The following is a 57,671-nucleotide window of genomic DNA, read 5'->3' as shown; positions in this document are numbered from 1 at the left end:
TGCTGCAAGTCTAGAAAAGAATAGTGAACATCCTCTTGGCAAAGCGATTACTGATTATTACCACGGCAATGAAGAAGTCAAAGATTTTAAGATACTGCCTGGACATGGGTTAAGAGGTTTAATTCACGATAAAGAAGTATTAGGTGGCAGTATCAAGATGATGGAAAAGCATATTCCTGACGATGTTGAAATACAAGCTAAGAATATGGCTAAAGAAGGTAAAACACCACTATTCTTTAGTTATGATGATTATTATCTTGGTATGATCTGTGTTGCTGATACAATGAAGGAAGATAGTCCTCAGGCAATCAAAGAAATGCAGAATATGGGTATTCAGGTTGTGATGTTAACAGGTGATAATCAAGAAACAGCCCAGGCAATTGGTTCAAAAGCAGGTGTGAATGAGGTAATTGCAGGGGTATTACCTGATGGTAAAGAGAGTGTTATTAGAAATCTACAGAAACAAGGTAAAGTGGCTATGGTGGGCGATGGAATCAATGATGCCCCAGCACTGACACGTGCGGATATTGGAATTGCGATTGGGGCAGGCACTGATATTGCGATAGATGCCGCTGATGTTGTCTTAATGAATAGCAAGCTAACAGATGTCACTGCCGCTATTAGACTCTCTCGTGCAACATTAAGAAATATCCATGAAAACTTATTCTGGGCATTTTTCTATAATGCGATTTGTATTCCTGTTGCTGCTGGTGTATTTATCACTTTAACAGGATGGCAGATGAATCCTATGTTAGGGGCGGCTGCGATGAGTTTATCTAGTTTCTTTGTATGTATGAATGCATTAAGATTGAATACTTTCTCTATGCATGATGCATCAAAAGATATAAAAAGAAAGAAAAAGGAGAAAAAAACAATGGAAAAAACTTTAGAAATTACTGGTATGATGTGTGGTCATTGTGAAATGGCTGTAAAGAAGGCATTAGAAGCTGTAGATGGTGTAGAAAGTGCTGATGTAAGTCATGAAAAAGGCACTGCAGTTGTGACTTTAAGTAAAGAAGTATCTAATGATGTCTTAAAGAAGACTGTAGAAGATAAAGATTATACAGTTACATCGATTAAATAAAAAAAGAAGTCCTAAGACTTCTTGAGATCCTCAAATGCATAACTATGCATCTGAGGATTTTTTCTTTCAAATTCTTCTTTTTGAATTTTAGAACGAGAAATGACATCCTGAAGTAATTCTCTTGATGAGATACGTGTCGCCCCATGACCTAATACAATCTTCTGTTCAAGATTATCACTTGTCGCAACCACAAGACGATATTGTCCTCCCATCTGTTTTGTGATGCTTTCAATATAAGCATCCGCTGTCTGTCCTTCTTTTGTATAAACGATTTCCATATCGTGATACATCTGACTCTTGCCTTTATTCTGTGGAACCTTATAAGCATCAAAGACAAGGATCATATGACAGCCACGATACCCTTTATAGCTCATCAATATATCAATAAGCTTATCTCTTGCACTACCTAGATTTTCTTTTGCGAGTTCTTTCAGTTCATCCCAGGCAAAGATGACATTATATCCATCTACAATCAAATATTCATCTAATACCTGTACTGTATTAGAAGAGACATAATCTTGTTTAGGTTTATAGTAGTCACTCGCAAGTTTTGTTTCTAATGGACCATAGGTACGTTCATATACTCTTTTAAGTTCTTCGTCACTAATATGTACAGGATTATGTGTATAAGTATGTTCCTGTTTCATCGCACTATAAAGAGGCAAATGCATCTTCTCTCTTACTTCATCATAAGGTACATAATATCCTGCACCGTGTGAACAGAAGATAGAACCTGTAGGATTATCTAGATCTGATTCACTATCATAATCACATTGAGTTATCACTTCTTCCTGATTTTCTACTGGTGCATAGAATGTATCTAAGAAGAAAAGCTGTCCTTTTCCTTTTGTGGAAGTCAGAAGTTCTTTTTGATAATGAGTCAAAAATAAAACAGGTGCTTCTCCATGAAGTGTTGTAATATCATTATTCTCGTTCACTACAGTAGGTGTTGGATAGTCTTCTAAAGCATAATAAACCTTACTCAAAGCCTCTGTAGGAATGACTAATTCATATTTATAATAGGGCTCTAAAATAACTGATTCAGTCATTTTTAAACCTTGTCTAATAGCACGATAAGTGGCTTCTCTGAAGTCTCCTCCTTCTGTATGTTTTAAGTGGGCTTTACCACCTAGAAGTGTGATTTTCATATCTGTAATAGGAGAACCTGTGAGTACACCTAAGTGTTCTTTTTCCTGTAAGTGTGTCATGATGAGATTCTGATATCTCTCTTCTAAGTTATTCTGACATTGATTATCAAAGACAAGTCCTGAACCTTGAGGAAGTGGTTCTAAGTAAAGATGGACTTCACTATAGTGTCTGAGTGGTTCAAAGTGTCCTACTCCTTCTACTGATTCTTTGATTGTTTCTAGATAAGCGACATCTCCTTCATCTACTGTGATATCTTCATTAAAACGATCTTTCATTAATTGTTTAAGAATATCTATCTGTACTTCACCCATTAAAGAAACCTGGGCATGATCATCAAAAAGTTTTAAATGAAGTAATGGTTCTTCTTCACCTAATACCTTTAAAGAAGAGAAAAAATGATTGATATCTGCTTCTTTAGACGGTTGAATTGAATATAACATGGAAGGTCTAAGCGTTGAATGAATCACATGTCCTGATCCAATATAATCCCCTGCCTGAAGTTTCTTAATACCTGTTAAGGCTACAATATCATTCTGAGCGGCTTCTTCTATGAGCGTATAATGGTTTCCTTGATATAACCTAATTTGATGAATCTTTTCATCATGGATCGTATCACGTACATGAAGCCTGCCACCAGTTACCTTAATAAAGACAAGACGTTCTCCTCTTTCATCTCTCGCAATCTTAAAGACCTGTGCAGATAATTCTTTTTGTGGTTCTTTTTCTAAAGTATAACGGTCTAAGGCATCGAGTAGTTCTTCTACACCTTGATTCTTAAGTGCACTACCAAAATAGAGTGGATAAAGATGTCTATTAGAAATCGCTTTTGCGATAGATGTATCCTTTAAAGACTCTGTTTCTAAATATTCTTCTATCATCTCTTCATCCAGTGCTGCAATATCTTCTTCAGAAGCACTCATGTCCATGATGTGAGGAGATAATTGTGATAAAGAGTCCAATAGTTCTTCTTTTGTATAATGTGTTAAATCCATTTTATTCACAAAGATGAAGGCTGGTACATGATAGTGCTCTAATAAGTTCCAGATAGTTTTAGTATGCGCCTGTACACCATCTAAACCATTGATAATCACTATTGCATAATCAAGAACACTTAATGCACGTTCCATTTCTCCACTAAAATCAGCATGACCTGGTGTATCAATAAATGTGAAATGGTTATTCTTATAATCAAGAGAAGAAACCTTAGAAAAGATAGTAATGCCTCTTTCTCTTTCCTGTGTATTATAGTCAAGGAATGTATCTTTATGATCAACACGACCCTGATGTTTAATTGTCCCTGTTGTATAAAGCAATGACTCACTTAATGTGGTTTTACCTGCATCAACATGAGCCACCATTCCAAGTGTTAATTGTTTCATCAAATCACCTCTTGATTATTGTATCATAGATTAATCAAAAAACACCTTGGTTTTATCCAAGGTGTGTCTGTAGATATATCTTTATATATTATGAAATACATAAAGTTTACTGCCTGTTTTAACTACAGTTCTATGAATTAAGCGTTCTTCAAGAATGCAATATAAGCCTGATATGTTTCGTATACGTCTACTTTAGATACGATTTCCATTGGTGCATGCATGTTTAATACTGCAATACCTGCATCAATAACATCCATGTTGTAGTTTCCAAGGATATAGGCAATAGTGCCTCCTCCACCCAGGTCTACCTTACCAAGTTCAGCTGTCTGATAGTGGATCTTTGATTCATCCATCACAGCACGAATTCTCGCAACATATTCAGCAGAGGCATCATTACTTCCGCTCTTACCTCTTGCTCCAGTATATTTATTAAATACAATACCATTACCTAAATAAGCAGCGTTCTTCTTATCATTCACACTTACAAATAGTGGATCTACCCCAGCAGATACATCACTTGAAAGCATCTTTGATCTAGATAAAGTAAGTCTTGTCTGTACAAAACTATCAATACCCATCTTCACTAACATTTCACCAACTGTATTTTCAAAGAATAAAGACTGTGCACCTGTAGCACCTACTGAACCGATTTCTTCTTTATCCACAAGAATAGTACAGCATGTATAGTCACATACATCCATATCAAGAATTGCAGTTAAAGATGTATAGGCACATACTCTATCATCATGACCATAACCAGCGATCATCGAACGATCTAAACCATAGTCTCTTGCTTTACCACTTGGTACAACTTCAATTTCAGCTGATACAAAATCTTCTTCTTCGATATCATATTTATCTTTTAATAGCTTTAAGATATTGGCCTTCACAGCATCTTTTTCTTCACCTACTAAAGGCATATTACCTAAAGTAACATCAAGGTTTTCACCTTCAATCACTTTAGCTGCTTTCTTATCTAACTGTTCTGCAGCTAAGTGAATAAGTAAATCAGAGATACCTACTACTGGATCATTATCATCTTCACCAATCACAACATCTACGACAGTACCATCTTTCTTAGCGACAACGCCATATAATGATAGAGGAATAGTCACCCACTGGTATTTCTTTACACCACCATAATAGTGTGTATCAGCTAATACAAATCCTTCTGATTCATATAATGGATTCTGTTTTAAGTCCATTCTAGGAGAGTCAATATGAGCACCTAAGATTCTCATACCTTCTGTAAGTGGCTTATTACCAATCACAAATAAAGCAATATTCTTATCTCTGTTATTGACATAAACCTTGTCTCCTGGCTTAAGTGTTTCAAAAGAGTCTAATGGCTTGAATCCTTTTTCTTTAGCTAAACGAATAGAGTCTTTAACACAAGCACGTTCTGTTTTGTTTTTTGAAATATAATCTTTATAACCTTCATTATATTCCATGACTTCATTGAGATTGTCCTTATACTTTTCCCATGTATTTTTTGCGTACATTTTCTAACCTCTTTTCTTTTTATCTATACAACAGTATACCATGCTGAATAAATAAAGATAGTGTTATGAACTGTTTGCATCATAATTCTATATTTTGGTAGAATGAGGTGAGGTGATAGTATGCATCCTACGATTCTAGAACAATTTAAAAAAGATTTTAAACTCAATGAAAATGATTTATTTATCATACAGTATATTATTGAACATAGTGAAGAGATTACATCTTATTCATCACATCAGCTTGCAAAAGAGACTTACAGCAGCCCTACTGCAATCATTCGTTTAGTAAAAAAGATTGGCTTTAAAAACTATAATGACTTTAAGTTAAATATCCATAGCCTGCTCAATAAATATACACTATCCAATATGCGTATTATGTCTAATGAAGATCTCTATACTATTAAGAATAAACTTGCGAAAATAGAAACAGGTATTATCAACCAAACAAAGGAAAATTTAAATTCAAATGTGTTTAATGAAGTTATGACTATAATTTCTAGAAATAAGTATATTGATATTATTGCGAATGATGCAAATGCAGCTATTAGTGAATATGGAAGTCATATATTATCAAGTGTGAATAAGTTTGTGAATGTATATCACAATGGAAATAGACAGCTCTGGTTCAGTTTGAATGTCACAAGTGATCATACAGTGATTCTTATAAGTAAGTTCGGTAAGACAAGACACTTATTGAATATTGCGGATACTCTCAAACAAAGACATATTCCTTTTATCGTGATTACAACGGATGATACAAATGATTTAGCTCATAAAACACCTTATGTGTTATATGGAATCAATCATGGAGAACTTGATAACCTCAAAGATATGATTTTCTATATTTCTTTGAAATATATCTTTGATTTAATCTACACTGCCTTATTCTCATATGATTATAAACAGGCAAAAGAAGTAGATGATTTATATGCGAAAATCTATTCTTCAGAGAATGAATGATGTCACAATGTGACATCATTCTTTTATATTTTAAAGAGTTTTTGTCACACTATTCCGGTCATTCCTTGAAATATTGATTACTATTTTGAGATACATTATCTTAGTGTCATAGAAAAGAGGAGGACTAAAAATGGTTGGAACTACCGCCGCAATTCTTACTACTATCTCATTCGTGCCACAGGCTTGTCAGGTTATTAAGACAAAGGATACTTCTGGTATTTCACTAGGTATGTATATTGCCTTTGTGTTAGGTGTATTCTTATGGATTATTCATGGTATCAAGATTCAGGATATGAACTTAATTGGTGCAAATGCGATTACTTTTGTATTTGCTTCTATTATCTTAACTTACAAAATTAAATATAAATAAGGAGACCAATATGTTAAACAAAGACTTTTTATGGGGTGGCGCTTTAGCTGCTCATCAATTTGAAGGTGGTGTACTAGATACTACTAAAGGTTTAAGTGTTGCAGATGTAATGACTGCAGGTGCTCATGGTGTGCCTAGAGAAATTACTGATGGTGTGATTGAAGGAAAGTATTATCCTAATCATATTGGAATTGATTTCTATCATCATTATAAAGAGGATATTGCGATGTTTGCAGATATCGGCTTTAAGTGTTTTAGAACATCTATTGCCTGGACAAGAATCTTCCCATTAGGTGATGAAGAACAGCCTGATGAAGAAGGTTTACAGTTCTATGATGATGTATTTGATGAATTATTAAAGTATGGTATTGAACCAGTTATTACTTTATCTCACTTTGAAATGCCTTATCATCTTGCCAAAGAATATGGCGGATTCATGAACAGAAAAACAGTCGATTTCTTTGTGAAGTTTGCTGAAGTATGCTTTAAAAGATACAAAAATAAAGTAAAGTACTGGATGACTTTCAATGAAATCAATAACCAGATGAACTTTGTGAATGATATTTATGGCTGGACAAATAGTGGTGCTCATTTTGGAAATTATGATAATCCAGAAGAAGCCATGTATCAGTGTGCACATCATACTTTAGTAGCAAGCGCAAAGGCAGTTAAGATTGGTAAAGAGATTAATCCTGATTTCTTAATTGGGGATATGATTTCTATGGTTCCTTTCTATCCTTATAGCTGTTCTCCTAAGGATCAGTTATTAGCACAGCAGTTAATGCATGATCGTTTCTTCTTTAGTGATGTGCAGTGTCGTGGACATTATCCTGCTTATGCATTAAAGATGTTTGAAAGAAAAAGGTTTAATATTAATATTACTGATGAAGATAAAAAAGCTTTATCAGAAGGTGCTGTGGATTATATTGGATTTAGTTATTATATGTCTAATACAGTTGATTCTAATTCTATCAGAGATGTTTCTACTACTACAGATGGTTCTAGTGAACATTCTGTTAAGAATCCATATATCAAAGAAACTGACTGGGGATGGGCTATTGATCCTGAAGGTTTAAGATATGTATTGAATCAATTCTATGAAAGATATGAACTACCAATGTTTATTGTAGAGAATGGTTTTGGTGCTATTGATAAGAAGGAAGAAGATGGCAGTTGTCGTGATTCCTATCGTATTGATTATTTAAGAGCACATATTGAACAGATGAAAAAAGCTGTAGAAGAAGATGGAGTCAATTTAATGGGTTATACACCTTGGGGTTGTATTGACTGTATTTCTTTTACTACAGGTGAAATGAAAAAGCGTTATGGCTTTATTTATGTAGATAGAGATAATGAAGGAAATGGTACATTAGAAAGAAGCAAGAAAGATTCTTACGAATGGTACAAAAAAGTGATTGCATCTAATGGTGAAGTATTATAATTGAATAAGGAGGTGTTTGTGGTGAGACGAAAAGATAGAGAAATAACTGACTTTAATGAAATGATGAAAATCATTGCGAAATGTGATACATGCAGAGTTGCCATGTTTGATGAAACATTCCCTTATATTGTTCCTCTTAACTTTGGGACTGATGTAGAGGATAATCAATTGTATTTATACTTTCATGGTGCAAAGATTGGTAAGAAAATTGATCTTATGAGACAGAATAAGAATGTTTCTTTTGAGATGGATTGTGAACATAATATTATTATGTATGATGAAAGAATGTCCTGTACTATGGGATATGAGAGTGTGATTGGTTATGGTGAAGTAGAATTCTTAAGTGAAGAAGAGAAGATGCATGGGTTAAAGGTATTAATGCGTCATTATCATGAAGAAGACTTCAAATTCAATACAAAGATGATTGGGGCTATTGAAGTATTTAGAATTAAAGTATTGAGTATGACTGGAAAAAAGAGAGATAATATTCATCCAGAAGAAAAAGTTAAGAGACATATTTCACTAGGTTAAAAAGGCTGTCCCTCGTGGGACAGTCTTTTTAAAGCACAAAAAAACCTTGATTTACATCAAGGTTCATAGGTTAGAATTATTCACCAACGTATGGTAATAAAGCCATCTGTCTTGCTCTCTTGATTGCTCTAGCAAGTTTTCTCTGATACTTAGCGCTTGTACCAGTTACACGTCTTGGGATGATTTTACCATTAGCTGAGATAAATCTCTTTAAAAGTTCAACATCTTTATAATCAATGTAATCAATCTTGTTTTTAGTGAAGTAGCAAACTTTTCTTCTACCCATTCTCTGTCTTCTGAAAGCCATTGTTGTTTCCTCCTGTTAGAATTGAATATCGTCTTCCATGATATCATATGAATTCACTGAATCATCAAAATCTTTATCTAGATCCACTGTCTTCATATCATAGAAGTCATTGTTGTTTTGTCTAGGCTGCTGAGTCATTGTAGGCTGCTGCATCATAGGTGCACTCTGCTGAGTTCTTTCTCTCTGTGCTCTTGTTTCCAAGAACTGAACTGAATCAGCGACAACCTCTGTTACATAAACTCTCTGGCCCTGATTGTTGTCGTAACTACGAGTCTGTATACGACCATCGACTGATACAAGTGAACCCTTGCTGCAATACTGTGCAACATTTTCAGCAGGTTTTCTCCATACAACACAGTTAATGAAATCAGCTTCCTGACCATCTCTTGTTGAGAAGTTACGATCAACTGCTAAAGTAAAACTTGTTACAGCTGTACCATTACCTGTTCTTCTTAATTCAGGATCTCTTGTAAGTCTTCCGACTAATGCGACACGGTTAAGCATTCGCCCTCACCTCTTCTTAGTCTCTTCTTAAAGTTAAGTGACGTAATACGCTTGGGTTGATACGTGATAAACGTTCGAATTCAGCGATTGCTTCTGCAGTTGTATGAGTATCAATTACTACATATAACCCCTTAGTATAATCTTTGATTTCGTAAGCTAATTCACGTAAGCCTAACTTTTCAGTGTCAACGTTATCAACAACACCTTCACCTTCAGTTAAGATTGCTTTAAAACCATCTAATAATGCAGTCTTTGCATCATCTTCTAAGTCAGGTTTTAAAATCATCATAATTTCATACTTGTTCATTTTTTTTACCTCCTTTGGTCTTAACGGTCTAGAATACTTCTAGACAGGCAGTAATATTTTACATGCTCGTTCATACTATCACAAGAAAATCAAAAAAGCAATGATAAATCGAAGTTTTTTTACTTATTTTAGATCTTCTTTCGTTGTGATTTTAATATTGTCATAGTCACCTTCTACGACATAAACATCTTTTCCCTGTAATTCTAACATCGATGCATCATCTGTTGCCTGGATATTATTTTCAATGGCTTCTTTATATGCATTTCTAATAAGCACTGTATCAAAAGCCTGTGGTGTCTGCGCCTGCATCAATTCAGAACGAATGAGTGTTTCTACTACCTTACCATCCTTCACACGCTTGATTGTATCTTTACATGGCACCATTGCAAGAACTGCCTTATGTTCTTCCATACCTTCTACTAAACGATCTAAAAGGTCTTTTTTCACAAAAGGTCTTGCGCCATCATGAATCATTACATAATCACTTGTGACATGTTTTAATCCTTCATAAACAGAATCCTGTCTTTCTTTTCCGCCCTCCACAAACTTCATACATTTCTTATTTAATAGTTTCTTGAAATGTGACTGTTCTTCTTTTTTACATACAATAATGATCTCTTCACATCTCTTATCATGTAAAAAGACATTCACTGTCTTTTCATATACAGTCTCTCCCTGTAATTGATAGAACATCTTGTTGTAACCAAGCCCTGTTCTCTTACCACTTCCTGCACATAATATAATTGCGCTATACATCATGAATCACCTCTATTCCATTATATCAAAAAGAACGTAAATTACTTTACGTTCTTTTCTAGTCTAGCAAATAAAACACTACGTGTTGTTGTATCAGGCGCATAACAAGTAGATAAAAGCAATAATGGTGCCCCATTTTGTGTATCTACATCTCTTGATTGTTTAGCGGATGATTTCGCATTGGCTACATAACTTGCATAATCAATATCCTTCAAGTAATAATCACTTCTTGCATCAATGATCTTTGTACTATAGACAGAATATACATTAATGCTGCCATCTGGTAAATAAATATATACTTCAGGATGATTAATAAAATAATCATGATCCGCAAACTTCTTAATATTCGCAAACATTGCACCATTCTTCATATTATGACCATAGATAATTGTATTACTATCAGTCAATGATGCATTATTATCTTCATCTAAGAAGATACTGCCTCCAAATGAATACTTCTTTTCATAGTTTGTATGAATGTATGTATCATTTGTTTTTCCTTTCAATAAAGCATAGTCAATATTTGTATTAGGAATATAAATCCAACCAATAATATCTTCATTAATACTCTTTAATTGATTAAAATCAATTTTTCTATCTAGTGGTGAATCCTGCTTCACTTCAGTTACGACTTTTTCCTGTAGCTTATTGTTATCAGAATCCAACTTATGATATTTATATCCAATATTTAAAAGATTACCTGCACTATATAGAAAGACAGCTAAACATACCACAAGAAGAATACGTCTAATAATCTTCATTATACGTTAAACTTGAAGAACATGATATCACCATCAAGTCCTTTATAAGTTTTTCCTTCCTGTCTGATCTTACCAGCTTCTTTTAAAGCCACTTCACTCTTATACTGCATCATATCATCATAAGTATAAGTTTCAGCTTTAATGAAACCTTTCTGGAAGTCTGTATGAATAATACCGGCCATTTCTGGTGCTGTCATACCATTAGTAAATGTCCATGCACGGCATTCATCAGGTCCTACAGTAAAGAAAGTCTTTAAGTCTAATAAAGCATATGTTTCTTTAATAAGCTTATCTAAACCACTTTCCTTGATACCTAAATCATCCATGAAGATAGCTTTATCTTCTGCATCTAATGCAGCTAACTCACTTTCAATTTTAGCGCAGATAGGAACAACATCGCATCCTTCTTTTGCAGCATATTCTTTTAAAGCAATATAGTATGGGTTTGAATCTGGATCTTCGATATCTTCTTCACCCATATTCGCTACATAGATCATAGGCTTAGTAGTTAATAAGTTGAACTGTTTTACATAAATCATTTCTTCCTCATTAAAAGTAAGCGTACGAGCCATTTTACCAGCTTCTAATACTTCTTTTAATGGTGCTAATACTTCCATTTCAGCTTTCGCTTCTTTATCACCAGTCTGAGCTTTCTTTTCAATCTTACCAATTCTCTTGTCAACTGTTTCTAAGTCAGCCATTACAAGTTCAAGATTGATTGTTTCAACGTCACGTACTGGATCTACTGAACCATCAACGTGAGTAATATCCTTATCTCTAAAACATCTTACTACTTCACAGATTGCATCTGTTTCTCTGATGTTAGCTAAGAACTTATTTCCTAAACCTTCACCTCTAGAGGCACCTTTTACAAGTCCGGCAATATCTGTAAATTCAAATGTAGTATAGATAGTCTTCTTTGGATTAAAGATTGCAGCAAGATCATCTAATCTATGATCTGGTACTTCAACAACACCTACGTTAGGATCAATTGTTGCGAATGGGTAGTTGGCTGCTTCTACCTGTGCGTTTGTGATTGCATTAAATAATGTAGATTTACCAACGTTTGGTAAACCAACGATTCCTGCAGTTAATGACATAATTTATATTCACTCCTTTTAATCTACATTATTTTATTATAACTAACATCAAAATGCAATGAATGAATGGTATAATGGGGAAGGTGATAGAATGAATAATATATATGAAAGACTCAATCAATTTTTATGGTCTCATCCTACTTATAAAAAAGTGGTAGGATTTCTTACAATCGCATTAAAATATATCATGATGGCTTCTTATGTGATGTTATTAATTGGTTTCTATATAACTCATGATGATTATCTCATTTATGCAATTATTAAACCTTGTGCTGCATTTCTTATTGTGACAGTGATTAGAAAACTGATTAATCAATCACGTCCCTATGACTACTTAGAAGTCACTCCACTCTTTGAACATCGTGAAGGATGTTCTTTCCCTTCTAGACATGCTGCAAGTGCATTTATTATCGCATTTACTGCGATTCATTTTGATTTATATATTGGTATAGTGATGCTTATATTCGCATTTTTAACTGCCATTACAAGGGTTTTAAGTGGTCTTCATCATATCAGTGATGTGACTGCTGGTATGGTGCTCAGTCTTATTATTGAACTTTTATAGAATACATAACTATTACACAGAGAAATGTGTATAATGGTATCCGATAAAGGAGATGTGATCATGAAAAAGATAAATATTGCGATAGCTTTCATGCTTCTCATCAGTCTTGTTTATAGTCCTGTACATGCTGATGAAGTGAAGGAAGTTTATCTTACTTTTGATGATGGACCTTCTCATAACACACCTCAAGTGTTAGATATTCTCGATAAATATAATGTGAAAGCAACATTCTTTGTGACTGGTGAAAATGCCCGTTATCAAAGCTATATTCGTACAGCTTATTTAAAAGGACATGCTATTGGTGCACATAGTTATACACATAAGTATAGTATTTATCAAAGTGAAGAAACTTATTTTGAGGATTTAGGCAATATTGAGAAAATCATCAAAGAACAAACAGGACGTACCAGCAAATTGATCCGTTTCCCTGGAGGAAGTTCAAATACGATATCAAGACATTATTCACAGGGAATTATGGCTAAGGTTGCACAAGTTGTAGAAAAGAAAGGCTATAAGTACTATGACTGGAATGTATCTTCTAATGATGCGACTCGACGTTCAGTCAATCCTGCACGTATTATTGAAAGTTCTAAGTCAAGACTACCACGTGTCTGTATTTTAATGCACGATACAGCCACTAAAACAACAACAGTACAGGCGTTACCTGCAATTATTGAATACTATCAGGCTAATGGCTATACTTTTAAAACTTTAGAACATACTGACTTTGTCAGTCATCAACGTATCAACAATTAACGAGAGGCATAATACCTCTCGTTTTTGTTTAGATGAAATATTTTGTATAGTAACGAATACGAATCAAATCAAATAAACGCATGATCTGATAATTGAATTCAATACCATCAAATGTGCCTAATACATGTACGACATCATCTGCACAGATAGAATCATAATTCTTATATTTGATATTCTGTGTCATGAGGACAATATGTGATTTACATAGACCTTTTTCTTTTAAAGATTTAGATACATGACTCAAAGCTCGCCCTGTAGCCGTTAAGAAGAAAACAACATCAGTATCTTTAAACTTGAAGTTCTTATCAAATTGATGATATTCAATTGCCTGTTTACCCATGCTGATCATATCTGTCTGAAAGTCTACAGTCACACTAAGTGGTGAATAACCTCCTGCTAGGATGATTCTTCCATTTTCATAAATAATTTCAGCTAAGTGATCAACAAGATTCAAGAAGTCTTCTTTTGAACCCGAGATATGAAGAGAACTGATCATTCCATCAATATCAGTATGGAGTAGTCTTAACTGCATCTGACTTGAACGAAGATCCTGATCCATCATGAGTCTTTCTCTGAAGTCTTCATAATCATGATATCCTAAGTATCCAATAAAGGTCATTATATCTTCCTCTGTATACTCGGATTCCTTCACAATTTCTTCTAATGTCTTACATCTTAATTCTTGATAGTGTTCTACCATAAATAAGGCAGTACGATATTGTCTATCGTCAGTAATCACACCATTGAGATAACGAATAATACGTGATAGTAGTATGTCCATAAAATCACCCCTTTCATATATTATATACTAAAAAAGACTCCATCTTACTAAACGGAGCATAAAAAAAGGATAACTGGAGGGGCGGTCGAACCATTTCTAAGAATGGGCATCCCTCATCCGCAGAATACTTAAATAAGTATAAGGCGTGTTAGACGAGACCGATTTTTCTACATCAGTTATCCTATATGATTATATTAAATCATTATTTTTTGATGGAGTCAAGTTATTCACTTTCTTTATGTTCAATTACTTTTTTTAATCTCTTTTCAAAATCTCTTCGTGAAAACATGATAATTGCGCCGCAACCCATGCATTTCACTTTAATGTCCGCACCCATTCTTACGATTTCCCATTGTGTGGATTTCTTACATGGATGAGGCTTTTTCATTTCAATAATATCATGTAATCCGTATTCCATCATTATTCTCCTAATCTTTTAATAATATCTCTTGCAACTAAGATTCCATTAGCACCTGCCTGAGCAAGTCCACGTGTTAAACCTGCACCATCACCGGCAACATATAAACCATCTACAAGAGTTTCAAATCCTTCTCTTACCTTTGGTCTTGCACTATAGAATTTAGCTTCTACACCATAAAGTAATGTATGTTCATTCGCAATACCTGGTGTTACGTGATCTAATGCTTCAATCATTTCTACGATTGATTTCATTGTATTGTATGGTAATACAAGACCTAAATCACCTGGAACAGCTTCTGGTAATGTAGGCACTGTATAACCTTCTTTTAAACGCTTTTCAGTTGTTCTTCTACCCTTTTTGATATCTCCATATCTCTGTACGATGATAGAACCATTTGAAAGTTTGTTTGCTAATTGAGCCACCTGATGGGCAAATTCATTAGGCTGGTTAAATGGTTCAGAGAATACATGAGATACTAATAATGCAAAGTTAGTATTGTCAGACCCTAATTTAGGATCATGATAAGCATGTCCATTGGCCATCATTGTCCCTTCATGGTTTTCTATTACAACATGTCCACTAGGGTTTGAACAGAATGTTCTTACTCTTGTACCTACAGATGTGTTATAGATGAACTTACCTTCATATAAGTTCTTATTGATTTCATCCATAACGATATTAGATGTTTCTACACGTACACCAATATCTACCTGGTTGTTATAAAGATCTAAGCCATGTTTCTTAAAGATAGCATCGAGCCATGTCGCACCATCTCTACCTGGTGCAAGTAATACTTTAGAGGCTGTAATGATATCACCTTTCGCAAGTTTTATACCCTTGATTGTATTATCTTCTACAATAATATCTTCTACTTCTGTATTAAACTGGATATCAATATGTTCCTTTAATGTTTCCTGCATTTCAGTCATGATACGTAAGTTTTCTTCTGTACCTAAATGTCTGACCTTAGCACGTAATAACTTTAATCCGACTGCATAGCCTCTGTGTTCGATTTCTTTTACTTTGTCTGTAGTTGGGTCGGTAATATCTTTAGTTGCCCCATGCTTTAAATATAAGCTATCTACATAACGAATTACATCTTCTACTTCATTAGCTGGAAGATAATCAGTAAGCCATCCACCAAATTCACTTGTAATATTAAACTTACCATCAGAATAAGCACCGGCACCACCAAATCCACATGTAATAGAACATGCTGGTAAACAGCCTGGTTCATTATCCTTGATCACTGGACACTGTTTGATCTTCTTATCTTTGATAGGACAATGTCTTGCAGTCACTGCTCTTCCTTTATCAATTAATAATACTGATAAGTTAGGATTCTTTAATACGAATTCATAACTTGCCATAATTCCTGCTGGACCAGCACCTACTACAATTACATCATAATTTTCTCTCATATATACCTCACTTCTTTACCATTCAATAATACCATTCTTTCAACATAAAGAAAAGGTAGTAAAACACTACCTTTAATCTTCAAATAAGCATGCACCATTTGTTTCAATGACATGTTTGTAATAATCAAATGATTTCTTCTTATAACGTTTATAAGTACCATTACCTAGATCATCACAATCTACATAGATGAAACCATAACGTTTAGACATCTGTTTTGTAGATTCGGAAACAATATCAATACATCCCCAAGATGTATAACCCATGAGGTCTACACCATCTTCTACAATCGCATTATACATTTCTTTAAAGTGTGCATCGAAGTAATCAATTCTATACTGATCATCTACAGTACCATTCACTAATTCATCCTTAGCACCTAAACCATTTTCTACTACGAATAATGGCTTTCTATAACGGTCATATAAGTCTACTAAAGAGATTCTTAAACCAATAGGGTCAATCTGCCATCCCCAGTCAGATGATGGAATATATGGATTCTTAATAGCCACATTAGTGTTAGCTGCAGTCTTCTTTAAACCATTGTCATCTTTAGCAACACAGCTAGATGAATAATAAGAGAATGAAACGAAATCAACTGGATATTCTTTCATAATCTTTAAGTCATCTGGTTCCATCTTGATATTGATGCCTTCATTCTTGAATTTAGATAATAAGTATGCTGGATATTCACCAAACACCTGTGTATCACTATAACAATATGTACTTCTCATATCCTGCTGTGCCTGTAAAACATCTTCAGGTTTACATGTATATGGGTAGTAAGTAAGCTTTGTTAACATACAACCTACTTTAGCATCAGGTCTTGCTTCATGTACGATCTTAGTTGCAAGTGCACTCGCTACAAACTGATGATGCATTGCCTGGAAGATGACTTCATTGAAGTTCTTACCTGGGAAACGATCTTTAATAAGTGCACCTGTAGTATATGGGTGTCTGATCATAGAGTCTACTTCATTAAAAGTAAGCCAGTATTTTACTTTATCCTTATATCTATCTACAATCACTTCACAATAACGTACAAACATATCAATAACTTCTCTTGAATACCATCCATCATAATTTAATACAAGATTAATAGGTGGTTCATAGTGAGAAATAGTGACTAATGGTTCAATACCATATTTTAAACATTCATCAAATACATCATCATAGAACTTTAAACCTTCTTCATTAGGTACGGCATCATCACCATTAGGGAAGATTCTTGCCCAGGCAATAGATAAACGGAATACTTTAAAGCCCATTTCTGCGAATAACTTAATATCTTCTTTGTAATGGTGATATCCATCTGCACCATGTCTTTTTGGATAGTATACTTCATCCTGTGTGTTTAATGCTTCTTCGATATCAGCTGTAGTGACTTCATTTTGTTTCTTATAGTCCTGTACATCTACATCTAAATGGCTTCTAGCACAGTCTGAGACAGTAATACCTTTACCGCCTTCCTTCCATCCACCTTCATACTGATTAGCAGCAACAGCACCGCCCCATAAAAATCCTTCTGGAAATTGTTTCATATTATGTGTCCTCTTCTTTCATGTTTATTATACATAGAATCTAAATTAAACATTGATATTTCCTAGAAATGAAAAAAAGAACAGTTTCCTGTTCTTTAGATATCTTCTATTACACCCATGATTTCTAGAATACGATTTAGGTCTTCTGTATCAGAATATTTAAGAGTAATTGTTTTTTCTTCAACCTTTACTTTCGTGCGGAACTTCTTTCTTAGTAAATCTTCCGCATATGTATAAGTTGTATTCTTTTCTTTTTTAGGCGCATTTTTACGTTTCTGAGCAAGTTTATAGCCTCTGACTATATCTTCTACTTGACGTACAGAAAGTTTCTCTTTAATGGCACGATTGGCGATTTTAAGAGCTGTTTCATCATCTAAACCAACTAATGGTCTAACATGTCCCATAGAAAGAATACCTTCTAGAATATACTGCTGGAGCTTTTCATTGATATTAAGAAGTCTTAAAGTATTAGTCACATGTGTTCTTGATTTACCAATACGACCAGCTAATTCTTCTTGAGTCAGATTCATCTTATCCATCATGGCTTTATAAGCTTGTGCTTCTTCAATCGCATTAAGATCTTCTCTCTGAATGTTTTCAAGAAGCGCAATTTCCATCATCTGATCATCAGTAAAGTCTACAATGATTGCAGGTACTTCAGTTAATCCAGCAATATTCGCTCCTCTAAATCTTCTTTCACCAGCTACGATATCATAACCATGAATAGATTTCTTTAATAGAATTGGTTGTAAGATACCATGTTCTTTAATAGACTGTGCTAATTCATTCAACTTATCCTGATCAAAGTGTTTTCTAGGCTGATAAGGATTAGGTCTGATTAAATCAATAGAAACCTTTTCCTGTGAGTATTCATTAGAATTACTTTCAATCGCAGAAATCATTGATTGAAGATCTCCACCAGTAGATGTTGTATCAAAGATTGCATCTAATCCTTTACTTAAGCGTTTTTTCTTATCTGCCATTTCTGCTCACCACCTCTTTCGCAAGTCTTGCGTAAGACTTAGCGCCTTCGCTACGTGAATCATAATCAAAGATTGAAAGACCTGCAGAAGGTGCTTCTGATAACTTTACATTTCTAGGTATCACTGTTTTATAAACTTTGTCTTTAAAGTATTTACGTACTTCCTGTGTTACTTCTACACCTAAATTAGTACGTGAATCAAGCATAGTTAATAACACACCTTCAATTGTAAGATTACGATTAAATACTGACTGTGTTAATAAAATAGTATTTAATAGCTGTGTTAAACCTTCTAGTGCATAATATTCACACTGAACAGGAATTAAGACACTATCCGCAGCTGTGAGGGCATTTGTGTTTAATAAACCTAAGGCAGGTGGACAATCAATGATAATATAATCATATTGATTTCTGACACTATCCATAGCCTTTCTTAAACGTTTTTCCCTTCCCTTTGGTACAGCTGATAATTGTACTTCTACACCCGCTAAGTCAATGCTTGCAGGTGCCACATCTAGATGTGGGATTTCACTATGTTTGATAATTGACTCAATAGGTACTTCATCAATAAGTACATCATAAGTTGTTTTTTCTAAACTAGAACGATCGATTCCAATACCCTGCGTCGCATTAGACTGAGCGTCCATATCTACAAGTAATACTTTCTTCTTCATAAGTGCAAGTGCTGCACATAAATTAATACTAGTGGTTGTTTTTCCTACGCCACCTTTTTGGTTTGTAATTGCGATTACTTTGCCCATCACATAACCTCCTTATTCGCATTCTTAATTATATCATAAAACTCTTTAAACAAAACAAAAAGAATGAGAAGGTATTCACCTTCTCACTATTTTAGTGTACCGATACGTTCTCCCATGAGAACACGTACTTCATCTTCATTTTTTGAGTGACTGAGAATATCTTCATCAATCTCTACTACATCCTTCTTAATGAATAAGACAACCGTACTGCCGCCAAATTCAAAATAGCCTTTTTCTTCACCACGTTTAAATGACTGTTTATGAAGATTTGTAATCTTACCTACCATCATAGCCCCTACTTCCATCTGTACTACATCACCAAAATGTTTTGTATGTAGAACTGTATAGGAACGGCTATTTGTTTTATAGATAGGATAATAATCGCTCGCAATCGGATTAACTGTATGAAATATACCTTTAATAAAGTGATCCTTTTCTGCAGTCCCATCATCTATAAAATGATAGTGATGATAATCATCTACTGTAAGTCTAAATACAAGACATAGACCACCTCTATACTCATCAGCAAGTGTAGGACTCATTAATAAGTCTTCAATTGTATAAAATGAATTCTTGATTTTAAGCTGTAATGAATCTGCAATAGGATAAACAGTCAACTTACTATCACAAGGCGCAATCAATACACTTTCATCCTCGTCAATATGTCTTACACCCTCTTTAATAGTACGTGTAAAGAAATCATTGTAAGAATGATAATTCTGTGATTCATAGAGATTCAAATCGATATTATTCTTCTCTACAAAAGACTTGATTTGTCCTTTAGATAAAGAAGAATTCATAAAAGCCCCACCAAGTTCTGTAATAACAGGCTGAGTGAGTACTTTCAGTAAGCATCTTCCTGCAAGTGATCCGTATAGTTTCTCTAAGAATAAATCCTGAGACTGATCATAATCTAATTTTTCACCATTACGTTTGTATATTGCCATACTAGATTAATACAACACCTTTAATAATTAAAATGATTAATAAAATAATACCAAAGCCTATAAGACCTAATACACCCTTAAAGTCAGGCTTGATTACTTTGATGTTAGCTACGAATAGAATACCTACAACTAGTAGTCCAATTAAATAAACAAACTGAACCTGAGGCACTGAAAGGCATACTGTTAAACAGTAAATCATTGGAAAAATTAGACATGAAGATGTAACAGGTAATCCCTGATAATATTTTCTTTTTTCAGTAGTCTGCTGCTGTCGCATATCCTCCATTACATTAAAATATCCTAGACGAATAACAGCACCAAGAATATATATAATAAAGATGATTAAACAAGGGAAACTTTTGAATCCCATTGAATAGGCAATGATTGCAGGATAAACACCAAAACTGATTAAATCTACAAGAGAATCAATCTGAATACCAAACTTCTTTTCTTCTTCTGTTCTGTCCTTTTTTGAACGTGCAACGATACCATCGAAAGAATCAAAAAAACCACAAAGCATAAGACAGAATAATGCCAAAACATAATTGTGTTCAAATGCGAAGTGAGTTCCGACAATCGCACTGATTAAACTACAATATGTTAGAATGACTGTATAGTTGTAAAAACCAATCATACAATTCACCTTTCCTTCTTTTCTATAATCGGGTTCATTATAGCATGAATGAATATTGAATGATAGTCATTTAAGTTTGTTTCTACAAAATAAAAAATAGCCTATAAAAGGCTATTTTTAAACAAAAAAAAGGACCTGGCAGCTTGCTATTGTCGCGTCTTCACACTATCGTCGCCGTTATGATGCTTAACTTCCGTGTTCGGGATGGGAACGGGTGTGTCCATCATGCTATCGCCGCCAGATCCTCGAGGGATCCCTCAAAACCAGATACGTCATCTCTACTATTCTCTACTCTCTCCAATCTTGGCCAAGTCCTCGGCCTATTAGTACCGCCCCGCTAAGCACATCGCTGCGCTTGCACTCGCGGCCTATCAACCTCGTCGTCTTCGAGGGGCCTTACTTGTCGCCAATGGGAGGTCTCATCTTGGAGGGGGCTTCACGCTTAGATGCCTTCAGCGCTTATCCCGTCCGGACTTGGCTGCCCAGCTGTGCCACTGGCGTGACAACTGGTGCACCATCGGTCCGTCCACCCCGGTCCTCTCGTACTAGGGGCAGCTCTCCTCAAACCTCCTGCGCCCACGACAGATAGGGACCGAACTGTCTCACGACGTTCTGAACCCAGCTCGCGTACCGCTTTAATGGGCGAACAGCCCAACCCTTGGAACCGACTTCAGCTCCAGGATGCGATGAGCCGACATCGAGGTGCCAAACCTCCCCGTCGATGTGAACTCTTGGGGGAGATCAGCCTGTTATCCCCAGGGTAGCTTTTATCCGTTGAGCGACGGCCCTTCCATTCGGATCCGCCGGATCACTAAGCCCGACTTTCGTCCCTGCTCGACCTGTATGTCTCGCAGTCAGACACCCTTATGCCTTTGCACTCTATGCATGGTTTCCATCCATGCTGAGGGTATCTTTGGGCGCCTCCGTTACTCTTTGGGAGGCGACCGCCCCAGTCAAACTGCCCGACTGACACTGTCCCGTGGCCCGTTGCCTCCGGTTAGGACCTAGATGCATGAAGGGTGGTATCCCAACAGCGGCTCCCCGTACGCTGGCGCGCACGGCTCACAGCCTCCCACCTATCCTGTACATCATGCATCCAAGCCCAATGTCAACCTGCAGTGAAGCTCCATGGGGTCTTTCCGTCTAGTCGCGGGCAACCTGCATCTTCACAGGTACTAAGACTTCACCGAGTCTACAGCTGAGACAGCGCCCAAATCGTTACGCCTTTCGTGCGGGTCGGAACTTGCCCGACAAGGAATTTCGCTACCTTAGGACCGTTATAGTTACGGCCGCCGTTTACTGGGGCTTCGGCTCGCTGCTTCGCTTGCGCTGACAGCTCCCCTTGACCTTCCAGCACCGGGCAGGCGTCACCCCCTATACTTCGGCTTGCGCCTTCGCAGAGAGCTGTGTTTTTGGTAAACAGTCGCTTGGGCCGTTTTACTGCGGCTCCATTTCTGGAGCACCCCTTCTCCCTAAGTTACGGGGTCATTTTGCAGAGTTCCTTAGCTATAGTTCTCTCGCTCACCTCAGGATTCTCTCCTTGCCCATGTGTGTCCATTTTCGGTACGGGCCGATGCGTGTTGTGCTAGAAGCTTTTCCTGGAAGCCTGCTCTCAGCTTTTCCGTACTTGCCGCAGCTTTCCGTATGCTTCGCGCCTTCCCCCTGCGCGCACCGGATTTCCCTGGTGCGCAGGTATCTCGCTTGCCCCAGCTATTCCAGCAGCTGGTTGCCTGAGCCTTCTCCGTCACTCCATCGCCACACATCGGGTACGGGAATATCCACCCGTCGTCCATCGGCTACGCCTTTCGGCCTCGCCTTAGGTCCCGACTATCCCAGAGAGGACGAGCCTTCCTCTGGAGACCTTGGGCCATCGGTGCGTGGGATTCTCACCCACGTGCCGCTACTCACGCCGGCATTCTCTCTTCCATGCGCTCCACATGCCCTCTCGGTCATGCTTCTCCGCTGCATGCAATGCTCCCCTACCACATTCCTGTCCATAGCTTCGGTGTCATGCTTAGCCCCGGTAAATTATCGGCGCAGAGTCATTCGACTAGTGAGCTGTTACGCACTCTTTGAAGGATGGCTGCTTCTGAGCCAACCTCCTAGTTGTCTGCACGTCTCCACTTCCTTTTCCACTTAGCATGCACTTTGGGACCTTAGCTGATGGTCTGGGCTGTTTCCCTCTTGACGACGGACCTTATCACTCGCCGTCTGACTGCCGCAGATGACACCGTGACATTCGGAGTTTGATTATGCTCAGTACCGCGGGATGCGGCCATCGCATATTCAGTGCTCTACCTTCACGGCTCTCTCGCTGCGACGCTAGCCCTAAAGCTATTTCGGGGAGAACCAGCTATCTCCGGGTTCGATTGGAATTTCACCCCTAGCCACAAGTCATCCGCCAACGTTTCAACGGGGGTCGGTTCGGTCCTCCATCGGGTCTCACCCCGACTTCAACCTGCTCATGGCTAGATCACCCGGTTTCGGGTCCACGACCTCAGACTATGTCGCCCTGTTAAGACTCGCTTTCGCTGCGGCTCCGCATCTCCTGCTTAACCTCGCCTGCTGATCGTGACTCGCCGGCTCATTCTACAAAAGGCACGCCATCACCCTTTGACGGGCTCTGACTTCTTGTGGGCATGCGGTTTCAGGTTCTCTTTCACTCCCCTCCCGGGGTTCTTTTCACCTTTCCCTCACGGTACTGGTTCGCTATCGGTCACAGAGTAGTGTTTAGCCTTTCGGGATGGTCCCCGATGATTCCGGCAGGATTCCACGTGCCCCGCCGTACTCAGGTGCCGCCTCGATCCATGTCGAGCCTTCGGATACGGGTCTCTCACCCTCTGCGGATCCCCTTCCCATGGGATTCTCCTGACTCTTCATGTCATCTTTCTCGGCGGTCCTACAACCCCGGACTATGTCCGGTTTGGGCTCCTCCGCTTTCGCTCGCCGCTACTTACGGAATCGACTTCTCTTTCTCTTCCTGCAGGTACTTAGATGTTTCAGTTCCCTGCGTATTGCCCCGTCATGACGGTCGTCATGCGGTCTCCGCTTCGAAAGCGGAGGGGTTTCCCCATTCGGATATCGGCGGGTCATCGCGTGCTTACCGCTCGCCGCCGCATTTCGCTGTTCGCTGCGTCCTTCATCGCCTCTCTGTGCCCAGGCATTCTCCGTACGCCCTTTCTTCCTTGACCTTGTGATTGGTTCTCTTTAGTTCGCTTGAGTATTTCTGTTCTTAGTATTTTTTGCCTTCAGACCAGATGTACTAGACCTTCTTATCTTTGTTTGATTTCTCGATCTCACTTACATCTTATCTTTGTGTGCAGAAAGTTTTTAAAACTTTCCATTTGATGATCATATCTGATTTTCAAGGATCTCTCCTGAGTGCCAGAGCACTCAAAACTGAACATTACACGTCTGTCTCCCTAGAAAGGAGGTGATCCATCCCCACGTTCCCGTAGGGATACCTTGTTACGACTTCACCCCAATCATCAGCCCCACCTTAGACAGCTCCCTCCCTTGCGGGTTGGGCCGCCGGCTTCGGGTGTTGCCAACTCTCATGGTGTGACGGGCGGTGTGTACAAGGCCCGAGAACGTATTCACCGCGGCATGCTGATCCGCGATTACTAGCGATTCCGGCTTCGTGCAGTCGAGTTGCAGACTGCAGTCCGAACTGGGAACGGGTTTCTGGGGTCCGCTCCGGCTCGCGCCTTCGCTTCCCTCTGTCCCGTCCATTGTAGCACGTGTGTGGCCCAGGTCATAAGGGGCATGATGATTTGACGTCATCCCCGCCTTCCTCCTCCTTGCAGAGGCAGTCTCGCCAGAGTCCCCAACTCAATGATGGTAACTGGCGACAGGGGTTGCGCTCGTTGCGGGACTTAACCCAACATCTCACGACACGAGCTGACGACAACCATGCACCACCTGTCTTCTCTATAGCTATGAGGATGTCTCCATCCCTTTTAGATCGATGTCAAGACCTGGTAAGGTTCTTCGCGTTGCTTCGAATTAAACCACATGCTCCACCGCTTGTGCGGGCCCCCGTCAATTCCTTTGAGTTTCATTCTTGCGAACGTACTACTCAGGCGGGTCACTTATTGCGTTGACTGCAGCACCGGGGTTTGACCCCCGACACTTAGTGACCATCGTTTACGGCGTGGACTACTAGGGTATCTAATCCTATTTGCTCCCCACGCTTTCGGGAATGAGCGTCAGTTGCGGCCCAGACCGTCGCCTTCGCCACTGGTGTTCCTCCATATATCTACGCATTTCACCGCTACACATGGAATTCCACGATCCTCTTCCGCACTCTAGCCGCCCGGTTTCCATGGCTTACCGAAGTTTAGCTTCGGTCTTTCACCACAGACCCTTGCGGCCGCCTGCTCCCTCTTTACGCCCAATGATTCCGGATAACGCTCGCCACCTACGTATTACCGCGGCTGCTGGCACGTAGTTAGCCGTGGCTTTCTGGTAAAGTACCGTCACTCGCACACCATTTCCTGTGTCCGACGTTCTTCCTTTACAACAGAGCTTTACGACCCGAAGGCCTTCTTCGCTCACGCGGCGTTGCTCGGTCAGGGTTTCCCCCATTGCCGAAAATTCCCTACTGCTGCCTCCCGTAGGAGTCTGGGCCGTGTCTCAGTCCCAATGTGGCCGTCCGCCCTCTCAGGCCGGCTACGCATCGTTGCCTTGGTGGGCCGTTGCCCCGCCAACTAGCTAATGCGCCATAGGTCCATCCCTGCGCTATCCCGTGAAGGATATTTGGCATGAGCTCCATGCGGTGCTCATGGCTATGCGGTATTAGCAGGAGTTTCCTCCTGTTATCCCCCGCACAGGGGCAGGTTACCTATGTATTACTCACCCGTTCGCCACTCATCTTCCGAAGAAGATTCGTTCGACTTGCATGTATTAGGCACGCCGCCAGCGTTCATCCTGAGCCAGGATCAAACTCTCCACGAAAATATGTGAAGAGCTGATGTTCAGCTCATCAATTAAATGTTTTCAAATAAATCTGACGTGTATCTGTTCAGTTTTCAATGTTCTGTCTCAGCCCGTCTCCCGGACTGCCTGTCTATAATACCTAAAATATCGAAACTTGTAAAGTGTTTTTTGAATATTTTTTGATTTTTTTATAAAAAATATTCAAAATCTCTTATATTGTTTATTTTTATCAAAAAAGGCTATCTTATCATATGAGACAGCCCTGTTTAATAGTTTAATGTGTTTTATTTTGTTCAGTATATTCTACAATACGTTGTGCTAGTTCCATGATGGATTCAAAGTTTTCAGCACCACCAATAAATCCTCCTGGATGAATAAAGCGTGCACCTTCGACTCCAGTAAGATCTACTAATTCTTGATCACGTTTCCCACACCACTCTTCAGGTACTTTGATACGTGTATCAAAGCTTGCTGGTGATAGAGGAACTCCCTGAAAGTTCCATCCTCCTCTCTGAGAAGGGAACACAGTTAAATAGATATCATTCACTTTATTGCTTTCTGATTTAAGTAATGTACCTTTCCATGGGACAAACTGTTCTAGAATCATAATATGATGTTCTGATAAGTCAATTTGTGCTTCAACATAATCCATTCCTTGAATTCTACTAACTTCTGAATGAATGCAGGTATCAAATATCTCTTTAAGTAACGGTTCACCATTTTTATGATAATGTTCCATTAAGATGGCGAGCTGTTCTACTGGATAAGCAGTGATTTCATCTGTTTCTTCACGTTCAAAAGAAAGTGGCTGCACAAACATCTTATTCACATCATATACACCTAATTCTGCATGTTTACTTGATTTATTATAATAAGTGATGATTTCTTCACCATATTCTTTCCACATATCTATGGCATCACCTTCTTCATTAAAGATGAAACAATTCGCTTCATTGGCTTTATCTAAGACAATTTTCTTCATCACCTGATCTAACCAGTCATAACCATCATCCCAATCAAGTTCATTATTATTATAAACATCCTTTAAATATTCAATATATACATGAAATACCGTTCTCATGAAATCAACCGATTTTAAAAATGCTTCGTCTCCACTAATAGGTGAATTCCAGAAAGGGTTACTAATAGAAATAACAGATGAAATAGTCATGGAAATGCGTTCACCTTCTCCATTATCCAATGCATCAATAGGCATGATGATCTGATCATCTATATCATAAAAATAATCTTCTAGGTAATCTTGGATTCCTAACTTCTCCAAAATCTGTATTCCATAATCACGCCAAATAAGACCTACAGAAGAATAAGCAATCCCATTATCTCTTCTTACTTTATCATCCTGATGATGATCATACTTTCCTAAACCAATATCATAGACAAATGCATCTGTATCTTTTTCATCAATTTCTGCAACTCTTGCAAGTGGAATATCTTCATATAATATTTCTAATAGGACTGTCGCCATAACATCATCTGCATGAAATGATCCTGCATGAGTTATAAACTTTGCATCCTTTTCTTCTACTATCGTAATCATACTATCTCCTTATGTGCTCTTATATAATCATATCATTCTTATCTAAAATTTACACTAAGAAAAAAAGCCCTCCTGAAGGAAGGCATAAAAAAAAGGACCTGGCAGCTTGCTATTGTCGCGTCTTCACACTATCGTCGCCGTTATGATGCTTAACTTCCGTGTTCGGGATGGGAACGGGTGTGTCCATCATGCTATCGCCGCCAGATCCTCGAGGGATCCCTCAAAACCAGATACGTCATCTCTACTAGTCTCTACTCTTTCCAATCTTGGCCAAGTCCTCGGCCTATTAGTACCGCCCCGCTAAGCACATCGCTGCGCTTGCACTCGCGGCCTATCAACCTCGTCGTCTTCGAGGGGCCTTACTTGTCGCCAATGGGAGGTCTCATCTTGGAGGGGGCTTCACGCTTAGATGCCTTCAGCGCTTATCCCGTCCGGACTTGGCTGCCCAGCTGTGCCACTGGCGTGACAACTGGTGCACCATCGGTCCGTCCACCCCGGTCCTCTCGTACTAGGGGCAGCTCTCCTCAAACCTCCTGCGCCCACGACAGATAGGGACCGAACTGTCTCACGACGTTCTGAACCCAGCTCGCGTACCGCTTTAATGGGCGAACAGCCCAACCCTTGGAACCGACTTCAGCTCCAGGATGCGATGAGCCGACATCGAGGTGCCAAACCTCCCCGTCGATGTGAACTCTTGGGGGAGATCAGCCTGTTATCCCCAGGGTAGCTTTTATCCGTTGAGCGACGGCCCTTCCATTCGGATCCGCCGGATCACTAAGCCCGACTTTCGTCCCTGCTCGACCTGTATGTCTCGCAGTCAGACACCCTTATGCCTTTGCACTCTATGCATGGTTTCCATCCATGCTGAGGGTATCTTTGGGCGCCTCCGTTACTCTTTGGGAGGCGACCGCCCCAGTCAAACTGCCCGACTGACACTGTCCCGTGGCCCGTTGCCTCCGGTTAGGACCTAGATGCATGAAGGGTGGTATCCCAACAGCGGCTCCCCGTACGCTGGCGCGCACGGCTCACAGCCTCCCACCTATCCTGTACATCATGCATCCAAGCCCAATGTCAACCTGCAGTGAAGCTCCATGGGGTCTTTCCGTCTAGTCGCGGGCAACCTGCATCTTCACAGGTACTAAGACTTCACCGAGTCTACAGCTGAGACAGCGCCCAAATCGTTACGCCTTTCGTGCGGGTCGGAACTTGCCCGACAAGGAATTTCGCTACCTTAGGACCGTTATAGTTACGGCCGCCGTTTACTGGGGCTTCGGCTCGCTGCTTCGCTTGCGCTGACAGCTCCCCTTGACCTTCCAGCACCGGGCAGGCGTCACCCCCTATACTTCGGCTTGCGCCTTCGCAGAGAGCTGTGTTTTTGGTAAACAGTCGCTTGGGCCGTTTTACTGCGGCTCCATTTCTGGAGCACCCCTTCTCCCTAAGTTACGGGGTCATTTTGCAGAGTTCCTTAGCTATAGTTCTCTCGCTCACCTCAGGATTCTCTCCTTGCCCATGTGTGTCCATTTTCGGTACGGGCCGATGCGTGTTGTGCTAGAAGCTTTTCCTGGAAGCCTGCTCTCAGCTTTTCCGTACTTGCCGCAGCTTTCCGTATGCTTCGCGCCTTCCCCCTGCGCGCACCGGATTTCCCTGGTGCGCAGGTATCTCGCTTGCCCCAGCTATTCCAGCAGCTGGTTGCCTGAGCCTTCTCCGTCACTCCATCGCCACACATCGGGTACGGGAATATCCACCCGTCGTCCATCGGCTACGCCTTTCGGCCTCGCCTTAGGTCCCGACTATCCCAGAGAGGACGAGCCTTCCTCTGGAGACCTTGGGCCATCGGTGCGTGGGATTCTCACCCACGTGCCGCTACTCACGCCGGCATTCTCTCTTCCATGCGCTCCACATGCCCTCTCGGTCATGCTTCTCCGCTGCATGCAATGCTCCCCTACCACATTCCTGTCCATAGCTTCGGTGTCATGCTTAGCCCCGGTAAATTATCGGCGCAGAGTCATTCGACTAGTGAGCTGTTACGCACTCTTTGAAGGATGGCTGCTTCTGAGCCAACCTCCTAGTTGTCTGCACGTCTCCACTTCCTTTTCCACTTAGCATGCACTTTGGGACCTTAGCTGATGGTCTGGGCTGTTTCCCTCTTGACGACGGACCTTATCACTCGCCGTCTGACTGCCGCAGATGACACCGTGACATTCGGAGTTTGATTATGCTCAGTACCGCGGGATGCGGCCATCGCATATTCAGTGCTCTACCTTCACGGCTCTCTCGCTGCGACGCTAGCCCTAAAGCTATTTCGGGGAGAACCAGCTATCTCCGGGTTCGATTGGAATTTCACCCCTAGCCACAAGTCATCCGCCAACGTTTCAACGGGGGTCGGTTCGGTCCTCCATCGGGTCTCACCCCGACTTCAACCTGCTCATGGCTAGATCACCCGGTTTCGGGTCCACGACCTCAGACTATGTCGCCCTGTTAAGACTCGCTTTCGCTGCGGCTCCGCATCTCCTGCTTAACCTCGCCTGCTGATCGTGACTCGCCGGCTCATTCTACAAAAGGCACGCCATCACCCTTTGACGGGCTCTGACTTCTTGTGGGCATGCGGTTTCAGGTTCTCTTTCACTCCCCTCCCGGGGTTCTTTTCACCTTTCCCTCACGGTACTGGTTCGCTATCGGTCACAGAGTAGTGTTTAGCCTTTCGGGATGGTCCCCGATGATTCCGGCAGGATTCCACGTGCCCCGCCGTACTCAGGTGCCGCCTCGATCCATGTCGAGCCTTCGGATACGGGTCTCTCACCCTCTGCGGATCCCCTTCCCATGGGATTCTCCTGACTCTTCATGTCATCTTTCTCGGCGGTCCTACAACCCCGGACTATGTCCGGTTTGGGCTCCTCCGCTTTCGCTCGCCGCTACTTACGGAATCGACTTCTCTTTCTCTTCCTGCAGGTACTTAGATGTTTCAGTTCCCTGCGTATTGCCCCGTCATGACGGTCGTCATGCGGTCTCCGCTTCGAAAGCGGAGGGGTTTCCCCATTCGGATATCGGCGGGTCATCGCGTGCTTACCGCTCGCCGCCGCATTTCGCTGTTCGCTGCGTCCTTCATCGCCTCTCTGTGCCCAGGCATTCTCCGTACGCCCTTTCTTCCTTGACCTTGTGATTGGTTCTCTTTAGTTCGCTTGAGTATTTCTGTTCTTAGTATTTTTTGCCTTCAGACCAGATGTACTAGACCTTCTTATCTTTGTTTGATTTCTCGATCTCACTTACATCTTATCTTTGTGTGCAGAAAGTTTTTAAAACTTTCCATTTGATGATCATATCTGATTTTCAAGGATCTCTCCTGAGTGCCAGAGCACTCAAAACTGAACATTACACGTCTGTCTCCCTAGAAAGGAGGTGATCCATCCCCACGTTCCCGTAGGGATACCTTGTTACGACTTCACCCCAATCATCAGCCCCACCTTAGACAGCTCCCTCCCTTGCGGGTTGGGCCGCCGGCTTCGGGTGTTGCCAACTCTCATGGTGTGACGGGCGGTGTGTACAAGGCCCGAGAACGTATTCACCGCGGCATGCTGATCCGCGATTACTAGCGATTCCGGCTTCGTGCAGTCGAGTTGCAGACTGCAGTCCGAACTGGGAACGGGTTTCTGGGGTCCGCTCCGGCTCGCGCCTTCGCTTCCCTCTGTCCCGTCCATTGTAGCACGTGTGTGGCCCAGGTCATAAGGGGCATGATGATTTGACGTCATCCCCGCCTTCCTCCTCCTTGCAGAGGCAGTCTCGCCAGAGTCCCCAACTCAATGATGGTAACTGGCGACAGGGGTTGCGCTCGTTGCGGGACTTAACCCAACATCTCACGACACGAGCTGACGACAACCATGCACCACCTGTCTTCTCTATAGCTATGAGGATGTCTCCATCCCTTTTAGATCGATGTCAAGACCTGGTAAGGTTCTTCGCGTTGCTTCGAATTAAACCACATGCTCCACCGCTTGTGCGGGCCCCCGTCAATTCCTTTGAGTTTCATTCTTGCGAACGTACTACTCAGGCGGGTCACTTATTGCGTTGACTGCAGCACCGGGGTTTGACCCCCGACACTTAGTGACCATCGTTTACGGCGTGGACTACTAGGGTATCTAATCCTATTTGCTCCCCACGCTTTCGGGAATGAGCGTCAGTTGCGGCCCAGACCGTCGCCTTCGCCACTGGTGTTCCTCCATATATCTACGCATTTCACCGCTACACATGGAATTCCACGATCCTCTTCCGCACTCTAGCCGCCCGGTTTCCATGGCTTACCGAAGTTTAGCTTCGGTCTTTCACCACAGACCCTTGCGGCCGCCTGCTCCCTCTTTACGCCCAATGATTCCGGATAACGCTCGCCACCTACGTATTACCGCGGCTGCTGGCACGTAGTTAGCCGTGGCTTTCTGGTAAAGTACCGTCACTCGCACACCATTTCCTGTGTCCGACGTTCTTCCTTTACAACAGAGCTTTACGACCCGAAGGCCTTCTTCGCTCACGCGGCGTTGCTCGGTCAGGGTTTCCCCCATTGCCGAAAATTCCCTACTGCTGCCTCCCGTAGGAGTCTGGGCCGTGTCTCAGTCCCAATGTGGCCGTCCGCCCTCTCAGGCCGGCTACGCATCGTTGCCTTGGTGGGCCGTTGCCCCGCCAACTAGCTAATGCGCCATAGGTCCATCCCTGCGCTATCCCGTAAAGGATATTTGGCATGAGCTCCATGCGGTGCTCATGGCTATGCGGTATTAGCAGGAGTTTCCTCCTGTTATCCCCCGCACAGGGGCAGGTTACCTATGTATTACTCACCCGTTCGCCACTCATCTTCCGAAGAAGATTCGTTCGACTTGCATGTATTAGGCACGCCGCCAGCGTTCATCCTGAGCCAGGATCAAACTCTCCACGAAAATATGTGAAGAGCTGATGTTCAGCTCATCAATTAAATGTTTTCAAATAAATCTGACGTGTATCTGTTCAGTTTTCAATGTTCTGTCTCAGCCCGTCTCCCGGACTGCCTGTCTATAATACCTAAAATATCGGTGCTTGTAAAGTGTTTTTTGAAGAAAATTCAAAAAAATTATTTTTCTTATTTTATATCCTGTTTTTATGCCTGAATATTATAAAAAGCATGCATTATGGATTGCATGCCTTACAAGGAATATAGCCTTCATTTTGTGCTTCCTGTGAAGAACTAAAATAGACTTTATTCTTATCACTGATCGTTTTTACATACTGACAATCTTCTCTATGATACTTCTTAGTATTTTTAGATCCTATATATTGTGTTGTTTGAGTAGTCGTGATTTCTTCTTTACCATTAAAGGTCAATTTATTCTTCTTAGAAATACAACGGATTGTACCTAATTCATCCGTACGATAGACCACCATATTATATCTAGAGAATCTCTGTAATGCTTCCTTATGAGGATGACCATACATATTGTCTTTACCGCAAGACACTACGACATAACTTGCCTTCATTCTAGATAACAGATTATCGCTGTTTGAATAAGCTGAACCATGATGACCTGCTTGGAATACATCACATTGTACTTTGTTTAGTTTCTTTTCCATTGATTCTGCAGCATCACCAGTAAAGACAAAACGATGATAACCATCATCATATCTCATACATAAAGATGAGTCATTATTGTTCTGTGCCCCTTCACCTACGCCAATAAATTCAATAGAACCTACACCTACCTGAAAGGTATCTCCTACCTTAGGCACAGTAATTTTCTTTTTCTTCTCTTTAATCGTATTTAATAGTTTCATATATGTATAAGAAGAAGAGGTTCTACTAGACATATATATCTTTTTTACATTTAACAGATAAATAATATTCTTTGCATCATTTATATGATCCGCATCACAATGCGTTAAAATCAAAGCATCAAGTGTATTGATAGAGTGTTCTTTTAAATAATTCAAGCTGGCATTTTCATATCCATCACCATGTCCTGCATCAATAAGAACCGTTTGGTTATTATTTTGAATAAGTGTTGAATCTCCCTGCCCTACATTAATATAAGTGACTTGAGATTTAATATTGTTTGATACTTCTTTATTCGGTGTAGAAGTTGTACTACAACCCGTGATAAGTATCATTGATAAGAATATACTAAATAGCTTCTTCATAAATTCCTCCTGTCACTCATTATAGACAACTATTTTTCTTCTACAAGAAAAAAAGACAGGAAAAAATCCTGCCTCTAACGGACACCGCCGCCTCCGCCACCGGAGAAGCCGCCTCCACCACCACTAAATGATGATGAACCACCTTGTCCTGCACTTGCAGCTGAAGAAGCTGCACTCATACTATTATGTGCAAATGTATGTGTATAGTAATAAATTGGGAAGTTATTGTAAGTTGTTGTTTCTTCATAACGAGGAATTGCAACCTTCAATTGCTTTTCTACACGATCCGCAATGCCAAGTACTGCTGCAAAGATGAGATATTCATCCCAAAGTTTAACTTCAATGGCCGCTTTTTCTTTCATATTGTCTTCATCATCAAGGAAGTTATTAAATCCCCATACATAAAGACATTGATCATACGCTTTATCTGTCCATACCGTACGATCATGTGGAATATTCCAGAATAAGAAGCGTTTATAAATAGTCGCTGTTTTTGCGTAACCAATCTTATTCATAGAATCTTCTGTGACATTATCCACTTTAGTGAACCAATCATCGATCTTCTTATAGTGTTTGCTGCACCATTTCTGAAATGCTTTTGTTTGAAGAACACCCTCTTTAGACGCAAGAATAAACATCTTATAAAGTGCTGTTTCCTGCTTATTCTCAAACTTTGCATCTACATCAAGATACATATCATAATTCTTTTTCTTGACGATTGCGCCACTTTCCTTTTCTCTAATTGTGATTATACCATCACGTACCCATTTCAAGATAAATCCAGACACAAGGTTTTCACGACTCTCATCCTCACCTATAATATCCAGCTTTTTAGCTAGATAATAGAACAAGAATATATCTTTATTACATGGAATTTCTCTAAATGGAGTGACTTCTTTACCTTTAATTGTACGCCCATTCTCAAATACAACACCTGAATCTGAGAATACAATAGCAGCAGCTATAATAAAGATAACCATTACAATCACAAAGATGATGAAGATAAAGATTACAATCTTCGCCGCTTTGGACATGCCGCTAGAATAACTAGATCCTTCTTTTGCATCCTTCACAACATCTTCAAACTTTTCACTTGCATGACGTTTATTAGGTGACGTATAAGAATTACTTTCAAGACCCATTAATAACTGCATCTTATTACTGCCTAAAGAGTCTGTTTTTAAAGTAACACCACCATTATCAAAATTCACACTGCCTGAATAACCAAATGCCCAGATTTTCGCATTTTCTTTACTATAGGGTGTCATACCAGTCACATGAATTGTGACATCTGCAACATCCAATGACATATCACTAATAAAAGCATAGTTAATACCCTGCTGGTCCTTATACTGATTCACAAAATGTTCAATCTGGTAAACCATTGTATAAGAACGTGTCCCATAATCACCTAGACCAAAGCACAACTCATAGTGGCCACCATCTTTAATCAGACCGCATTTATTAATCTTAGATTCTCTAGAAACATCAGAATCCCATGTACCGATATTTTTGTATGTTACCCCACGATCATCAGTGACACCAATAAGTGTCAATGGCTGATCATTCATACCATTGAATATTTTGTATCCTTCTGTCCCTTCCGATACATCCATATCCCATTTCTCTACAAATGTTGCTGTACCATTTTGATCAATCTGGCAGGTAATGCCAATATTGTTTACTTTTGTGCTTGATGCATCAACTGCCGTTGGTATTAACAGCAATAATACTGTAAGAAATGATAATAAGCGTTTCATTAGAATTGTACCTTTGGTACTTCTTTAGATGCTTCATCCACTTCAAAGAAGTTCATCTTTTCAAAATGGAACATTGAAGCAATGATATTAGAAGGGAACATTTCTAACTTATTCACATACTGTTTAACATCATCATTATAGAACTGTCTTGCATAACTGATCTTATCTTCAGTTTCCTTTAAATCATTCTGTAAAGACATGAAGTTTGTATTAGCCTTTAAATCAGGATAACTTTCTTGAAGCATCATTAAACGACTTAATGATCTTTCTAATTCACCCGCATTCTTAAGCTGTTCTTCTGGTGTAGAAGCAGTTACATAACTGTTTCTTGCGCGAATAGCTCCTTCAAGTGTTTCCTTTTCATGCTTTGCATAACCTTTTACAGTTTCTACAATATTAGGAATCATATCTGCACGTCTTTTTAATTGAACATCAATCTGTGCCCATGCCCCGCGACACTTATTTCTAGACTTAACAAGTCCATTGTATGTTGCGATTGTATATAAAACAATTAATACAACCACTACTACAGCAATAATTAAACCCATAATTATTTCCTCCTTTTATACATAATCAATTATATCAACAATTACGTTTAAATACATTAAAAAAGGCTATGATGTAAAATCATAACCTTAAGGTGTTTATTACTTTAATTTTGTAATATCAACTAATGAAGTTGGACCCTGATGTCTCTTTTCTAGACAGTTGATTAATGCATGTGCTGTATCTAATGAAGTATAGATAGGGATACCTGCTTCAACTGCAAATCTTCTGATTAAGAAACCATCCTTTAAGTTATCGTTTCTTGTAGGAATATCGATAACTAAGTCAACAGTATCAGTTAACATCAAGTCAAAGATTGTGTTAGACTTTTCCGCAATTCTGTTAACTCTATGAACTGGTACATCATGTTCTTTTAAGAAGTTATAAGTACCTTCTGTTGAATAAAGGTCATATCCAAACATATAGAACTGCTTAGCGATTGGTAAGAATTCTTCTTTAGAGCTGTCCTTGATTGTACAGATGATATTCTTTCTCTTTGGTAAGTTGATACCTGTTCCAATGAATGCCTTATAGATTGCTTCATCAAATGTCTTTGCGATACCTAATACTTCACCTGTAGATTTCATTTCTGGGCCAAGTGAAATTTCAGCACCCTTGATCTTTTCAAATGAGAAGACTGGCATCTTAACTGCAACAGTTTCTTTTTCTGGCTGCAAGCCATATTCATAACCCTGATCTTTGATTGAATGACCCATGATAACCTTAGTTGCAACATCTACTACTGGAATATCTGTTACCTTTGAGATATATGGAATTGTACGAGAAGATCTTGGGTTTACTTCAATTACATAAACTTCATCTTCATATACGATGAACTGGATGTTGATTAATCCAATAACGTGTAGTGCTTTAGCTAAGCGCTGAGTGTAGTCACAGATAACTTTCTTGATTTCAGGCTTGATCTTCTGTGGTGGATATACTGAGATACTGTCACCAGAGTGAACACCAGCTCTTTCAACGTGTTCCATAACACCAGGAATAAGTACGCCGTTTTCATCACATACAGCATCTACTTCTACTTCCTTACCTGATAAGTACTTATCGATAAGAATTGGATGTTCCTGGAACTGACGGTTGATGATCTTCATGAATTTCTTGATATCACCATCATTTAAGGCGATTTCCATACCTGCACCACCTAATACATATGATGGACGTACAAGTACTGGGTAACCTAATTTATTCGCAACTTCTAATGCTTCATCTACAGTAAATACTGTTGCCCCTCTAGGACGATCGATTTCACATTTTTCTAAGACTTCATCAAAACGTTCTCTATCTTCTGCAGCATCTACGCTATCAGCTGAAGTACCAAGGATTGGAACTCCCATATCCATTAAGTCCTGAGTTAACTTGATTGCTGTCTGACCACCAAACTGAACGATTGCGCCATCTGGTTTTTCAAGTTCAACAATGCTCTGAACATCTTCCTGAGTAAGTGGTTCAAAGTATAATCTATCAGCGATATCGAAGTCAGTAGAAACTGTTTCTGGGTTGTTGTTGACGATGATTGTTTCATAGCCAGCAGCTCTTAATGCCCATACACAATGTACTGAACAATAGTCGAATTCGATACCCTGTCCAATACGGATTGGTCCTGAACCTAATACCATAACCTTCTTACGAGCGTTATCTGGTTTAATTTCATGTTCTCCACCATATACTGAATAGAAATATGGAGTTTCAGCATCAAATTCTGCAGCACAAGTATCAACTGTCTTGAATGCAGCAGTGATATTGTTTTCTAAACGATAATCATGAATTTCATTCTTATCTTTACCAGTTAAGTCTGCAATAACTCTATCTGGGAATTCAACCCTCTTAGCAGCCTTTAATAATTCTGGAGTTAATTCTTCTGTCTTTAATCTATTTTCGATTTCTACAAGATGTTTGATCTTATCAATAAACCATGAATCAATCTTAGTGATATTATGGATTTCTTCTTCAGTAATACCCTGTCTTAATGCTTCAGCTACTGCGAAGATTCTCTGGTCATCTACATCTTTTAATTTAGTTCTTAAGTATTCTGTGTCTTTACCTTCCATTTCAGGAATTGATAAATAGAATACATTCTGTTCAAGTGAACGTAATGCTTTCATTAAAGCACCTTCGAAGTTATTACAGATTGCCATAACTTCACCAGTTGCCTTCATCTGTGTACCAAGTTTTCTTGATGCGCCATAGAACTTATCGAATGGCCATTTAGGAATCTTACATACGATATAGTCTAATGTTGGTTCATAAGAAGCATATGTCTTACCTGTTACAGCGTTCACGATTTCATCAAGTGAATAACCTAATGCAATCTTAGCAGCTAACTTCGCAATTGGGTAACCAGTTGCTTTAGAAGCTAAAGCTGAAGAACGGCTGACACGTGGGTTAACTTCGATAACACAATATTCAAAAGAATTTGGGTTTAATGCGAACTGTACGTTACATCCACCCTTGATATTTAATGCAGTGATGATGTTTAAAGCAGAGCTTCTTAACATCTGATATTCTTTATCACCTAAAGTCTGAGAAGGAGCTACTACGATAGAGTCACCAGTATGAACACCTACTGGGTCAACGTTTTCCATATTACATACTGTAATACAGTTACCATTGCCATCTCTCATTACTTCGTATTCGATTTCCTTCCAACCGGCAATACATCTTTCAATTAAGCACTGAGATACACGTGATAATCTTAAACCATTAGTACAGATATCATGTAATTCTTCAGGAGTTTCAGCGATACCTCCACCAGTACCACCAAGTGTATAAGCTGGTCTTACTACTACTGGGTAACCAATCTTTTCAGCAAATTCTAATGCATCATCTACATGGTTAACAACTGTTGAAGCAGCCACTGGTTCATGGATTCTTTCCATTAATTCCTTGAATTCAAGACGGTCTTCTGCAAGTTTGATTGTAGTTGTATTAGTACCGATAGTACGTACGTTATGTGCTTCTAAGAAACCTTCATCATCAAGTGCCATAGCAATATTTAAGGCATTCTGACCACCAAGAGTTGGTAAGATTGAATCTGGTTTTTCTTTTAAGATTAAGTTCTTAACAACAGGAACTGTTAAAGGTTCAATATAAACATGATCTGCAATATCCTTATCAGTCATGATTGTTGCAGGGTTAGAGTTAATAAGAACGACTTCAATTCCTTCTTCTTTTAATGCACGACAAGCCTGAGTACCTGCATAGTCGAATTCAGCTGCCTGTCCAATAATAATTGGTCCTGATCCAATAACAAGAACCTTTTTTATATCTTTATTCTTAGGCATTCTACTTTCCCTCCATCATCTTAATAAACTCATCAAATAAATATTCAGTATCTCTAGGTCCCGCATTTGCTTCTGGGTGGAACTGAACAGTTTTGATATTCTTATTTAAATATTCAACACCTTCAATAGTGCCATCATTTACGTTTCTAAACCAAGCCTTAGCCACTGCAGGATCAATTGAATCATCCTTGATAACATAGTTATGGTTCTGTGTAGAGATATAAACACGGTTAGTGTCTAAATCCTTAACTGGATGGTTTGCACCATGATGTCCATATTTTAATTTTTCTGTCTTGAAGCCATGAGCAAGAGCCATTAACTGATGTCCAAGACAAATTGCGAAAATTGGCATACCGCTTTCTGATAATTTCTTCACTTCTGCGATAATATCAGTTACTTCAGCTGGGTCACCAGGACCGTTACTTAACATAATACCATCAAAGTTACCTTCTAATACTTCAGAAGCAGGTGTAGTAGCTGGGAATACTGTTACTTCACAGTTTCTCTTTGCTAATTCATTTGCAATATTACGCTTAGCACCAAAGTCATATAAAGCAACTTTCATTCTGCCTGTACCTACAGTATGTTTTTCTTTACATGTACATGCTTTTACAACACCCTGTACCTTGAATGCTTTAATCTTGTCGATGACTTCGCTTACTTCATACTTATGAGTAGTAATCATACCGTTCATACAACCATCATTACGAAGTAACTTAGTAAGTGCACGTGTATCAATTCCCTGGATACCTGGAATATGATTACGTACTAAATAATCATTTAAATCTTCATTCTTTCTAAAGTTAGATCCTAAACGTGATAATTCGTTTACTACAAATCCTTCAACATATGGGTGTTCAGATTCCTGATCTTCTAAACATACACCATAGTTACCAATAAGTGGGTAAGTCATTACAACACTCTGACCTGCATAAGATGGGTCTGTCAACACTTCTACATAACCAGTCATTGAAGTATTGAAGACAAATTCGCTTATGACTTCTTTTTCATATCCAAAGCTTTCCCCTTCAAACACATGTCCGTCTTCTAAAATTAAATAAGCTTTCATAGTCAACCTCCTCAATTATGAAAAAGACATATCACCAATAGATGATATGTCCTTAAAATAAGAAATCTAAAAAATGAAAATAAGAACCCTTAGGAAACACGTTTGCGAAAACTGAAGTTGTCATAATTGTGTTTGCGTTCATATTCTCACTCCTTCTGTTGTAGTATAAACGATATTAAGATTGTAAGCAAGCAAAAAATGAATACTCAAAAATTTTTTTATTTTACTATTTAGAAGTTGTTAAATAGTGGTAGATTGCACCAATAATATTGGCATCATTCGCAAAGGCACATTTCTTTACAACAGGCTTAATATGTGCTGGTTCAACTTTGTCTATAATGATATCTAAACGCTTATTGATTTCACCAATCAAATCTTCTCTTACAGAGATACCCCCACCAATAATAATCACTTCTGGATCATAAGAATATTGAATATTATAGATACCTACTGCAAGAGCATAATAGAAACGATTGACATACTTCTTAAATACTTCATTTTCGTCGGCATGATCAAAGATATATCGTCCATCATATGTTTCACCTAGTTCTTTTTCTACACCTTTTACGATGGCAACTGTAGAATCAAGAGACCAATTGTTAAACTCAAGTGAATCTGCATCAAAGTTATTAATCATATAACCAAATTCACCACCATGAAGATGTTTACCCTTATGAATCTTCTTATCTTTAATCACAGCGCCACCAATACCTGTACCACATACAACAAAGCAGCAATCCTGATTATCTTTAGCGGCACCTAGCCATACTTCAGCAAGTGCTGCACAATTGGCATCATTTTCTAATTCTACACGTGTCTGTAATCTTTCTTCTAGATCCTTCTTTATATTAGGACCATGAATATAGTCAATCGCAGACGCACCATAAATCACACCTTCGTCACTCGCAACAGCCCCCGGCATACTTAACGCAATACCATCAACATCTCTTTCTTTATAAATAGTTTCAATCGCCTGATACATATCTTCTAAAGTATCCGGTGTTTTAAAAGACCCCTTATCAAATAAATGACCTTTTTCATCGCATGTTGCGTATTTGACAGAAGTCCCTCCTACATCAATTCCTAGTAACATATCAATTTCCTCCTATCTATAGAATATCACAAAAGAAATGCACAATAGTAAAATAGATTAAAAAAAGGAATAACGTTACGCTATTCCCTAGTTAACACGATGAATTTCTAAACCATTCTGTTTAAATGTTTCATTTATTGTATCGATATGTGCTTCACCATTTGTTTCACAAGTGACTCTTAATTCTACTTCAGAGAATCTTGCGAAGTTCTTGAACTGATTATGATCAACCGCTACAACATTCGCATTACATTCATTTAATAGATGTGCTACTTTTTCTAACTGTCCAGGAATATCTGGAAGCTGTACTGAGAATGAGAAGATTCTTCCTCTTTCAATAAGTCCCTTATTGATCATAGAAGAGATAGAAAGCACATCAATGTTACCACCTGATACAAGTGAAACAACCTTCTTATTCTTTTCATTGAGTTTCTTTAATGCAGCAAGTGAAAGAATACCTGAGTTTTCAGCTACAAGCTTATGTTTTTCTACTAATACTAAGAATGCATCCATTAACTCATAATCACTGACTGTGATGATACCATCTACATATTGTTTAATATATTCAAAAGGCTTTTCACCAATTGTCTTAACTGCAGTACCATCCGCAATAGTCACTGCTTCATTTAATGAAACGATACGATCTTCATTAATGGCAGCAAGGGCACTGGCCGCTCCTTCTGGTTCTACACCGATAATCTTAACTGTTGGTTTAATAAGTTTAGCGGCACAGGCAATACCTGAAATCAATCCTCCACCACCAACTGGTACAAGAATAATATCTGTATCTGGTAATTCTTCGAGAATTTCTAAGGCAATGGTTCCCTGACCTTCAATGACATCTTCATCATCAAATGGATGTACAAATGTATAGCCATGTTCCTTCTGTAATTCTACTGCCTTATTATATGCATCATCATAGACTTCACCATGAAGAACCACTTCAGCACCTAATGCCTTAGTGGCATCTACTTTAATAAGTGGTGTATGAGCAGGCATAACAATTGTAGCCTTAACACCTAACTGCTGGGCGGCATAAGCCACACCCTGGGCATGGTTTCCTGCACTTGATGCAATAAGTCCTCGAGACTTGGATTCATCATCCATCTTCATGATCTTATTATAAGCACCTCTAATTTTAAATGCGCCTGTTCTCTGTAAGTTTTCTGGTTTGATATAAACAGTATTTCTACTTTCTTTAGAAAAAGCTGGGCTATAAATCAAAGGTGTAGGAAGAATGACTTCATCCACTCTCTTCTTTGCCTCTTCAAAATTCTTTAGTTCTAACACTTAAATCCCCCTCTCAAAAAATCTGTTTTTCACATTATAGCACCATTATTATTCTATTAAAACTAAATTTTTACTTAATTTTATAGAAAAAGGAATAGCTGATTGCTATTCCTTAATTGATACGCTGGATTTCAAATCCATTCTTTTTAAATGTTTCAATAATAGATTCAATATGCGCTTCACCATTTGTTTCACAAGTGACTCTTAATTCTACTTCTGAGAATCTTGCGAAGTTCTTGAACTGGTTATGATCTGCAGTCACAACGTTCGCATTACATTCATTCAAAATATGAGCCACCTTTTCTAACTGACCTGGACTATCTGGAAGCTGTAATGAGAATGAGAAGATTCTTCCTCTTTCAATAAGTCCCTTATTGATCATAGAAGAGATAGAAAGTACATCAATATTACCACCAGAGATGAGTGAGACAACCTTCTTATTCTTTTCATTGAGTTTCTTTAATGCAGCAAGTGAAAGAATACCTGAGTTTTCAGCAACAAGTTTATGTTTTTCTACGAGTACTAAGAATGCCGCCATTAATTCATAATCACTGACTGTGATGATACCATCTACATATTCTTTAATATATTCAAATGGCGTTTTTCCAATTGTCTTAACAGCTGTACCATCCGCAATCGTTACTGCTTCATTTAATGATACAACACGATCTTCATTAATGGCAGCAAGGGCACTTGCCGCTCCTTCTGGTTCTACACCGATAATCTTCACTGCAGGATTAATTTTCTTAGCAGCACAGGCAATACCTGAAATCAATCCTCCACCACCAACTGGCACAAGAATAATATCTGTATCTGGTAATTCTTTGAGGATTTCTAAGGCAATGGTTCCCTGACCTTCAATGACATCTTCATCATCAAATGGATGTACAAATGTATAGCCATGTTCCTTCTGTAATTCTACTGCCTTATTATATGCATCATCATAGACTTCACCATGAAGAACCACTTCAGCACCTAATGCCTTAGTGGCATCTACTTTAATAAGTGGTGTATGAGCAGGCATAACGATTGTAGCCTTAACACCTAGCTGCTGGGCGGCATAAGCCACACCCTGAGCATGGTTTCCTGCACTTGAGGCAATAAGTCCTCTAGACTTGGATTCATCATCCATCTTCATGATCTTATTATAAGCACCTCTAATCTTAAATGCGCCTGTTCTCTGTAAGTTTTCTGGTTTGATATAAACCATATTTCTACACTCTTTAGAGAACGCTGGACTATAAATCAAAGGTGTTGGAATGATCACTTCGTCTACTCTCTTTTTTGCTTCTTCAAAATCTTTTAGCTCTAACATTTTTTATTTTTCCTCCATATATTTATATTTTTAACGTTATCGCGTTATTTTGGTTCTAAATAAGACAAATTTTAGGCAAAATAATAAGAGTGGTTATACACTCTTATTTGAACTGATTTGATTTGTATGTGTAATGGTAACCAATAGCTTCCATCTTATCTACGATTTCCTGCATAGGAATATGATAGTCATAACATAAGTCTGCAAGATCTTCATATTGGTCTCTAAGTTTCATATTTAACCAGCTAAGTAACATCACTGGATCTTTAGGCATTTGATTCATCTCTTAACTCCTCCTCTAGTTTCTTCAACATATACGCAATACCATCTTCATCATTTGATAAAGTGACAACATCAGCTCTTTCTTTAACTTCATCTACTGCATTGGCCATAGCGACACCACAGCCTGCATATTCAATGAGTGATAAGTCATTGAATCCATCACCAAAGGCAATCACTTCTTCTTTTGTAAGATGAAGCATCTTTACTAGCTTGTCTAAAGAAGCTGCTTTATCAATATTTGGTGCCATGACTTCAATAAAGAACGGTGCAGAACGATAAATACTTAAACCTAGGAAGGCACTCTTATAGTCTTCTAATACAGAAGCTACATGTTCAGGATCACCTGTACATAATACTTTATTAATAGGATCTCTTAAAATTGATTTAAAAGATTCAGCCTTTTTAATTTCGATATCGTTAATATGTCCTTCAATATTCACATACTGATCATCTACATCTTCAGTATAAACAGCATCATCATAATATGTCATAATCGCAAGATTATGTTTCTTTGCTTCATCATATGCTTTCTTAGCCTGTTCAACAGTCAAACGCTGTTCAAACATAGTCTGTCTTGTTTTCGCATCCATGACCTTAGCACCATTGAATGATAATAAGTACCCTTCATACTTTTCTAATTCAAGTGCAGCTGCTTCATGTCTTAAACCAGGTGTTGGTCTACCTGATGCAAGAACTACTGTTGCACCTAACTGCTGTGCTTTAATAAGTGTCTCACGTGTTGCATCAGTAATTTTATTTTCTGAATTCTTTAATGTACCATCTAAATCTAATGCAATTAACTTATATTTCATTTGATATAATCCCCTCTATTGTTTTTAAAAATCTCTTTCTTGTATCTTGTGTACGTTTCTTTGGTCCTTTGACAAGTTGATGCTTACGCATCTTTCCATTGATATAGCGTGTCATTAAAAGTGAGTCTATATTGTTGGAATCAATAATAAACCCTGAAGGATGAACAACAATCGCACCTTTTGTAAGAAGCATACCTGCTTCACCATAATCCTGTGTAATCACAAGATCACCCTTCTTCACATCTTTTAAAATAGCATAATCCACACTATCATTTCCCTGATCACACATAATAACGGATTCATAATCAAAGAAATGATTCATATCACAATACACTATCATCTTTATATCATATTTATCACACAAAAAAGCGATTTTTTCAATATCTGGTGTTGCATCTCCATCAATTAGTATTCTCATATCACTTTTAAGAGATACATAATATACATAGTGAGGTATCCACCAACTAATCCACCTACATGTCCTGTCTTAGAAATACGAGAATTCATAAGAGTAAAGGCAAGGTTAATCGCAATACAAGGTAAATAGCCTCTTAATAAATCAAAGAAAGCCCCACCTTTAAATAAACCTAGTCCAATAATAGCTCCTAAAAAGCCATAGAATAAACCACTTGCACCAATTGTGATAGAGTTATCCACACTAGAATCTCTAAAAGAATAGTAATAAGTAGCCAATGAACTCATCACAATAGAAACTAAGACAAGTATTAAATAACGTACTGGTCCTAGTATTGTTTCAAACAAACGTCCTAAATAGAAAATACAGTACATATTCATAAATAAATGAAGAAATTCCGTATGAATAAAGGCAGACGTAATAAATCGCCAATATTCTCCTCTATTTTTCACATAAGGTGTATATAAAGCACCTAAATGCATTGCTTCTGAAGTTTTATTATCCTTAGAAAAATAATTAATATAAACAAAAACTGCTATACATATCGCCATAAAGATATATGTGATCGTTCAATAACCTCCACTGCTCTTGTAACCTTAGCCATATTCTTAGAACTATCAGTGACTGTATATGTTAGAGTATAACGTCCTACAGTATTAGTCTGTACTTTACCTGTGACAACAATTTTATTTGTTAAATCACCATCTTCATTATCATAGGCTGTAACACCTTCTCTTGCATTAAAGTTATCACCTAAATGAATGACTTTATCTTCTGCCCCTTTGATCACAGGAACAACCAACTCATTAGCTACAATCACTTTAATACGCATTGGAAAAGATGTATTACCTTGTTCATCTCTTACTACAACACGTTCAATATATGTACCTACCTTTTCATATGACTTTTCTTTAACTAGTTCTTCACTATTTTCTTTCTTTAAGAAATAGATTTGTGTTAAAGACGCATCATTGACTTCAGCGACTGTATTTTTTGCATAGAGTGGCTGATTAGGATTTACGTAATAAACAAGCTTTTTAAGTTTTACTGTTGGTTTTTTTGTATCTACAATCTTAATCTTAAAGCCATAATCACGTCCTGCATATTCAATACTTGCATTATAGTTACCTACTTTATTTAAATTAACACGCTTCAGGTTTAAAGTAAGTGATTTTTTTATTCTATCTGGACAGATGACATAATCCTCTATATTCTGTGATACTTCCTGTCCTAATTCATAAGTAAATACTGTCTGTTTCAATTCAAAAGTTGCCATAGTGGTAATCTTAAAAATAGAAAATAATTCAAGGAAAATAAATAATAGTAAAATGACAGTAATCAATTTGTTCCTCCATTTCACTAGTATCACCTCTTTCGTTTCTCCATTATACTATAAAAGATATCTGAGTGACAAAAAAGATGATGTAAAAACATCACCTTGTTTAAAAAATACATAACTAATACACATTTTCAAGTAAGCAGACTGCCTGAGAAACGATTCCTTCTCCTCTTCCTACAAAGCCAAGCTTTTCACCACGAGTGGCTTTCACATTAATCTGTGTCACATCACAATGAAGTGCTTCCGCAATATTATGTCTCATTGTAGGTATATGAGGTGCCATCTTTGGCTGTTCTGTCATAATAATCGCATCCACATTACCAATCTTATAACCTTTTTCATTCATCAACTTATATGTTTCTTCTAACAAGATCATTGAAGAAATACCTTTGTAACGATCATCTGTATCAGGAAAATGTTTACCAATATCTCCTTCACCTAATGCCCCAATGATTGATTCAATAATCGCATGTAGAAGAACATCTGCATCACTATGTCCCTTCAACCCTTTTTCATAAGGAATTTCTACACCACCTAGAATAAGCTTTCTTCCTTCTACCAACTGATGAATATCTATTGACTGTCCTATACGCATAACCATACCTCCATGCCTTTTATTGTAACACAAAAGGCATGAGGTTACCCTCATGCCAATATATTAATTGTATTTCTTTTTATGTGCTGCATTTATAAGTCCCTGGAATAGAGGATGTGCTCTATTTGGTCTAGAATTGAATTCTGGATGGAACTGACATGCAACGAAATATGGATGGTTAGGCACTTCAACGATTTCTACTAAATCTCTCTTTGGATTACGTCCAGAGATAACAAGTCCTGCATCTTCTAACATCTGACGATATGTATTATTGAATTCATATCTATGTCTATGTCTTTCCTGGATAAGATCCTTTCCATATAACTTATGCGCAATTGTACCTTCTTTTAATTCACAAGTGTAGTTACCAAGTCTCTGAGTACCACCCATGTTTTCTAAAGACTGATCGTGCATTAATGAAATTAATGGAGTCATACAGTTCTTATCGAATTCTAATGAGTTAACATCATCAAGTTTACATACATTTCTTGCATATTCAATAGAAGCACACTGCATACCTAAGCAGATTCCTAAGAATGGAATATCATGTTCTCTTGCATACTGGATAGCAACAATCATGCCTTCAACACCTCTGTTACCAAATCCACCTGGTACTAAGATACCATCAGCATCAGCAAGCTTAGAAGCGATATTTTCCTTAGTTACTTCTTCAGAGTTAACCCAGTCAATTTCAACTTCACTGTTTGCATAATAACCTGCATGTTTTAATGCTTCATTGACTGATAAGTAAGCATCTGGAAATTCACAATACTTACCAACCATCTTGATTTTAACAGTATCCTTTAAGTTCTTAACTCTTTCAACTAATTCACGCCATTCAGTGAAATCAGCTTCAGGAGCTTCAATTCTTAAATGATCAAGTACAACATCATCCATATGCTGATCTAATAGTTCTACTGGTAATTCATAAAGAACATCTACATCATAGTTAGAGATGATAGCTTCCTTAGGAACATTACAGAATAAAGAAATCTTGTCCTTTAATTCATCAGAAATAGTATGTTCACTACGACATACGATAATATCTGGCTGGATACCATATCCTAATAATTCCTTAACACTATGCTGTGTTGGTTTAGTCTTTACTTCATGGCTGGCACCAATATATGGAAGTAAAGTTGTATGTATATAAAGAGTATTCTTGTAGCCTCTATCGAGTCTTACCTGTCTAATTGCTTCAATAAATGGTAATGATTCGATATCTCCTACAGTACCACCGATTTCTGTAATAACGATATCTGCCTGAGAAGATTCTTCTGCAGCATAAATCTTGTCCTTAATCGCATTTGTGATATGAGGAACAACCTGTACTGTTGCGCCTAAGTAATCCCCTCTTCTTTCTTTAGAAATTACATCGCTATATACTCTACCAGTTGTAACTGAAGAGTTTTTGTTTAAGTCTTCATCAATAAAACGTTCATAATGACCTAAGTCCAAGTCTGTTTCTGCACCATCAGCTGTTACATAAACTTCACCATGCTGATAAGGAGACATAGTTCCTGGATCCACATTGATATAAGGATCAAGTTTCTGCATGAATACTTTTAATCCTCTTTGTTTTAATATTCTACCTAAAGATGCAGCTGTTAAACCTTTCCCTAGACCTGATACGACACCACCTGTGACAAATATGAATTTTGCCATTCTCTTCACCTCTTTCTCTATATTAAACAAAAAAAAGCACCTACGGAAGACCCGTTTGTGCCCTTTACAACTATAGCAAATTCCCCCGTCGTATGCAATTCTTTTCTTTATTTTATTAATTAATTATATTATGATATGGCTTGGGAGGATAAACATATGGAAACACCTCGTATATTAGTTATTGATGATGAAAAAGAAATTTGTGATCTTATTGAAATTTATTTAAGTCAAGAAGGTTATCATGTTGAAAAGCGTTATAATGCGTATACATTATTACGTGATCTTGAAAAGTTCAAGATTGATCTTGTAATTCTAGATATGATGATGCCTGGAGTAGATGGAATACAAGCATTAGAGATGATCAGAGAAAAGTACAATATCCCAGTTATCTTTGTATCAGCTAAGACAGCTGACCAGGATAAGATTGAAGGATTATTAAAGGGTGCTGATGATTATATCGCAAAACCTTTTAATGCAATGGAATTAGTGGCACGTGTTAAGTCACAATTAAGACGTTATCAGGTATATAGTAAGCCTATTGGTGTAGATAATTCTATTATTCAGGCCAACGACCTTCTTATTGATACAAATAAGAAGATGGTTTCTGTAGATAATCGTCCAGTAGCTGTAACTAAGATCGAATATGAAATCTTAGTATTACTTGCCTCACATCCTGGTACAGTATTCTCTACTGAAGATATCTATACAAAAATATGGCATGAAGAAGCAACACATGCCAACAATACCATCATGGTACATATTAGAAAACTAAGAGAAAAGATTGAAAGACAGCCTCGTACACCAAGACATATTATTACTGTCTGGGGCATTGGTTATAAGTTCGAGTTATGATGCAGAAACTAAGAAAGCTGTTTATTTCTTCTTTTAAATGGCGTTTGTTGATTAATATCACATTAAGTTATCTTGTCGCATTTCTTATTTATTCTATTCTAGGAATTATATTTGATAGAATTATTCCTATTGCGGTACCTAATGAAATGCGTTATGCATTATGTTATGCGATTTCTTTTATTGTCTTTGTAGAAATCTTCTTTAAACTGATTGATTTCACAATTGAATATATTAGAAAGCTCAGACGCTCTATCCAGCAGGTAACAAGTGGCAATTATGGTGTACAGTGTGAAGTAGAATATGATGATGAATTAGGTTCTCTTGCTGCGAACATCAATGTCTTATCAAAAACATTGCTTGCGAAAGAAAAAGAAAGTGAAAAGCTAAAAGAAAAAGAAAAAGCTGCATTAGATATAGAACGTAATGCAGAAAGACAGAAGAATGAATTAATCACAAACGTAGCCCATGACTTGAGAACACCTCTTACAACTATTGTAGGATATCTTGAGTTGATTAAAGATGATACAGCTTTATCTAAAGAAGATGTACATAAGTATTCTGGCATTGCGTATGAGAAATCAATACGTCTACAGGAAATGATGGATGACCTCTTTGAATTCACTAAACTTGATAATGCAGATATCAAGTTGAATAAGAGTATGATTAATCTATCTGGATTAATCATGCAGATGACAGACGAGTTCTATCCTTCATTTAAAGACTGTAATATTACACCAATAGTAGATTTACCTGAAGAGAATATCTATGTTCAGGGAGATGGTCAGTTATTAGCCCGTGTATTTGATAATCTTATTTCTAATGCACTCAAGTATGGCTATCATAATACCGATTTAAAGATAGAAGTATCCGGTGATGAGAAATATGCAACTGTTAAAGTCATCAACCATGGTGATACTATTGCATCAGAGGATATCCCACTTCTATTTAATAAATTTTATCGTACAGACTCATCACGAAACTCTAAAACAGGTGGTACTGGCTTAGGACTAGCAATCACTAAGAATATAGTAGACCTTCATCATGGTGATATTTCTGTTACAAGTGATGATCAAATTACAACATTCATCGTCAAATTCAACAGATATTTCGATCAGAACTAACATAAAAGACCACATCAAGTGGTCTTTTCATTTTGGACTATAATTTCAACCTTTCACCTGGCTTCATATATAAAGCATGAGGTGATTTAAAGCTTTTCGCAATATCTTCATCATATAATTGTGTAGGTGAAGTATGAATAGGAATAAAATAACGAGAATCAATTACATGTGCACAACGACTTGCTTCCTGTGCACTCATATTATAAATACCATCTACTGGTAATAATGCATAATCTAAATCATTGAAGCTTTCCATTTCAGGATAATAGTTTGTATCTCCTGCACCATATAATGTAATACCATCAACAGTCATAATAAAACCAACACATTCTTCTCTTGTATGATTCTTATTTTCTGCAGGTGTTCCTTCAATCATTACTTTCTTGATCTTCTTAATAGGATATTCACCATCCACAAATAAATCTCCATGTCTTAAAATCACACCATCATCTTTTAATGTAACAAGATCAACCTGATTATGATCACTATGTTCATGCGTTACAATCACAATATCTGCAGGCATATCATAACCTTCACCTGCATAAGGATCCACATAAATCACTACACCTTCATTAGACACAATGCGATAACTTCCATGTCCTTGATACAATAATTCTGCCATTTTTTATATCTCCTTTATCACTTATTCAATTATAACTTTTCTTATTGCACAGTGCGATAGAATGGCAAAAAATAAAAAAAATTAAATTTAGTTAAAAAAATTATAAAAACCTGTTGACGAATCGCATAACACTTGGTATATTATATGAGCGTGCTTGGTTGGGATATGGCACTAACACTTAAGCATCGGTCTAACGGCCGGTATATCCCAAGAATATTGGAGGTTTAGCTCAGTTGGGAGAGCATCTGCCTTACAAGCAGAGGGTCAGCGGTTCGAGCCCGTTAACCTCCACCATTTTTATTAAAATTTAGCTTCACATGCCGACTTAGCTCAATTGGTAGAGCAACTGACTTGTAATCAGTAGGTTGGGGGTTCAATTCCTCTAGTCGGCACCAGTGGGGAGGTAGCGAAGTGGCTAAACGCGGCTGACTGTAACTCAGTTCTCTACGAGTTCGATGGTTCGAATCCGTCTCTCCCCACCATTCCATGCGGGTGTAGTTCAATGGTAGAACTTCAGCCTTCCAAGCTGACTACGTGGGTTCGATTCCCATCACCCGCTCCATTTTATATTTAAAAGTGCTTGAATAGCTCAGCGGTAGAGCAATCGGCTGTTAACCGATCGGTCGTGGGTTCAAATCCCTCTTCAAGCGCCAGTGGCCGGTTGGAGAAACGGTTAACTCACATGCCTTTCACGCATGCATTCACGGGTTCGAATCCCGTACCGGTCACCATTTCTCAACATACGATCGAAAGATCGTTTTCATTTGCGGGTGTAGTTCAATGGTAGAACTTCAGCCTTCCAAGCTGACTACGTGGGTTCGATTCCCATCACCCGCTCCATACGATTAGAAGATAGACTAAGGTCTATTTTTTTATTATCTAAATACCCACAGCTGTGGGTATTTTTATTTATTCTAATAATTCAAAACTATTAATTAATTCATTTTTAGATTCATACAATAATTCAGTTTTACCTGAATCAATATCATATGTATATATTCCTTGATGTTTATCTTTGCAGCCAAGAAGAATAATCTGATGAGAAGAACTAAAACAAGCGTACTGTGTTACATCCATAATTTCATCAATATTAATCCCAGCTTTTTTCTTATTTGTTTTTGTATCTAATGTATATGTGTGATATTGAGGATTCCAAGCTGGTATGCTGTCACTTTCAGTAAATGTAAGATTTCCATTTTCCATTGGAAGCATTCTATAGACTAACTTGCGATTTGTAGTATAGATACGTTTGAGTTGATTATTCTTCAAACGATAAATATGCGTATTAGGTGCAATATACTTACTTCCCCTACCCGCATTTGCTTCTTCTAATGCCTGATCTTCTTCTTTTTGATTACTTGCACATAGATATAAATCATGATTGAAAACATCATAGACCATATGATCAAAATCCAAACCCTCTTCTGCCTTAATCTTACTGAACTTCTTTGTTTCTATATTATAACGATAAGGCTTGAGTGATCTTTGACCTTTTTCTACGCCTAATATATAGATATTATTCTCTACAGGAATAATTCTGTTAATTGCGGTTAATCCACCAGATAACTTTTTAGATTTCTTTGTATCAAGATCATAAGCATACAGATGATCACCACTATTATCTTCTTCAACATAATATACAGCATTATTAGACTTAGAATAAACACCAAGTGGATTAGAAGAAGTATACTTTTTAGTCACTTTCTTAGTAGATAATGAATATTCATAGATATTCACTACTACGTTCCCTTTCTTATCATATCCACTCGTTGTAATAGATAGATAACGTTCTTTATTTGTTTTACAGCCCGTTAATACAAAAATACAGAGTACCACCAACAATTGAATTAACTTTTTCATAGCCATTCCTCCTTCTTATTCAATTGGAATACCTCTTCATATATATTATATATGTTGGTTTATGACACATACAATCACAAAACGCCTGTTAGATACAGACTCTTATTTAATTTTGCCATAATAATTAACCTTTCATAGAATAAAGAAACAGACATCACAATAACTATATACTTGCAGACAATCAACTAGAAAATCATGAAAGACTAAACACAACTTTGACCTTTTTACAGTGAAATTTAACTTTTCATTTTAGAATTATCAATCATGATATAAGTAATGTATTGACATATTTCAAATAGAATATATAATTCGGTTAGTGGTCACTAATTATGAAAGAGAGGTTGTTATGAATAAAATCAAATCTATACTTTTGCCTAAAAAACCTTTATATTTAATCACAGTGTTGATATGTATATTGTCATATTGTTCTAGATTTTTACCAAGTCGTATAGCACCATACTTTCTTATTTTTCTTATAATGATGAACGGTTTACCTTTTTATTTAGATAAAACTGAATCTAAAAAAACTAAGATTGGATGGTTTGTTTTTACTATCATAGCCGTGATTTTTGCAGTGTTTATTGGTTGTTATGTTCTATAATTAACGATTATAGAAGGAGGTGGATATCGTGAAAAATAAATTCATACAGAATCTGCCTTACGCAATTACAAACTGTTTTATATTATTATTGTTGTATTGTTCAAAATATCTAAATGGTATTACTGGTGCGTGATATATTGTTGTTTGTACTCTTTTGTTTATAATACCTAACCAAATGAGACCACAGTCATCCCAAAAAACGAAGAAACGTTGGACCATCACATATATCATAGTTGCTATTATTGAATTACTTTTTGTATTCATAAGGTATATATAACTGATCATTTTAAAGGGACAGTGAATTTTATAATTCACTGTCCCTTTATGTTTACATTATATATATATATATATATATTATAATTATGTTAGCGCTGACATTTATGCGGTATTTCAAGTTTATATCATATATATCAAAGAAAGTATCTGGTGGAGATGTGGCATGGAAACATAAATGTCCCTTAGAAAAAATTTAACACTTATGTTACAAAAATCGATACTTATTATTCTAGTGCATATGTAACTGCAACCGTAGGCGACTTTAAAAAATTAGACAATTGGACGGTGAGAACTAAATGATTGAATTAAATAATTTCACATACAAAACTAATAGAATACTCTTCGAAGGAGCCAATTTCATTGCTCCTTCTATTGGTATTATAGGTATTGCAGGTGAGAGTGGCTGTGGAAAAACCACTTTTTTAAAAATTATATCTAAACAGATTCATCTAGACTCTATGGTGAATAATGCCACTTCTATATTCTATGGAAACCAGGATGCATTATTAAAAAAAGACCTTACTATTGCGCAGCAATTTAAATTAATAGAATCTATATATAATAGAAAGCATGATCAAAATGTAATAAGTGAACTATTCAACAATTTAAACATTAAAGCCAGCTTATCACAGAAATATGACTCTTGTTCCTTAGGTGAAAAGAAGAGAATAATGATAGCCTTAAGTGTTTATTCTAATAGTCCTTGTATTATATTAGATGAACCTTTATCTTCTGTAGATTATGAAGATAAACATTCAATCATGAAGTTATTAAAAGAATATAGTCATGATCGTGTTATTATTCTTACTATTCATGATGAAGAATTTGATGAGTATTTGGATATCAAGTATTTAATTGAGAATCTTCAATTTACTCGTATTAAAGATACTGAAATTAATGGTGAACCACTTTCAGTAACACAGAAATTCACCCCTAAAAAGATTGCACATGTAAAAAGTAAGAAAGAAAAGTTCAGTATCCTGTTATATGCTTTGTTGTGCTTAGTTATTATCAATATGACTTTATATTCTGGTATAGAACTATATATGACAAACAAGAATACAGCATCTATGATGGATAACTTGACTAGTAAAATTATCTATACAGGAAAAGAATACATTACAAGAAACGAATTACCTTCTGGTTATAGATTCATGGAATATGACCAAGGATTTTCTATGACTCCTCAAGAAATACAATCTATTCAATCTATCAAAGGAGTTAAAAGTATAACAAGCTATTATCAGTTCCCAGCTCGTAATTATGATACAAGAAATGACGAGGATGATAATTTACTTGCATATATGTCAGTCAAGGGTAAAGAGTATTCTACTGATGATAATGTTGTTGTATCAAGCTATATAAAAGGTCAGTTTGGTGATAAAAACAAAAATTATATAAGCGAAGGTCTTATGAAAACGTTAGAATTAACTGATTCAGATTTTCCTGTAACTATGAAAATGGATATAGGTGTACCCGTATGTTCTACAGAATGTAGTGACACTAGACGATATGGTGATCAAAATGGATTACAGAAAAAATCTTATGATGTAATTACACGACATCCTGTGTATCAGAAGAAAAGAGTATCCATTAAAATCTATGGTGTTATCAAATCAAATGAAGATCAAGATGACTTTACAGGAAATAACGCATTTAAAGTCTATTTAAATAATGACTTTGCGAACTCTATTATAAATAAATATCGTACAACTAATGTTTCAATTAATTTATATGAAGATTTAAATGAGCATATTGTTGATTATGTTCCTGCAACTTATGCTGTCGAATGTAAAAATGCAAGTTATGTAGACCAGGTAAGAAATGGACTCAATAAGATATCTCCAAACATCGTTACTTATATACAAAGTGACGATTATAAACAAACAGCAAAGATGCGTCAAAAGGATTCTAAGAATACTCAGACTATGATTCTCATCTATACTGTTGTTGGTCTTATTGCCTATGTTGTTTTCTTAATCCTCTATAATAAATCAAGAGAATATATAAGATATCGAGAACTTGATTTAAATGAGAAACAGATTCAATCCATCCATATGGTTGATATACAGTTTATGTCTACATTCCTGTTTATAACTGTTCTTCTTTCCTTCTGTTTAAGACTATTCTCATCAAGTGAGTTTGCGTTAGTAAACAATTCAATCAAGATGATTATAGGTTTAGTAAGTGCTGTTGTGACTACATTAGTCTTCTATATTACAAATAAAATAATGGTAACGAGTACGGATCATGATTAACATCAATCATCTATCTATCACATTTGATAGAGTAATCTTTGATGATGCCAGCATCACCTTATCTAACAACAGCATTACTACAATCAAAGGAAAAAGTGGTACTGGTAAGACAACCTTATTGAATCAATTAGGACTTGTAGCCCCTTTAGCCTGTGATTATTTAATGGAGGGTCATTCTATTGATGACCCTCTTACTACAAGGAAAGAAAAGATTGGTTATGTACATCAAGAAAGTACATTATTCAATAACATGACCATTAGAGAGAATATGGAATTCGCATTCCTACTCTCCGGGCAGGAATATAACGAAACTAGAATGAATGATATTCTATGTTCTATGAAGATCGAACATCTACTCAATCAGACACCTGATCATGTATCAGGAGGAGAAAGACAACGTGCAGCTATCGCCTTTGCATTAATGAAAGACCCTTATCTCCTTCTTTTAGATGAACCAACTGCTTCTCTAGATTCTATTAACTGCAAGTTATTAATAGAACTACTGAGTGATTATATCCATACACATCCAGTATGCGTTCTTATCGCAACTCATGATAAACGTATTCTTGATTATGCAGATGATCTCTATGAGATTCAAAATCATAAAATAGTACCTCTCAAAAAGAGTTCAATAAAAGAACTAGAAACGACTTCTATTACTAGAAAACCACAAGACTATTTATCTTATTACAAGAAACATCTTATACGTTCTTCTAAAATACTATATATACTTTTTGGTTTAATTCTTTCTATGACTATAGGTATATTTGGATATCGTACATACTACTCACATGAAATCAATGCGATACAAGAGAAACTATTAGATGTACGCCTCTATTATGGAAATAACAGTAACTATGCTTATGATTCTATTACTAAGCCCATTAGAATGGATATAAGAAAAGACCTCAATGAAATAGAACATATTCATATCACTCCATTCTATGAAACAGTGACTGACACTTTAATTGTACAATCTTATACCGGTGATACAATC

The 57,671-nt window shown here is 37.7% G+C and carries 45 protein-coding genes, 7 tRNA genes and 6 rRNA genes (2 of these 58 running past the window's edge); 18 read left to right on the top strand and 40 right to left on the bottom strand.

Annotation, left to right across the window (positions count from 1 at the left end; genetic code table 11):
* Positions 1-1,084 carry the 3' portion of a heavy metal translocating P-type ATPase gene (locus NQ499_RS00870; RefSeq protein ID WP_259848567.1) on the top strand. The gene continues 1,379 nt to the left of window position 1, outside the view, so only the last 1,084 of its 2,463 coding nucleotides appear in the window; its start codon lies off the left edge, out of view; its stop codon occupies positions 1,082-1,084.
* 11 nt (positions 1,085-1,095) lie between these two features.
* Here NQ499_RS00870 and NQ499_RS00865 read toward each other — a convergent pair whose 3' ends face one another.
* Both NQ499_RS00865 and NQ499_RS00860 read right to left on the bottom strand, forming a co-directional pair.
* Complete coding sequence (locus NQ499_RS00865) at positions 1,096-3,612, bottom strand: translation factor GTPase family protein (RefSeq protein ID WP_006505600.1); 2,517 nt, start codon at positions 3,610-3,612, stop codon at positions 1,096-1,098.
* 137 nt (positions 3,613-3,749) lie between these two features.
* Complete coding sequence (locus NQ499_RS00860) at positions 3,750-5,114, bottom strand: aminopeptidase (RefSeq protein WP_006505601.1); 1,365 nt, start codon at positions 5,112-5,114, stop codon at positions 3,750-3,752.
* Between the two features lie 120 nt (positions 5,115-5,234).
* Between NQ499_RS00860 and NQ499_RS00855 the strand changes: the two genes are divergently transcribed.
* The 4 genes from NQ499_RS00855 (at position 5,235) to NQ499_RS00840 (ending at position 8,416) form a co-directional block, all read left to right on the top strand.
* On the top strand, positions 5,235-6,074 hold the full coding sequence (locus NQ499_RS00855) for a MurR/RpiR family transcriptional regulator (RefSeq protein WP_006505602.1): 840 nt from the start codon (positions 5,235-5,237) through the stop codon (positions 6,072-6,074).
* Positions 6,075-6,204: 130 nt separating this feature from the next.
* Positions 6,205-6,444, top strand: coding sequence for a SemiSWEET transporter (locus NQ499_RS00850; protein ID WP_006505603.1), 240 nt, complete (start codon positions 6,205-6,207; stop codon positions 6,442-6,444).
* Between the two features lie 10 nt (positions 6,445-6,454).
* Entirely contained in the window at positions 6,455-7,885 is a 1,431-nt protein-coding gene (locus NQ499_RS00845) for a 6-phospho-beta-glucosidase (RefSeq protein WP_006505604.1), read from the top strand.
* A gap of 21 nt (positions 7,886-7,906) precedes the next feature.
* On the top strand, positions 7,907-8,416 hold the full coding sequence (locus tag NQ499_RS00840) for a pyridoxamine 5'-phosphate oxidase family protein (RefSeq protein ID WP_040389856.1): 510 nt from the start codon (positions 7,907-7,909) through the stop codon (positions 8,414-8,416).
* Between the two features lie 76 nt (positions 8,417-8,492).
* Here NQ499_RS00840 and rpsR read toward each other — a convergent pair whose 3' ends face one another.
* The 6 genes from rpsR to ychF all read right to left on the bottom strand — a co-directional run bounded on the left by rpsR (position 8,493) and on the right by ychF (position 12,151).
* A complete protein-coding gene (gene rpsR, locus NQ499_RS00835; RefSeq protein WP_006505606.1) occupies positions 8,493-8,723 on the bottom strand; it encodes a 30S ribosomal protein S18 in 231 nt (76 codons plus the stop codon).
* Positions 8,724-8,738: 15 nt separating this feature from the next.
* Positions 8,739-9,227, bottom strand: coding sequence for a single-stranded DNA-binding protein (ssb, locus tag NQ499_RS00830; RefSeq protein WP_006505607.1), 489 nt, complete (start codon positions 9,225-9,227; stop codon positions 8,739-8,741).
* A gap of 16 nt (positions 9,228-9,243) precedes the next feature.
* Positions 9,244-9,534 carry a 30S ribosomal protein S6 gene (gene rpsF / locus NQ499_RS00825; protein WP_006505608.1) on the bottom strand — a complete coding sequence of 97 codons (291 nt, stop codon included), beginning with the start codon at positions 9,532-9,534 and terminating at the stop codon, positions 9,244-9,246.
* A gap of 123 nt (positions 9,535-9,657) precedes the next feature.
* Entirely contained in the window at positions 9,658-10,290 is a 633-nt protein-coding gene (gene ispD / locus NQ499_RS00820; RefSeq protein ID WP_040389854.1) for a 2-C-methyl-D-erythritol 4-phosphate cytidylyltransferase, read from the bottom strand.
* Between the two features lie 41 nt (positions 10,291-10,331).
* Positions 10,332-11,051, bottom strand: a complete 720-nt coding sequence (gene srtB, locus NQ499_RS00815; protein ID WP_006505610.1) for a class B sortase — start codon at positions 11,049-11,051, stop codon at positions 10,332-10,334.
* Positions 11,051-12,151 (bottom strand): redox-regulated ATPase YchF, encoded by a 1,101-nt coding sequence (gene ychF / locus NQ499_RS00810; protein ID WP_006505611.1) that lies wholly within the window; start codon positions 12,149-12,151, stop codon positions 11,051-11,053. The genes srtB and ychF overlap by 1 nt, the downstream gene beginning before the upstream one ends.
* A gap of 91 nt (positions 12,152-12,242) precedes the next feature.
* Here ychF and NQ499_RS00805 point away from each other — a divergent pair, with 91 nt between their 5' ends.
* A complete protein-coding gene (locus NQ499_RS00805) occupies positions 12,243-12,716 on the top strand; it encodes a phosphatase PAP2 family protein (protein WP_050772169.1) in 474 nt (157 codons plus the stop codon).
* A gap of 60 nt (positions 12,717-12,776) precedes the next feature.
* Positions 12,777-13,472 (top strand): polysaccharide deacetylase family protein, encoded by a 696-nt coding sequence (locus NQ499_RS00800; protein ID WP_162013150.1) that lies wholly within the window; start codon positions 12,777-12,779, stop codon positions 13,470-13,472.
* 28 nt (positions 13,473-13,500) lie between these two features.
* Here the strand turns inward: NQ499_RS00800 and NQ499_RS00795 are convergent, their stop codons facing one another.
* The 30 genes from NQ499_RS00795 to NQ499_RS00650 form a co-directional block, all read right to left on the bottom strand.
* Complete coding sequence (locus NQ499_RS00795) at positions 13,501-14,253, bottom strand: hypothetical protein (RefSeq protein ID WP_006505614.1); 753 nt, start codon at positions 14,251-14,253, stop codon at positions 13,501-13,503.
* A 223-nt stretch (positions 14,254-14,476) separates the two neighbouring features.
* Entirely contained in the window at positions 14,477-14,671 is a 195-nt protein-coding gene (locus NQ499_RS00790; RefSeq protein WP_022425725.1) for a DUF951 domain-containing protein, read from the bottom strand.
* Positions 14,672-14,673: 2 nt separating this feature from the next.
* The gene (locus NQ499_RS00785; RefSeq protein ID WP_006505616.1) at positions 14,674-16,095 is read right to left on the bottom strand and encodes an NAD(P)/FAD-dependent oxidoreductase; all 1,422 of its coding nucleotides are present in this window, start codon (positions 16,093-16,095) and stop codon (positions 14,674-14,676) included.
* A 72-nt stretch (positions 16,096-16,167) separates the two neighbouring features.
* Positions 16,168-17,634: a family 1 glycosylhydrolase gene (locus NQ499_RS00780; RefSeq protein WP_006505617.1), complete on the bottom strand. Its 1,467-nt coding sequence runs from the start codon at positions 17,632-17,634 to the stop codon at positions 16,168-16,170.
* Positions 17,635-17,729: 95 nt separating this feature from the next.
* Entirely contained in the window at positions 17,730-18,617 is an 888-nt protein-coding gene (locus NQ499_RS00775) for a ParB/RepB/Spo0J family partition protein (RefSeq protein WP_006505618.1), read from the bottom strand.
* Complete coding sequence (locus NQ499_RS00770; RefSeq protein WP_006505619.1) at positions 18,607-19,377, bottom strand: ParA family protein; 771 nt, start codon at positions 19,375-19,377, stop codon at positions 18,607-18,609. Before NQ499_RS00770 ends, NQ499_RS00775 begins: the two co-directional genes overlap by 11 nt.
* 86 nt (positions 19,378-19,463) lie before the next feature.
* Complete coding sequence (locus NQ499_RS00765) at positions 19,464-20,324, bottom strand: phosphatidylserine decarboxylase (RefSeq protein ID WP_006505620.1); 861 nt, start codon at positions 20,322-20,324, stop codon at positions 19,464-19,466.
* Position 20,325: 1 nt separating this feature from the next.
* Positions 20,326-20,958: a CDP-alcohol phosphatidyltransferase family protein gene (locus NQ499_RS00760; RefSeq protein WP_006505621.1), complete on the bottom strand. Its 633-nt coding sequence runs from the start codon at positions 20,956-20,958 to the stop codon at positions 20,326-20,328.
* Between the two features lie 133 nt (positions 20,959-21,091).
* A 5S ribosomal RNA gene (rrf, locus tag NQ499_RS00755) occupies positions 21,092-21,200 on the bottom strand.
* 61 nt (positions 21,201-21,261) lie between these two features.
* Positions 21,262-24,149, bottom strand: a 23S ribosomal RNA gene (locus NQ499_RS00750).
* A gap of 235 nt (positions 24,150-24,384) precedes the next feature.
* Positions 24,385-25,914: ribosomal RNA gene (locus tag NQ499_RS00745) — 16S ribosomal RNA — on the bottom strand.
* 256 nt (positions 25,915-26,170) lie between these two features.
* Positions 26,171-27,454, bottom strand: a complete 1,284-nt coding sequence (locus NQ499_RS00740) for an MYG1 family protein (protein WP_006504665.1) — start codon at positions 27,452-27,454, stop codon at positions 26,171-26,173.
* A 96-nt stretch (positions 27,455-27,550) separates the two neighbouring features.
* Positions 27,551-27,659 (bottom strand): 5S ribosomal RNA (gene rrf / locus NQ499_RS00735).
* Between the two features lie 61 nt (positions 27,660-27,720).
* Positions 27,721-30,608 (bottom strand): 23S ribosomal RNA (locus NQ499_RS00730).
* Between the two features lie 235 nt (positions 30,609-30,843).
* A 16S ribosomal RNA gene (locus tag NQ499_RS00725) occupies positions 30,844-32,373 on the bottom strand.
* Together the 16S, 23S and 5S rRNA genes form the textbook arrangement of a ribosomal RNA operon.
* A gap of 226 nt (positions 32,374-32,599) precedes the next feature.
* A complete protein-coding gene (locus NQ499_RS00720) occupies positions 32,600-33,604 on the bottom strand; it encodes an MBL fold metallo-hydrolase (RefSeq protein WP_006504817.1) in 1,005 nt (334 codons plus the stop codon).
* A 74-nt stretch (positions 33,605-33,678) separates the two neighbouring features.
* Positions 33,679-35,364, bottom strand: a complete 1,686-nt coding sequence (locus NQ499_RS00715; protein WP_006504818.1) for a DUF2207 family protein — start codon at positions 35,362-35,364, stop codon at positions 33,679-33,681.
* The gene (locus tag NQ499_RS00710; RefSeq protein ID WP_006504819.1) at positions 35,364-35,912 is read right to left on the bottom strand and encodes a LemA family protein; all 549 of its coding nucleotides are present in this window, start codon (positions 35,910-35,912) and stop codon (positions 35,364-35,366) included. Before NQ499_RS00710 ends, NQ499_RS00715 begins: the two co-directional genes overlap by 1 nt.
* 99 nt (positions 35,913-36,011) lie before the next feature.
* On the bottom strand, positions 36,012-39,209 hold the full coding sequence (gene carB / locus NQ499_RS00705; protein ID WP_006504820.1) for a carbamoyl-phosphate synthase large subunit: 3,198 nt from the start codon (positions 39,207-39,209) through the stop codon (positions 36,012-36,014).
* A 1-nt stretch (position 39,210) separates the two neighbouring features.
* On the bottom strand, positions 39,211-40,278 hold the full coding sequence (locus tag NQ499_RS00700) for a carbamoyl phosphate synthase small subunit (RefSeq protein WP_006504821.1): 1,068 nt from the start codon (positions 40,276-40,278) through the stop codon (positions 39,211-39,213).
* 226 nt (positions 40,279-40,504) lie between these two features.
* Entirely contained in the window at positions 40,505-41,371 is an 867-nt protein-coding gene (locus tag NQ499_RS00695) for an ROK family protein (RefSeq protein ID WP_006504822.1), read from the bottom strand.
* An 87-nt stretch (positions 41,372-41,458) separates the two neighbouring features.
* Complete coding sequence (ilvA, locus tag NQ499_RS00690) at positions 41,459-42,661, bottom strand: threonine ammonia-lyase (RefSeq protein ID WP_006504823.1); 1,203 nt, start codon at positions 42,659-42,661, stop codon at positions 41,459-41,461.
* A gap of 112 nt (positions 42,662-42,773) precedes the next feature.
* Complete coding sequence (gene ilvA, locus NQ499_RS00685; protein WP_006504824.1) at positions 42,774-43,976, bottom strand: threonine ammonia-lyase; 1,203 nt, start codon at positions 43,974-43,976, stop codon at positions 42,774-42,776.
* A gap of 103 nt (positions 43,977-44,079) precedes the next feature.
* A complete protein-coding gene (locus NQ499_RS00680) occupies positions 44,080-44,259 on the bottom strand; it encodes a DUF4250 domain-containing protein (protein WP_006504825.1) in 180 nt (59 codons plus the stop codon).
* A complete protein-coding gene (locus NQ499_RS00675; protein WP_006504826.1) occupies positions 44,243-45,070 on the bottom strand; it encodes a Cof-type HAD-IIB family hydrolase in 828 nt (275 codons plus the stop codon). Before NQ499_RS00675 ends, NQ499_RS00680 begins: the two co-directional genes overlap by 17 nt.
* Complete coding sequence (locus tag NQ499_RS00670) at positions 45,060-45,488, bottom strand: YaiI/YqxD family protein (RefSeq protein WP_006504827.1); 429 nt, start codon at positions 45,486-45,488, stop codon at positions 45,060-45,062. The genes NQ499_RS00675 and NQ499_RS00670 overlap by 11 nt, the downstream gene beginning before the upstream one ends.
* Positions 45,485-46,036 (bottom strand): rhomboid family intramembrane serine protease, encoded by a 552-nt coding sequence (locus NQ499_RS00665; protein WP_006504828.1) that lies wholly within the window; start codon positions 46,034-46,036, stop codon positions 45,485-45,487. Before NQ499_RS00665 ends, NQ499_RS00670 begins: the two co-directional genes overlap by 4 nt.
* A complete protein-coding gene (locus NQ499_RS00660) occupies positions 46,021-46,827 on the bottom strand; it encodes a DUF5011 domain-containing protein (protein WP_050772149.1) in 807 nt (268 codons plus the stop codon). The genes NQ499_RS00665 and NQ499_RS00660 overlap by 16 nt, the downstream gene beginning before the upstream one ends.
* Positions 46,828-46,942: 115 nt before the next feature.
* Positions 46,943-47,425, bottom strand: a complete 483-nt coding sequence (gene ispF, locus NQ499_RS00655; RefSeq protein ID WP_006504830.1) for a 2-C-methyl-D-erythritol 2,4-cyclodiphosphate synthase — start codon at positions 47,423-47,425, stop codon at positions 46,943-46,945.
* A gap of 57 nt (positions 47,426-47,482) precedes the next feature.
* Positions 47,483-49,084, bottom strand: a complete 1,602-nt coding sequence (locus NQ499_RS00650; protein ID WP_006504831.1) for a CTP synthase — start codon at positions 49,082-49,084, stop codon at positions 47,483-47,485.
* 156 nt (positions 49,085-49,240) lie between these two features.
* On the opposite strand from NQ499_RS00650, the gene NQ499_RS00645 reads away from it, so the two are divergent.
* Together NQ499_RS00645 and NQ499_RS00640 are read left to right on the top strand one after the other, a co-directional pair.
* A complete protein-coding gene (locus NQ499_RS00645; protein WP_040389648.1) occupies positions 49,241-49,936 on the top strand; it encodes a response regulator transcription factor in 696 nt (231 codons plus the stop codon).
* On the top strand, positions 49,933-51,057 hold the full coding sequence (locus NQ499_RS00640; RefSeq protein ID WP_259848566.1) for a sensor histidine kinase: 1,125 nt from the start codon (positions 49,933-49,935) through the stop codon (positions 51,055-51,057). Before NQ499_RS00645 ends, NQ499_RS00640 begins: the two co-directional genes overlap by 4 nt.
* A 37-nt stretch (positions 51,058-51,094) precedes the next feature.
* Here the strand turns inward: NQ499_RS00640 and NQ499_RS00635 are convergent, their stop codons facing one another.
* The gene (locus NQ499_RS00635; RefSeq protein WP_006504835.1) at positions 51,095-51,679 is read right to left on the bottom strand and encodes an MBL fold metallo-hydrolase; all 585 of its coding nucleotides are present in this window, start codon (positions 51,677-51,679) and stop codon (positions 51,095-51,097) included.
* Between the two features lie 218 nt (positions 51,680-51,897).
* Here NQ499_RS00635 and NQ499_RS00630 point away from each other — a divergent pair.
* The 7 genes from NQ499_RS00630 to NQ499_RS00600 all read left to right on the top strand — a co-directional run bounded on the left by NQ499_RS00630 (position 51,898) and on the right by NQ499_RS00600 (position 52,519).
* Positions 51,898-51,973, top strand: a tRNA-Val gene (locus NQ499_RS00630).
* Between the two features lie 25 nt (positions 51,974-51,998).
* A tRNA-Thr gene (locus NQ499_RS00625) sits at positions 51,999-52,074 on the top strand.
* 2 nt (positions 52,075-52,076) lie between these two features.
* Positions 52,077-52,161: transfer RNA gene (locus tag NQ499_RS00620), tRNA-Tyr, on the top strand.
* Between the two features lie 6 nt (positions 52,162-52,167).
* Positions 52,168-52,241 (top strand) — tRNA-Gly (locus tag NQ499_RS00615).
* A 16-nt stretch (positions 52,242-52,257) separates the two neighbouring features.
* Positions 52,258-52,332, top strand: a tRNA-Asn gene (locus NQ499_RS00610).
* Positions 52,333-52,334: 2 nt separating this feature from the next.
* Positions 52,335-52,410 (top strand) — tRNA-Glu (locus NQ499_RS00605).
* Positions 52,411-52,445: 35 nt separating this feature from the next.
* A tRNA-Gly gene (locus tag NQ499_RS00600) sits at positions 52,446-52,519 on the top strand.
* A 69-nt stretch (positions 52,520-52,588) separates the two neighbouring features.
* On the opposite strand, the gene NQ499_RS00595 is transcribed toward NQ499_RS00600, so the two are convergent.
* The gene (locus NQ499_RS00595) at positions 52,589-53,539 is read right to left on the bottom strand and encodes a hypothetical protein (RefSeq protein WP_040389649.1); all 951 of its coding nucleotides are present in this window, start codon (positions 53,537-53,539) and stop codon (positions 52,589-52,591) included.
* Positions 53,540-54,712: 1,173 nt separating this feature from the next.
* Between NQ499_RS00595 and NQ499_RS00590 the strand changes: the two genes are divergently transcribed.
* On the top strand, positions 54,713-56,674 hold the full coding sequence (locus NQ499_RS00590) for an ATP-binding cassette domain-containing protein (RefSeq protein WP_006504839.1): 1,962 nt from the start codon (positions 54,713-54,715) through the stop codon (positions 56,672-56,674).
* Positions 56,667-57,671 carry the 5' portion of an ABC transporter ATP-binding protein gene (locus NQ499_RS00585; RefSeq protein ID WP_006504840.1) on the top strand. The gene runs 645 nt beyond the window's last position, so the window shows 1,005 of its 1,650 coding nt (coding positions 1-1,005); the start codon lies at positions 56,667-56,669; the stop codon falls past the right edge of the window. Before NQ499_RS00590 ends, NQ499_RS00585 begins: the two co-directional genes overlap by 8 nt.

The organism is Catenibacterium mitsuokai (assembly GCF_025148785.1).
Classification (GTDB): Bacteria; Bacillota_I; Bacilli_A; order Erysipelotrichales; family Coprobacillaceae; genus Catenibacterium; species Catenibacterium mitsuoka.
Note: the sequence above shows the minus strand (reverse complement) of the source record. Positions and strands in the feature narration are given on the sequence as shown.

Excerpts from the sequence above, each read along its gene's own strand:
- ilvA (WP_006504824.1), bottom strand. The coding sequence starts at position 43,976 with ATGTTAGAGCTAAAAGATTTTGAAGAAGCAAAAAAGAGAGTAGACGAA.
- NQ499_RS00845 (WP_006505604.1), top strand. The coding sequence starts at position 6,455 with ATGTTAAACAAAGACTTTTTATGGGGTGGCGCTTTAGCTGCTCATCAA.
- srtB (WP_006505610.1), bottom strand. The coding sequence starts at position 11,051 with ATGAAGATTATTAGACGTATTCTTCTTGTGGTATGTTTAGCTGTCTTT.
- NQ499_RS00670 (WP_006504827.1), bottom strand. The coding sequence starts at position 45,488 with ATGAGAATACTAATTGATGGAGATGCAACACCAGATATTGAAAAAATC.
- NQ499_RS00695 (WP_006504822.1), bottom strand. The coding sequence starts at position 41,371 with ATGTTACTAGGAATTGATGTAGGAGGGACTTCTGTCAAATACGCAACA.
- NQ499_RS00680 (WP_006504825.1), bottom strand. The coding sequence starts at position 44,259 with ATGAATCAAATGCCTAAAGATCCAGTGATGTTACTTAGCTGGTTAAAT.
- NQ499_RS00595 (WP_040389649.1), bottom strand. The coding sequence starts at position 53,539 with ATGAAAAAGTTAATTCAATTGTTGGTGGTACTCTGTATTTTTGTATTA.
- NQ499_RS00800 (WP_162013150.1), top strand. The coding sequence starts at position 12,777 with ATGAAAAAGATAAATATTGCGATAGCTTTCATGCTTCTCATCAGTCTT.
- NQ499_RS00740 (WP_006504665.1), bottom strand. The coding sequence starts at position 27,454 with ATGATTACGATAGTAGAAGAAAAGGATGCAAAGTTTATAACTCATGCA.
- NQ499_RS00720 (WP_006504817.1), bottom strand. The coding sequence starts at position 33,604 with ATGAAGAAGCTATTTAGTATATTCTTATCAATGATACTTATCACGGGT.
- NQ499_RS00635 (WP_006504835.1), bottom strand. The coding sequence starts at position 51,679 with ATGGCAGAATTATTGTATCAAGGACATGGAAGTTATCGCATTGTGTCT.
- NQ499_RS00710 (WP_006504819.1), bottom strand. The coding sequence starts at position 35,912 with ATGGGTTTAATTATTGCTGTAGTAGTGGTTGTATTAATTGTTTTATAT.
- NQ499_RS00590 (WP_006504839.1), top strand. The coding sequence starts at position 54,713 with ATGATTGAATTAAATAATTTCACATACAAAACTAATAGAATACTCTTC.
- NQ499_RS00865 (WP_006505600.1), bottom strand. The coding sequence starts at position 3,612 with ATGAAACAATTAACACTTGGAATGGTGGCTCATGTTGATGCAGGTAAA.
- ssb (WP_006505607.1), bottom strand. The coding sequence starts at position 9,227 with ATGCTTAACCGTGTCGCATTAGTCGGAAGACTTACAAGAGATCCTGAA.
- ispF (WP_006504830.1), bottom strand. The coding sequence starts at position 47,425 with ATGGTTATGCGTATAGGACAGTCAATAGATATTCATCAGTTGGTAGAA.
- carB (WP_006504820.1), bottom strand. The coding sequence starts at position 39,209 with ATGCCTAAGAATAAAGATATAAAAAAGGTTCTTGTTATTGGATCAGGA.
- NQ499_RS00700 (WP_006504821.1), bottom strand. The coding sequence starts at position 40,278 with ATGAAAGCTTATTTAATTTTAGAAGACGGACATGTGTTTGAAGGGGAA.
- NQ499_RS00770 (WP_006505619.1), bottom strand. The coding sequence starts at position 19,377 with ATGGGCAAAGTAATCGCAATTACAAACCAAAAAGGTGGCGTAGGAAAA.
- rpsR (WP_006505606.1), bottom strand. The coding sequence starts at position 8,723 with ATGGCTTTCAGAAGACAGAGAATGGGTAGAAGAAAAGTTTGCTACTTC.
- NQ499_RS00805 (WP_050772169.1), top strand. The coding sequence starts at position 12,243 with ATGAATAATATATATGAAAGACTCAATCAATTTTTATGGTCTCATCCT.
- NQ499_RS00665 (WP_006504828.1), bottom strand. The coding sequence starts at position 46,036 with ATGGCGATATGTATAGCAGTTTTTGTTTATATTAATTATTTTTCTAAG.
- NQ499_RS00785 (WP_006505616.1), bottom strand. The coding sequence starts at position 16,095 with ATGAGAGAAAATTATGATGTAATTGTAGTAGGTGCTGGTCCAGCAGGA.
- NQ499_RS00780 (WP_006505617.1), bottom strand. The coding sequence starts at position 17,634 with ATGAAACAATTTCCAGAAGGATTTTTATGGGGCGGTGCTGTTGCTGCT.
- NQ499_RS00760 (WP_006505621.1), bottom strand. The coding sequence starts at position 20,958 with ATGATTGGTTTTTACAACTATACAGTCATTCTAACATATTGTAGTTTA.
- NQ499_RS00790 (WP_022425725.1), bottom strand. The coding sequence starts at position 14,671 with ATGGAATACGGATTACATGATATTATTGAAATGAAAAAGCCTCATCCA.
- NQ499_RS00775 (WP_006505618.1), bottom strand. The coding sequence starts at position 18,617 with ATGGCAGATAAGAAAAAACGCTTAAGTAAAGGATTAGATGCAATCTTT.
- NQ499_RS00715 (WP_006504818.1), bottom strand. The coding sequence starts at position 35,364 with ATGAAACGCTTATTATCATTTCTTACAGTATTATTGCTGTTAATACCA.
- NQ499_RS00855 (WP_006505602.1), top strand. The coding sequence starts at position 5,235 with ATGCATCCTACGATTCTAGAACAATTTAAAAAAGATTTTAAACTCAAT.
- ychF (WP_006505611.1), bottom strand. The coding sequence starts at position 12,151 with ATGTCATTAACTGCAGGAATCGTTGGTTTACCAAACGTTGGTAAATCT.
- rpsF (WP_006505608.1), bottom strand. The coding sequence starts at position 9,534 with ATGAACAAGTATGAAATTATGATGATTTTAAAACCTGACTTAGAAGAT.
- ispD (WP_040389854.1), bottom strand. The coding sequence starts at position 10,290 with ATGTATAGCGCAATTATATTATGTGCAGGAAGTGGTAAGAGAACAGGG.
- NQ499_RS00850 (WP_006505603.1), top strand. The coding sequence starts at position 6,205 with ATGGTTGGAACTACCGCCGCAATTCTTACTACTATCTCATTCGTGCCA.
- NQ499_RS00860 (WP_006505601.1), bottom strand. The coding sequence starts at position 5,114 with ATGTACGCAAAAAATACATGGGAAAAGTATAAGGACAATCTCAATGAA.
- NQ499_RS00645 (WP_040389648.1), top strand. The coding sequence starts at position 49,241 with ATGGAAACACCTCGTATATTAGTTATTGATGATGAAAAAGAAATTTGT.
- NQ499_RS00795 (WP_006505614.1), bottom strand. The coding sequence starts at position 14,253 with ATGGACATACTACTATCACGTATTATTCGTTATCTCAATGGTGTGATT.
- NQ499_RS00765 (WP_006505620.1), bottom strand. The coding sequence starts at position 20,324 with ATGGCAATATACAAACGTAATGGTGAAAAATTAGATTATGATCAGTCT.
- NQ499_RS00650 (WP_006504831.1), bottom strand. The coding sequence starts at position 49,084 with ATGGCAAAATTCATATTTGTCACAGGTGGTGTCGTATCAGGTCTAGGG.
- NQ499_RS00640 (WP_259848566.1), top strand. The coding sequence starts at position 49,933 with ATGATGCAGAAACTAAGAAAGCTGTTTATTTCTTCTTTTAAATGGCGT.
- NQ499_RS00675 (WP_006504826.1), bottom strand. The coding sequence starts at position 45,070 with ATGAAATATAAGTTAATTGCATTAGATTTAGATGGTACATTAAAGAAT.